General features: G+C 61.6%; 58 protein-coding genes and 2 pseudogenes (1 of these 60 running past the window's edge). 28 read left to right on the forward strand and 32 right to left on the reverse strand.

The features are described from left to right. Positions 1-186 precede the first annotated feature (186 nt). The 5 genes from HNO86_RS22025 to HNO86_RS22045 all read left to right on the forward strand — a co-directional run bounded on the left by HNO86_RS22025 (position 187) and on the right by HNO86_RS22045 (position 5,168). Complete coding sequence (locus tag HNO86_RS22025; protein WP_175379039.1) at positions 187-1,146, forward strand: AraC family transcriptional regulator; 960 nt, start codon at positions 187-189, stop codon at positions 1,144-1,146. A 229-nt stretch (positions 1,147-1,375) separates the two neighbouring features. Continuing rightward, positions 1,376-2,740 carry a benzoate 1,2-dioxygenase large subunit gene (gene benA, locus HNO86_RS22030; RefSeq protein ID WP_175379040.1) on the forward strand — a complete coding sequence of 455 codons (1,365 nt, stop codon included), beginning with the start codon at positions 1,376-1,378 and terminating at the stop codon, positions 2,738-2,740. Further along, positions 2,737-3,225 (forward strand): benzoate 1,2-dioxygenase small subunit, encoded by a 489-nt coding sequence (gene benB / locus HNO86_RS22035; protein ID WP_175379041.1) that lies wholly within the window; start codon positions 2,737-2,739, stop codon positions 3,223-3,225. The genes benA and benB overlap by 4 nt, the downstream gene beginning before the upstream one ends. Before the next feature lie 10 nt (positions 3,226-3,235). Then, positions 3,236-4,249: a benzoate 1,2-dioxygenase electron transfer component BenC gene (gene benC / locus HNO86_RS22040; RefSeq protein ID WP_175379042.1), complete on the forward strand. Its 1,014-nt coding sequence runs from the start codon at positions 3,236-3,238 to the stop codon at positions 4,247-4,249. Between the two features lie 145 nt (positions 4,250-4,394). Beyond that, entirely contained in the window at positions 4,395-5,168 is a 774-nt protein-coding gene (locus tag HNO86_RS22045; protein ID WP_175379043.1) for a 1,6-dihydroxycyclohexa-2,4-diene-1-carboxylate dehydrogenase, read from the forward strand. 136 nt (positions 5,169-5,304) lie between these two features. Here the strand turns inward: HNO86_RS22045 and HNO86_RS22050 are convergent, their stop codons facing one another. Then, a complete protein-coding gene (locus HNO86_RS22050) occupies positions 5,305-5,667 on the reverse strand; it encodes an NUDIX hydrolase (RefSeq protein ID WP_175379121.1) in 363 nt (120 codons plus the stop codon). A gap of 212 nt (positions 5,668-5,879) precedes the next feature. On the opposite strand from HNO86_RS22050, the gene HNO86_RS22055 reads away from it, so the two are divergent. After that, on the forward strand, positions 5,880-6,068 hold the full coding sequence (locus tag HNO86_RS22055) for a DUF2188 domain-containing protein (RefSeq protein WP_175379044.1): 189 nt from the start codon (positions 5,880-5,882) through the stop codon (positions 6,066-6,068). Positions 6,069-6,154: 86 nt separating this feature from the next. Here HNO86_RS22055 and osmE read toward each other — a convergent pair whose 3' ends face one another. Further along, positions 6,155-6,508 carry an osmotically-inducible lipoprotein OsmE gene (gene osmE, locus HNO86_RS22060; RefSeq protein ID WP_175379045.1) on the reverse strand — a complete coding sequence of 118 codons (354 nt, stop codon included), beginning with the start codon at positions 6,506-6,508 and terminating at the stop codon, positions 6,155-6,157. Between the two features lie 30 nt (positions 6,509-6,538). After that, a complete protein-coding gene (locus HNO86_RS22065) occupies positions 6,539-6,778 on the reverse strand; it encodes a hypothetical protein (RefSeq protein ID WP_175379046.1) in 240 nt (79 codons plus the stop codon). Positions 6,779-6,945: 167 nt separating this feature from the next. Here HNO86_RS22065 and HNO86_RS22070 point away from each other — a divergent pair, with 167 nt between their 5' ends. Both HNO86_RS22070 and HNO86_RS22075 read left to right on the forward strand, forming a co-directional pair. Beyond that, positions 6,946-7,164 (forward strand): hypothetical protein, encoded by a 219-nt coding sequence (locus HNO86_RS22070; protein WP_175379047.1) that lies wholly within the window; start codon positions 6,946-6,948, stop codon positions 7,162-7,164. Positions 7,165-7,237: 73 nt separating this feature from the next. Continuing rightward, a complete protein-coding gene (locus tag HNO86_RS22075) occupies positions 7,238-7,591 on the forward strand; it encodes a hypothetical protein (protein WP_175379048.1) in 354 nt (117 codons plus the stop codon). A gap of 3 nt (positions 7,592-7,594) precedes the next feature. Here HNO86_RS22075 and HNO86_RS22080 read toward each other — a convergent pair whose 3' ends face one another. After that, the gene (locus HNO86_RS22080) at positions 7,595-8,164 is read right to left on the reverse strand and encodes an Rrf2 family transcriptional regulator (RefSeq protein ID WP_175379049.1); all 570 of its coding nucleotides are present in this window, start codon (positions 8,162-8,164) and stop codon (positions 7,595-7,597) included. A gap of 297 nt (positions 8,165-8,461) precedes the next feature. Here HNO86_RS22080 and HNO86_RS22085 point away from each other — a divergent pair, with 297 nt between their 5' ends. Beyond that, complete coding sequence (locus HNO86_RS22085) at positions 8,462-9,664, forward strand: NAD(P)/FAD-dependent oxidoreductase (RefSeq protein WP_175379050.1); 1,203 nt, start codon at positions 8,462-8,464, stop codon at positions 9,662-9,664. Positions 9,665-9,871: 207 nt separating this feature from the next. Here HNO86_RS22085 and HNO86_RS22090 read toward each other — a convergent pair whose 3' ends face one another. The 5 genes from HNO86_RS22090 to ribBA all read right to left on the reverse strand — a co-directional run bounded on the left by HNO86_RS22090 (position 9,872) and on the right by ribBA (position 15,249). After that, on the reverse strand, positions 9,872-11,026 hold the full coding sequence (locus HNO86_RS22090) for an ABC transporter ATP-binding protein (RefSeq protein ID WP_175379051.1): 1,155 nt from the start codon (positions 11,024-11,026) through the stop codon (positions 9,872-9,874). Positions 11,027-11,042: 16 nt separating this feature from the next. Next, positions 11,043-11,852, reverse strand: a complete 810-nt coding sequence (locus tag HNO86_RS22095) for an ABC transporter permease (RefSeq protein WP_175379052.1) — start codon at positions 11,850-11,852, stop codon at positions 11,043-11,045. Between the two features lie 6 nt (positions 11,853-11,858). Beyond that, positions 11,859-12,803 (reverse strand): ABC transporter permease, encoded by a 945-nt coding sequence (locus HNO86_RS22100; protein ID WP_175379053.1) that lies wholly within the window; start codon positions 12,801-12,803, stop codon positions 11,859-11,861. After that, positions 12,800-13,825: an ABC transporter substrate-binding protein gene (locus HNO86_RS22105; RefSeq protein ID WP_175379054.1), complete on the reverse strand. Its 1,026-nt coding sequence runs from the start codon at positions 13,823-13,825 to the stop codon at positions 12,800-12,802. Before HNO86_RS22105 ends, HNO86_RS22100 begins: the two co-directional genes overlap by 4 nt. Positions 13,826-14,139: 314 nt before the next feature. Beyond that, the gene (gene ribBA, locus HNO86_RS22110) at positions 14,140-15,249 is read right to left on the reverse strand and encodes a bifunctional 3,4-dihydroxy-2-butanone-4-phosphate synthase/GTP cyclohydrolase II (RefSeq protein WP_175379055.1); all 1,110 of its coding nucleotides are present in this window, start codon (positions 15,247-15,249) and stop codon (positions 14,140-14,142) included. A 70-nt stretch (positions 15,250-15,319) separates the two neighbouring features. On the opposite strand from ribBA, the gene HNO86_RS22115 reads away from it, so the two are divergent. Next, positions 15,320-15,613 (forward strand): DUF1330 domain-containing protein, encoded by a 294-nt coding sequence (locus tag HNO86_RS22115; protein WP_175379056.1) that lies wholly within the window; start codon positions 15,320-15,322, stop codon positions 15,611-15,613. A 128-nt stretch (positions 15,614-15,741) separates the two neighbouring features. Here the strand turns inward: HNO86_RS22115 and HNO86_RS22120 are convergent, their stop codons facing one another. The 7 genes from HNO86_RS22120 to HNO86_RS22150 all read right to left on the reverse strand — a co-directional run bounded on the left by HNO86_RS22120 (position 15,742) and on the right by HNO86_RS22150 (position 21,097). Continuing rightward, positions 15,742-16,305: an NUDIX hydrolase gene (locus HNO86_RS22120; RefSeq protein WP_175379057.1), complete on the reverse strand. Its 564-nt coding sequence runs from the start codon at positions 16,303-16,305 to the stop codon at positions 15,742-15,744. Between the two features lie 2 nt (positions 16,306-16,307). Next, positions 16,308-17,060 carry a GntR family transcriptional regulator gene (locus HNO86_RS22125; RefSeq protein ID WP_175379058.1) on the reverse strand — a complete coding sequence of 251 codons (753 nt, stop codon included), beginning with the start codon at positions 17,058-17,060 and terminating at the stop codon, positions 16,308-16,310. 56 nt (positions 17,061-17,116) lie between these two features. Continuing rightward, complete coding sequence (locus HNO86_RS22130) at positions 17,117-17,506, reverse strand: carboxymuconolactone decarboxylase family protein (protein ID WP_175379059.1); 390 nt, start codon at positions 17,504-17,506, stop codon at positions 17,117-17,119. Positions 17,507-17,657: 151 nt separating this feature from the next. Continuing rightward, positions 17,658-18,143 (reverse strand): flavin reductase family protein, encoded by a 486-nt coding sequence (locus HNO86_RS22135; protein ID WP_175379060.1) that lies wholly within the window; start codon positions 18,141-18,143, stop codon positions 17,658-17,660. A gap of 12 nt (positions 18,144-18,155) precedes the next feature. Continuing rightward, positions 18,156-19,637, reverse strand: coding sequence for an aldehyde dehydrogenase (locus tag HNO86_RS22140; protein ID WP_175379061.1), 1,482 nt, complete (start codon positions 19,635-19,637; stop codon positions 18,156-18,158). Then, on the reverse strand, positions 19,634-20,467 hold the full coding sequence (locus HNO86_RS22145) for an alpha/beta fold hydrolase (protein WP_175379062.1): 834 nt from the start codon (positions 20,465-20,467) through the stop codon (positions 19,634-19,636). Before HNO86_RS22145 ends, HNO86_RS22140 begins: the two co-directional genes overlap by 4 nt. Positions 20,468-20,509: 42 nt before the next feature. After that, complete coding sequence (locus HNO86_RS22150; RefSeq protein WP_175379063.1) at positions 20,510-21,097, reverse strand: amino acid synthesis family protein; 588 nt, start codon at positions 21,095-21,097, stop codon at positions 20,510-20,512. 300 nt (positions 21,098-21,397) lie between these two features. Between HNO86_RS22150 and HNO86_RS22155 the strand changes: the two genes are divergently transcribed. Beyond that, entirely contained in the window at positions 21,398-22,396 is a 999-nt protein-coding gene (locus HNO86_RS22155; protein ID WP_175379064.1) for a bile acid:sodium symporter family protein, read from the forward strand. Positions 22,397-22,546: 150 nt separating this feature from the next. Here HNO86_RS22155 and ppk2 read toward each other — a convergent pair whose 3' ends face one another. Then, positions 22,547-23,440, reverse strand: a complete 894-nt coding sequence (ppk2, locus tag HNO86_RS22160) for a polyphosphate kinase 2 (protein WP_175379122.1) — start codon at positions 23,438-23,440, stop codon at positions 22,547-22,549. 223 nt (positions 23,441-23,663) lie between these two features. On the opposite strand from ppk2, the gene HNO86_RS22165 reads away from it, so the two are divergent. Continuing rightward, positions 23,664-24,599 (forward strand): Ppx/GppA family phosphatase, encoded by a 936-nt coding sequence (locus HNO86_RS22165; RefSeq protein ID WP_175379065.1) that lies wholly within the window; start codon positions 23,664-23,666, stop codon positions 24,597-24,599. Positions 24,600-24,667: 68 nt separating this feature from the next. Here the strand turns inward: HNO86_RS22165 and HNO86_RS22170 are convergent, their stop codons facing one another. The 4 genes from HNO86_RS22170 to HNO86_RS22185 form a co-directional block, all read right to left on the reverse strand. After that, on the reverse strand, positions 24,668-25,231 hold the full coding sequence (locus HNO86_RS22170) for an SCO family protein (protein WP_175379066.1): 564 nt from the start codon (positions 25,229-25,231) through the stop codon (positions 24,668-24,670). A gap of 3 nt (positions 25,232-25,234) precedes the next feature. After that, positions 25,235-26,371 (reverse strand): hypothetical protein, encoded by a 1,137-nt coding sequence (locus HNO86_RS22175; protein ID WP_175379067.1) that lies wholly within the window; start codon positions 26,369-26,371, stop codon positions 25,235-25,237. Further along, the gene (locus tag HNO86_RS22180; RefSeq protein ID WP_175379068.1) at positions 26,368-27,927 is read right to left on the reverse strand and encodes a multicopper oxidase family protein; all 1,560 of its coding nucleotides are present in this window, start codon (positions 27,925-27,927) and stop codon (positions 26,368-26,370) included. The genes HNO86_RS22175 and HNO86_RS22180 overlap by 4 nt, the downstream gene beginning before the upstream one ends. Positions 27,928-28,222: 295 nt before the next feature. Continuing rightward, positions 28,223-28,459 (reverse strand): hypothetical protein, encoded by a 237-nt coding sequence (locus HNO86_RS22185; RefSeq protein WP_175379069.1) that lies wholly within the window; start codon positions 28,457-28,459, stop codon positions 28,223-28,225. 208 nt (positions 28,460-28,667) lie between these two features. Between HNO86_RS22185 and HNO86_RS22190 the strand changes: the two genes are divergently transcribed. Next, positions 28,668-29,000 carry a hypothetical protein gene (locus HNO86_RS22190; protein ID WP_175379070.1) on the forward strand — a complete coding sequence of 111 codons (333 nt, stop codon included), beginning with the start codon at positions 28,668-28,670 and terminating at the stop codon, positions 28,998-29,000. A gap of 297 nt (positions 29,001-29,297) precedes the next feature. Here HNO86_RS22190 and HNO86_RS22195 read toward each other — a convergent pair whose 3' ends face one another. Continuing rightward, positions 29,298-30,152 carry a LysR substrate-binding domain-containing protein gene (locus tag HNO86_RS22195; protein ID WP_175379071.1) on the reverse strand — a complete coding sequence of 285 codons (855 nt, stop codon included), beginning with the start codon at positions 30,150-30,152 and terminating at the stop codon, positions 29,298-29,300. 135 nt (positions 30,153-30,287) lie between these two features. Between HNO86_RS22195 and HNO86_RS22200 the strand changes: the two genes are divergently transcribed. From HNO86_RS22200 to HNO86_RS22230, 7 genes are all read left to right on the forward strand, one after another. Then, complete coding sequence (locus tag HNO86_RS22200; RefSeq protein WP_175379072.1) at positions 30,288-31,340, forward strand: agmatine/peptidylarginine deiminase; 1,053 nt, start codon at positions 30,288-30,290, stop codon at positions 31,338-31,340. A 4-nt stretch (positions 31,341-31,344) separates the two neighbouring features. Further along, positions 31,345-32,253: an N-carbamoylputrescine amidase gene (aguB, locus tag HNO86_RS22205; RefSeq protein WP_175379073.1), complete on the forward strand. Its 909-nt coding sequence runs from the start codon at positions 31,345-31,347 to the stop codon at positions 32,251-32,253. Between the two features lies 1 nt (position 32,254). Beyond that, the gene (locus HNO86_RS22210; protein ID WP_175379074.1) at positions 32,255-33,358 is read left to right on the forward strand and encodes an extracellular solute-binding protein; all 1,104 of its coding nucleotides are present in this window, start codon (positions 32,255-32,257) and stop codon (positions 33,356-33,358) included. A gap of 59 nt (positions 33,359-33,417) precedes the next feature. Next, complete coding sequence (locus HNO86_RS22215) at positions 33,418-34,539, forward strand: agmatine/peptidylarginine deiminase (protein WP_175379075.1); 1,122 nt, start codon at positions 33,418-33,420, stop codon at positions 34,537-34,539. A gap of 67 nt (positions 34,540-34,606) precedes the next feature. After that, positions 34,607-34,987 carry a RidA family protein gene (locus HNO86_RS22220; RefSeq protein WP_175379076.1) on the forward strand — a complete coding sequence of 127 codons (381 nt, stop codon included), beginning with the start codon at positions 34,607-34,609 and terminating at the stop codon, positions 34,985-34,987. Positions 34,988-35,186: 199 nt separating this feature from the next. Further along, on the forward strand, positions 35,187-37,184 hold the full coding sequence (locus tag HNO86_RS22225; RefSeq protein ID WP_175379077.1) for a U32 family peptidase: 1,998 nt from the start codon (positions 35,187-35,189) through the stop codon (positions 37,182-37,184). Between the two features lie 269 nt (positions 37,185-37,453). Further along, a complete protein-coding gene (locus HNO86_RS22230) occupies positions 37,454-38,326 on the forward strand; it encodes a mechanosensitive ion channel family protein (RefSeq protein ID WP_175379078.1) in 873 nt (290 codons plus the stop codon). 14 nt (positions 38,327-38,340) lie between these two features. Here HNO86_RS22230 and HNO86_RS22235 read toward each other — a convergent pair whose 3' ends face one another. The 5 genes from HNO86_RS22235 to HNO86_RS22250 all read right to left on the reverse strand — a co-directional run bounded on the left by HNO86_RS22235 (position 38,341) and on the right by HNO86_RS22250 (position 40,445). Then, positions 38,341-38,778 (reverse strand): short chain dehydrogenase, encoded by a 438-nt coding sequence (locus HNO86_RS22235; protein WP_175379079.1) that lies wholly within the window; start codon positions 38,776-38,778, stop codon positions 38,341-38,343. 93 nt (positions 38,779-38,871) lie between these two features. Then, entirely contained in the window at positions 38,872-39,171 is a 300-nt protein-coding gene (locus HNO86_RS22240) for a hypothetical protein (RefSeq protein WP_175379080.1), read from the reverse strand. Between the two features lie 248 nt (positions 39,172-39,419). Further along, entirely contained in the window at positions 39,420-39,554 is a 135-nt protein-coding gene (locus HNO86_RS30325; protein WP_256672717.1) for a hypothetical protein, read from the reverse strand. Between the two features lie 56 nt (positions 39,555-39,610). Beyond that, positions 39,611-39,757: a DUF2238 domain-containing protein gene (locus HNO86_RS22245; protein ID WP_175379123.1), complete on the reverse strand. Its 147-nt coding sequence runs from the start codon at positions 39,755-39,757 to the stop codon at positions 39,611-39,613. Between the two features lie 109 nt (positions 39,758-39,866). Next, positions 39,867-40,445, reverse strand: coding sequence for a hypothetical protein (locus tag HNO86_RS22250; RefSeq protein WP_175379081.1), 579 nt, complete (start codon positions 40,443-40,445; stop codon positions 39,867-39,869). Between the two features lie 222 nt (positions 40,446-40,667). On the opposite strand from HNO86_RS22250, the gene HNO86_RS22255 reads away from it, so the two are divergent. Further along, complete coding sequence (locus tag HNO86_RS22255; protein ID WP_175379124.1) at positions 40,668-41,078, forward strand: DUF1801 domain-containing protein; 411 nt, start codon at positions 40,668-40,670, stop codon at positions 41,076-41,078. A 145-nt stretch (positions 41,079-41,223) separates the two neighbouring features. Here HNO86_RS22255 and msrA read toward each other — a convergent pair whose 3' ends face one another. From msrA to HNO86_RS22270, 3 genes are read right to left on the reverse strand one after another with little or no spacing between them, the layout of a single operon-like run. Beyond that, on the reverse strand, positions 41,224-41,730 hold the full coding sequence (gene msrA / locus HNO86_RS22260; protein WP_175379082.1) for a peptide-methionine (S)-S-oxide reductase MsrA: 507 nt from the start codon (positions 41,728-41,730) through the stop codon (positions 41,224-41,226). A 51-nt stretch (positions 41,731-41,781) separates the two neighbouring features. Then, positions 41,782-42,285, reverse strand: coding sequence for a copper chaperone PCu(A)C (locus tag HNO86_RS22265; protein ID WP_175379083.1), 504 nt, complete (start codon positions 42,283-42,285; stop codon positions 41,782-41,784). Then, positions 42,285-42,890, reverse strand: a complete 606-nt coding sequence (locus tag HNO86_RS22270) for an SCO family protein (protein ID WP_175379084.1) — start codon at positions 42,888-42,890, stop codon at positions 42,285-42,287. Before HNO86_RS22270 ends, HNO86_RS22265 begins: the two co-directional genes overlap by 1 nt. 242 nt (positions 42,891-43,132) lie before the next feature. Here HNO86_RS22270 and HNO86_RS22275 point away from each other — a divergent pair, with 242 nt between their 5' ends. The 3 genes from HNO86_RS22275 (at position 43,133) to nirD (ending at position 46,707) form a co-directional block, all read left to right on the forward strand. Further along, the gene (locus HNO86_RS22275; protein ID WP_175379085.1) at positions 43,133-43,333 is read left to right on the forward strand and encodes a YbdD/YjiX family protein; all 201 of its coding nucleotides are present in this window, start codon (positions 43,133-43,135) and stop codon (positions 43,331-43,333) included. A 438-nt stretch (positions 43,334-43,771) separates the two neighbouring features. Further along, positions 43,772-46,330, forward strand: a complete 2,559-nt coding sequence (gene nirB / locus HNO86_RS22280; protein ID WP_175379086.1) for a nitrite reductase large subunit NirB — start codon at positions 43,772-43,774, stop codon at positions 46,328-46,330. Beyond that, positions 46,330-46,707, forward strand: a complete 378-nt coding sequence (gene nirD / locus HNO86_RS22285; RefSeq protein ID WP_175379087.1) for a nitrite reductase small subunit NirD — start codon at positions 46,330-46,332, stop codon at positions 46,705-46,707. Before nirB ends, nirD begins: the two co-directional genes overlap by 1 nt. 312 nt (positions 46,708-47,019) lie before the next feature. Here nirD and HNO86_RS22290 read toward each other — a convergent pair whose 3' ends face one another. After that, positions 47,020-47,451 (reverse strand): nuclear transport factor 2 family protein, encoded by a 432-nt coding sequence (locus HNO86_RS22290; protein WP_175379088.1) that lies wholly within the window; start codon positions 47,449-47,451, stop codon positions 47,020-47,022. A gap of 277 nt (positions 47,452-47,728) precedes the next feature. Here HNO86_RS22290 and HNO86_RS30650 point away from each other — a divergent pair. Continuing rightward, a pseudogene (locus tag HNO86_RS30650) lies at positions 47,729-48,424 on the forward strand (HAMP domain-containing protein); the annotation flags it as partial. Positions 48,425-48,685: 261 nt separating this feature from the next. Further along, a pseudogene (locus HNO86_RS30655) lies at positions 48,686-49,282 on the forward strand (methyl-accepting chemotaxis protein); the annotation flags it as partial. Positions 49,283-49,799: 517 nt separating this feature from the next. Here HNO86_RS30655 and ilvD read toward each other — a convergent pair. Continuing rightward, complete coding sequence (gene ilvD / locus HNO86_RS22300; RefSeq protein ID WP_175379090.1) at positions 49,800-51,482, reverse strand: dihydroxy-acid dehydratase; 1,683 nt, start codon at positions 51,480-51,482, stop codon at positions 49,800-49,802. 398 nt (positions 51,483-51,880) lie between these two features. On the opposite strand from ilvD, the gene mqo reads away from it, so the two are divergent. Both mqo and HNO86_RS22310 read left to right on the forward strand, forming a co-directional pair. Next, positions 51,881-53,521, forward strand: a complete 1,641-nt coding sequence (gene mqo, locus HNO86_RS22305) for a malate dehydrogenase (quinone) (protein ID WP_175379091.1) — start codon at positions 51,881-51,883, stop codon at positions 53,519-53,521. A 752-nt stretch (positions 53,522-54,273) separates the two neighbouring features. Continuing rightward, positions 54,274-54,509, forward strand: partial view of a VOC family protein gene (locus tag HNO86_RS22310; protein ID WP_175379092.1) — the 5' portion only. The gene runs 112 nt beyond the window's last position; only the first 236 of its 348 coding nucleotides appear in the window; its start codon is at positions 54,274-54,276; its stop codon lies off the right edge, out of view.

The raw sequence follows: 54,509 nt of genomic DNA on the forward strand, positions 1-54,509 counted from the left end.
TGATGACGCGGTTGATGCCATCATCGGGGCAAAGCCCGCTCCCACAGGTTGGATGCATTCCCCTGTGGGAGCGGGCTTGCCCGCGATGGGGTCATCACAGCCCACCGATCAGTCTGCTGACACACCGCCACCAGTCCTGACTTAGAATGATCCGACGTAACTCATAACAACAACGAGAGTGAGCCGATGATGCAAGCCCAACTGCTGAGTCAGCGCAGTACGATTTTCGACCATGCCGACCCTTACGCGGTGTCGGGCTACGTCAATCAGCACGTCGGTAACCATTGCATTCTCATGCCTCGCGCCGGGCATCCCCTGGCCAGTCTCAACCATCGCAAGTTCGCCAGCCTCGACCTGTGCCGTATCAGCTACGGCGGCAGCGTTCGGGTCACCTCCGGCGCGCTGGAAACCATCTACCACCTGCAAGTGCTGTTGCGCGGCAATTGCCTGTGGCGCGGCCACGGTCAGGAACATTACTTCGCCCCCGGCGAGTTGCTGCTGATCAACCCCGACGATCCGGTGGACCTGACGTACTCCGACGATTGCGAAAAATTCATCCTCAAAGTCCCCACCTCTCTGTTCGAGTCGGTCTGCGACGAGCAGCGCTGGCGGTATCCGGGGCAGGGCGTGCGCTTTGTGGAAAACCGTTATCAGCTCAATGAGCTGGAAGGCTTCGTCAACCTGCTGGCGATGATTTGCCAGGAGGCCGAGTCGACCGAGCAGATCCCGCGGGTGCAGGAGCATTACGCGCAGATCATCGCCAGCAAGATGCTCAGCCTGATGAAGACCAACGTCAGCCGCCTGGAAATCGGCTCGCAGACTGCCAATTTCGAAGCCATCGCCGACTACATCGGCAAGAACCTCAAGCAGAGCCTGGACAGCGAAGAGCTGGCGCGCCAGGCGCACATGAGCCTGCGTTCGCTCTATGCCCTGTTCGAACGCAACGCCGACACCACCCCGAAAAACTACATCCGCCAGAAGCGCCTGGAGCGCATCCACGCCTGTCTGAGCGACCCGACCTGCAACGTGCGCAACGTCACCGAAGTGGCCATGGACTACGGCTTCCTGCACCTGGGCCGGTTCTCCGACAGCTACCGCAAGCAGTTCGGCGAATTGCCTTCGGACACCCTCAAGCGACGGCACTGATTCAATAGCGGCCAGAAGTCTCGATGCTGGCGCGGGATTTAGGCGAGGCGCGATCCTTGTAGCCGCTGGCTTCGCCAGCTGCTACAGAGTCCCGGACTTCAATCCAAACCATTCAGTGCCACATTCCCTCTGCACAAAACGGATAAAGGTCTGCACCCCGCGGATAGTCCGCCCCATTGCCCGGTTCTAGGATGACCCTGCCTGAACAATAACAATGGAGGCGGCGGCCATGACCCTGCGACCCGAATACCTTCACTCCCTGCTTCAAGACGATCCCGAGCAGGGCCTGTATCGCTGCAAGCGCGAGATGTTCACCGATCCACGCCTGTTTGACCTTGAGATGAAACACATCTTCGAAGGCAACTGGCTGTACCTGGCTCACGAAAGCCAGATCCCCCACATCAACGATTTCTACACCACCACCATGGGGCGCCAGTCGATCTTCATCGCGCGCAACAAGGACGGTGTGCTCAACGCCTTCATCAACGCCTGCAGTCACCGCGGCGCGACCCTGTGCCGGCACAAGTCCGGCAACAAGAGCTCCTACACCTGCCCGTTCCACGGCTGGACGTTCAACAACTCCGGCAAACTGCTCAAAGTCAAAGACCCTGCCAACGCCGGCTACCCGTCGAGCTTCAACTGCGAAGGCTCCCACGACCTGACCAAGGTCGCGCGCTTCGAGTCCTATCGCGGCTTCCTGTTCGGCAGCCTCAACCCCGACGTATTGCCGCTGGTCGAACACCTGGGCGAGTCGGCGAAGATCATCGACATGATCGTCGACCAGTCCCCTGACGGCCTGGAAGTGCTGCGCGGTTCCTCGAGCTACATCTACGAAGGCAACTGGAAACTCACCGCCGAAAACGGCGCCGACGGTTACCACGTCAGCTCCGTGCACTGGAACTACGCCGCCACCCAGAACCAGCGCAAGCAGCGCGAGGCCGGCGACAGCAACCCGACCATGAGCGCCGGCAGCTGGGCCAAGCAGGGCGGTGGTTTCTATTCCTTCGACAAGGGCCACATGCTGCTCTGGACCCGCTGGTCCAACCCCGAGGATCGCCCGCTGTACGAGCGTCGCGACGAACTGGCCCAGGACTTCGGCAAGGCTCGCGCCGACTGGATGATCGAGAACTCGCGCAACCTGTGCCTGTACCCGAACGTGTACCTGATGGACCAGTTCAGCTCGCAGATCCGCATCGCCCGGCCGATCTCGGTGGATCGCACCGAAATCACCATCTACTGCATCGCTCCAAAGGGCGAAAGCGACCATGCGCGCTCCAGCCGGATCCGCCAGTACGAAGACTTCTTCAACGTCAGCGGCATGGCCACCCCGGACGACCTGGAGGAGTTCCGCTCCTGCCAGACCAGCTACCAGGGCAGCGTGACCACCTGGAACGACATGTCCCGTGGCGCCGAACACTGGATCGAAGGCGCCGACGACGCGGCGAAGGAAATCGACCTGCATCCGCTGCTGTCCGGCGTGCGCACCGAAGACGAAGGCCTGTTCGTGCTGCAACACAAGTACTGGCAGCAGACCATGCTCAAGGCGCTGGAAGCCGAACAGTCGAAGCTGATCGCCGTGGAGGACGTGCAATGACCATTTCCTATGACGACGTGCGCGACTTCCTCTTCCGCGAAGCCCGTTACCTGGATGACCGCCAGTGGGATGAATGGCTGGAGCTGTACGCCCCCGACGCGACCTTCTGGATGCCGTCCTGGGACGACAACGACGAGCTGACCGAGGACCCGCAGCGGGAAATCTCGCTGATCTGGTACGGCAACCGCACGGGCCTGGAAGACCGCATCTTCCGGATCAAGACCGAGCGTTCCAGCGCGAGCATTCCGGACACTCGCACTTCCCACAACATCAGCAACATCGAACTGCTGGAGCAGGCCGACGGACTGTGCAAGGTGCGCTTCAACTGGCACACCCTGAGCTTCCGCTACAAGACCGTCGACAGCTACTTCGGCAGCAGCTTCTACACCCTCGACACGCGCGGTGAGAACCCGCTGATCAAGGCCAAGAAAGTGATCCTGAAGAACGACTACGTTCGTCAGGTCATCGATGTCTACCATTTGTGAGGGCGCGGTCATGACTCATTCCATCGCATTCAATTTCGAAGATGGCGTCACCCGGTTCATCGAAGCCAATGTCGGCGAAACCGTGGGCGATGCCGCCTACCGTCAGGGCATCAACATTCCGCTGGACTGCCGCGACGGCGCCTGCGGCACCTGCAAGTGCTTCGCCGAGGCCGGTCAGTACGACCTGGGCGAGGAGTACATCGAAGACGCCTTGAGCCCTGAAGAGGCCAGGCAGGGTTTTGTCCTGACCTGCCAGATGCGCGCCCAGAGCGACTGCGTGGTGCGTGTGCCGACCTCCTCGCAAGTCTGCCGTACCCGTCAGTCCAGCTACGACGCCACCATCAGCGCCGTGCGCCAGCTGTCCGACAGCACCATCGCGCTGTCGATCAAGGGCGAATCCCTGAGCAAGCTGGCGTTCCTGCCGGGGCAGTACGTGAACCTGGGGATTCCCGGCAGCGAACAGACCCGCGCCTATTCGTTCAGCTCGTTGCAGCGTGACGGCGAGGTGAGCTTCCTGATTCGCAACGTGCCAGGCGGCTTGATGAGCAGCTTCCTCACCGGCATGGCCAAGGCGGGCGACAGCATGAGCCTGGCCGGGCCGCTGGGCAGCTTCTACCTGCGCGATATCCGCCGGCCGCTGTTGCTGCTGGCCGGTGGCACGGGCCTGGCGCCGTTCACCGCGATGCTGGAGAAAATCGCCGAGCAGGGCAGCGAGCATCCGTTGCATCTGATCTACGGCGTGACCAACGATTTCGACCTGGTGGAAATGGATCGCCTCGAAGCCTTTGCCGCGCGCATTCCGAACTTCACCTACAGCGCCTGCGTGGCCAGCCCCGACAGCCAGCATCCGCGCAAGGGTTATGTGACCCAGCACATCGAGCCCAAGCACCTGAACGATGGTGATGTGGACGTCTACCTGTGCGGGCCTCCGCCGATGGTTGAGGCGGTGAGCAAGTACATTGGGGAGCAGGGGATCCGGCCGGCGAATTTCTACTACGAGAAGTTTGCGGCGAGCGCGGCGTAAGCAATCCCCCTGTAGGAGCTGCCGCAGGCTGCGATCTTTTGATCTTGCTTTTAAAAGTTCGCAGCCTCGTTTCACTCGACAGCTCCTACAGGCAGTTCCTGCACCAGAAGGGTGTTGTGAATTCGAACTTCGGCATGAGGTACACATGAACAGATTTCACGAAAAAGTCGCGCTGATCACCGGGGCTGCCCAGGGCATCGGGCGGCGGGTGGCCGAGCGGATGGCGGCGGAAGGGGCGAAGCTGATTCTGGTGGATCGCTCGGAGCTGGTGTTCGAAGTGCAGAAGGAGCTGGCCTCGACCAGCCAGGTGCTGGCCCTGACCGCCGATCTTGAGCAATACGAGGACTGCAACCGGGTGATGCAGACTGCCGTCGAGCGTTTCGGCCGCCTCGACGTGCTGATCAACAACGTCGGCGGCACGATCTGGGCCAAGCCGTTCGAGCACTACGAAGCGTCGCAGATCGAGGCCGAGGTGCGGCGTTCACTGTTCCCGACCCTGTGGTGTTGCCATGCTGCGCTGCCATTCATGCTGGAGCAGGGCAGTGGCGCGATCGTCAACGTCTCGTCCATCGCCACCCGCAGCGTCAACCGCGTGCCGTACGGCGCGGCGAAGGGTGGGGTAAATGCCCTGACCGCCTGCCTGGCCTTCGAAACCGCCGGCCGCGGCGTGCGGGTCAACGCGACTGCGCCCGGCGGCACCGAAGCACCTCCCCGGGTCATCCCGCGCAACAGCGCCGAACAGAGTGCCCAGGAGAAAGTCTGGTACCAGCAGATCGTCGACCAGACCCTCGACAGCAGCCTGATGAAGCGTTACGGCACGCTGGATGAGCAGGCGGGGGCGATTCTGTTCCTGGCGAGTGATGAAGCGTCCTATATCACCGGGATGGTCATGCCGGTGGGTGGTGGGGATCAAGGTTAAGGTTTGGGCAGGCCGACCACGGACCTGGGGTGCAAGTCAGGTAAGGCAGAACGCGGTTCATGTAGCAGCAGGCTTCGCCAGCTGCTACATGAACCGCGGTGCCTTCAAGCCCCCTCGCCACAAGGTTCCAGTTGCTTCAGAGGCGACGCTGAAACGCCCGGATGATTTTGAGCGTAGCGTCGCTGGTATCCAGGTTCTGGATCGCATTCAGCGGAAACCAGATGCAATCGATTATTTCGTTCAACGGCCGGGCCCGATCCGCCTCCAGGGGCGAGGCTTCGTAGACATGGTGCCGGGTGTTGCCCGACTGCAGCTCCATCAGATACAGCATTTCCTCCACGCCCAGCCCGGTTTCCTCCGCCAACTCTCGCACGGCGGCACCGGCATGGGTCTCGCCCCGTTCGACCTTTCCGCCAGGCAGCATCCAGCGACTCTTCGGTTTTCTGACCAGAAGAATGTGGTGGTCCTGCTCGCAAATGACGGTGGCGCGTACTTTCATGGGCTGCTCGATGCGGTTGTCATAAAAGTGTAACAAAAAAGCAATAGTCAAGCTGGATCCATTCCCTTCGGCCTTGATCATGTTGAGCGGCCTTACGGTGCAAAAGTGCGATTCAAACAAGGTTTGAGGCGACGTTCGGTCGTTTTCGCCGCGAAGTGCGGGTGTAAGGTAGGCGGCGTGAGCTTTGGAAACTTGCCGAGAAGGAGGTAACCATGAGTGTTCCGATGCTGAACAGAATGCATATGAACGGTTATGACGTACTCAGCGTAAACAATGGCCCATGGAGGGTCTGCACCAAAGGTGATCGGCTCGGGTCGTTTGCCAGCAAGGAGGAGGCGATGGCGTTTGCGGCTTCGTTGCCTGGCTACAGGGCGCGGGTGAACAAGCAGGCTAACCAATAACGGTCTTGTAGCAAGAGACCCTGTGGCGAGGGGGTAAGCCCCCCCGCCACAAAGTGTTCACTTCGCCACAAGATTTCATTCCACATTCAGTACCCACCACCCCCACTCGATCGCGCGGGCTCGCGCGCCTTCTGCTGGGCGACGCTCCATTCGGCGCATGTCATGAATCCCTTGTGATCGACCCGTCCACGGCTGTCGAAGCTGACGTTGTAGGGTTGTCGATGCTCGGGCTGGACCAGTTTGTAGTCGTAGCAGGTGCCTGCTTCGGCCGTGCGATTGCTGACCGATAACGGCGCACCGCCGATTTGCTGGACTTGTTCCTGGCTCATGCCCATCTCCACCTTGGCCACCAGGGGTTGATCGCGGAAGATCTGCGAGTCGGTGTTGCAGCCTGCCAGCGTCATTAACGTGATGACGATCACAGGCAGGGTTCTGTTCATGGTCGGGCTCCTATGTCACTGAGGCTTGTGTCACTGAGGCTTGTTGCGGCTGATGACCTTCGCCTTGACCTCTTCGGCGTAGCCCAGCAGCCGCTCTTCGTCCCCCTGAAACAGATCGCACAGCCGCTGGACGGCCTGTGCATCGACTTCATTGCCAGCCTGGCGCAACTGTTGCGCGATGCGCAGCAGCTCGACCGCCGACCAGCGAAGGTCCGACGCCAAGCCTTGCAGATCGCGCCGCAGCGCTTGTTCCGATTCGTTAAGCCACATGAAAACCTCCTCTATCTCTGCGCTAAAAGGTTAGACCCATTTGCGCGACCGGGCGTTGTCTTCGTCCGCGGCGGTGGCACTTCCTTTGGTCGGGAAATTTGCGACAAACGCAAAATTCGCTGTCGTAGTGAGGTAGCGATTTTTCGCCAGGGCAGGGGACGTTCAACATGACGGCAACCGATGACTTTCGAGCGCATGCCCATCTGCTGATTGCCGACCTGGATGCGGCCACCAGCGAAATGATGAATCTCATTTCCGAGCACCGGCTCAGCGGGCCGGAGTGGGAGCGGGTCAGTCAGTGGCAGCACGAAGCGTACGAGCGCTGGATGAGTTATTTGAACGAACAGTCATACGCCGGATCCGGCAATCAGAACGCCAGTCGCTGAAAACCGTTACAGCCCATGGATGTCCGGTCGGCGGCAGGCTACATTTGTTTTTTTCAGGAGTTAAGGGCGCTTCATGCAGAGTCGGATGTTGATGGGGGCGGGGATGCTGCTGGGAATGGCGGCATTGTTGGCGGGATGTTCGTTGCCGGCGTCGCTGGTACCGGGCGAACCGAACATGGGCAAGTACAGTGACAAACCACCGAAGGAGGTCGCGGCCTGCGTGTTGCCCGCCTGGCAGCAGGAGGTCTCGCACACGACACAGACGTCGATTTCCAACGGCTACCGGATCACCGCGCCAAGCGTCATCACGGCCGACGAGATTCTGGACATCGTCAAATACAAGGACGGCAGCCGCGTCTCGCTGTATCAGGGCCCGCCCTGGGCGAAGTCGGGCGCCATGCGCAAGGCCGTGCGCGACTGCCTGTAACCGTCAGTTGGTGATTTCGGTGACCTGGATGAGTTGATCGTCACTCGTCTGGGCACCGCCACTGCCTTTCCTTTCCCGACGATCGTTCATCCAGTTTTCCAGCTTTTCGCCAAACTCCGCCGGCGCCTTGCGTCCGACCTTGCGGGCGATGTCCAGAATTGTCTGCTGGGCCAGGGCCTCTTCCATGCGCTTTTGCGCCGTCAACATGGCGGCGTGGATCGAGCAGCGTCCTTCCACCGCCCAATCCGGCGTCTCGCCTTCGAACAATGCACAACGACCACGAATCTCCCGGCATTCGAAAATCGCCTTGCGTCCGTCGATGGCGTTGACGATGTCCAGCAGGGTGATTTCGTCCGCCGGCCGGGCCAGCTTGAAGCCGCCGCGCACGCCTTCGGTGGCGGCCACCAGTTTGGCCTTGGCCAGCTTGGTGAAGATCTTCGCCAGATAGTCCAGCGGCACGCCTTGCAGTTCGGCCAGGTCGCGCACGCTCGCTTCGCGGGTGTCGCCGTAATTGCCGACCAGGAACGCCAGGCAGTGAATGCCGTACTCGACGCCTGCGCTGTAAAGAGCCATTAGATATCTCCGACTAATATTGTCGCAAATGCTACCAACTGGCGGCTGGATGGACAACGAGCGGCTTTTTCCTTTTCTACGAGCGGTGCTTTGGTACGCGCGGGGTGTGGGTTTTCCAGGGTGTATCGATAACATCGATGGGGAACATTGATAAAAATCCGTTGCGGGGATTAACTCGGATCAATATAGTCGTAGTTGTCAGGGCGGCAGTGAGACAAGCTGCTCAAGCGAGAAGCGACATCGACCTCTCGGCCCCTAAACAATTTCCAATGCCTGGTTTCTTCCCCGGAGTTAAAAATGAAACAACACATCTTGGTAATCGGCGCAGGTTTCGGTGGCATGTGGACGGCAATCAGCGCGACCCGTCTGTTCAACATTCATGATCACAACAACACCGAAGTCACCATTCTGGCGCCCCAGGCCGAGCTGCGGATTCGTCCACGTTTCTACGAGCCGAACGCACACACCCTGGCGGCTCCCATCGGTGATCTGCTCAATGCAGTCGGCGCGAAATTCATCAAGGGCGCAGCAGACTCCATCGACGTTGCCAACAAAAGCGTTGGCTACACCGATGCTTCGGGCAACAAACAAACAGTTATCTACGACAAACTCGTTCTGGCTACCGGCAGCGGCCTGGCTCTGCCCAACACCCCGGGTGTGGCTGAACACGCCTTCGACGTCGACCAGATCGAACAGGCCGTACGCCTGGAGAACCACCTCAAATCCCTGGCCAGCCAGCCTGAAAGCAAGGCGCGCAACACCGTAGTGGTTGCCGGCGGCGGTTTCACCGGGATCGAAACGGCGACTGAAATGCCGAACCGCCTGCGCGCCATCCTGGGCGAGAACGCAGACTTCAATGTGATCATCGTGGATCGCGGCGACAAGGTCGGTGGTTCGATGGGCCCCGAGATCGCTGAAAAGATTGCCGAAGCCAGCATTCAGACCGGTGTGAAGTGGCACCTGAATGCTTCGGTGGACGCGGTGGATGCTGACGGTGTGAGCCTGTCCGACGGTCAGCGTATCGAAGCCAAGACTGTTGTCTGGACCACCGGCGTGCGCGCCCACTCGCTGACCGAGCAGATCCCCGGCGAGCGCGATCACCTTGGCCGCCTGCATGTCGACGACAACCTGAAAGTCATCGGCCAGGACGATGTCTACGCCACCGGCGACGTCGCTTACGCGGCGACCGATGACATCGGCAACCACGCGCTGATGACCTGCCAGCACGCGATCATGCTGGGCCGTTATGCCGGCAACAACGTCGCCGCGCAGATCCTCGGCGTGGACCCGACCGCCTACCGTCAGCCGAAGTACGTCACCTGCCTGGACCTCGGCGCCTGGGGTGCGGTGTACACCGAAGGCTGGGATCGCCAGGTCAAGCTGACCAAGCAGGAAGGCAAGGAGCTCAAGACCCAGATCAACACCGTGTGGATCTACCCGCCGGTGGCCGATCGTGATGTGGCCTGGGCTGCTGCGGACCCGCTGATCCCGATTGCCTGATTCGTTTTTCCCGTATCGCTGAATGTTCAAGCGAGTCCCGCCCGGGTTTTCCGGGCGGGATTTTTTTTGCGCCAAGGGCACCGCAGGCGCCTGTGCAACAACATAAATCCCGGATCAACACGCAAAAAAAAGGCCACCGCAACCCGACGTTGCGGCGACCCGAGGGTGACGCTTCAATAGCGATCCACTGGCATGGACCGCTCTACATCAATGGGCCCCGGCGGCCTTGTTCAAATCGCTTTCCGCCCATTCGGTGTACACACAGGCATCCGCCGTGGCCCAGCGAACCTTCACCGGATCGCCCGCCTTGAGCGGCATGCCGGCAGCCGAAAGTGCTTTCACGGTCATCGAGGTGCCGCCGGACGTCACCACGCTGCAGGTCTGGCTTTCACCGAGGAACAACACTTCCACGACCTTGGCCGAGACTTCGTTCCAGCCAGCGGCCAGTGGCTCATCGGTAGCCTGCTGCACACTCAACGCCAGGGCTTTTTCCGGACGCACCATCAGCAGCACATCCTGGTCGGTTTGCAGCCCCGCGGTCAGGCGGATCGACAGCGGTTGGCCTTCGAAGGTCGCCACCGCATTGCCCTGGGCCTTGAGCTTGAGGAAGTTCGAGTTGCCCAGGAACGAGGCGACAAACGCATTCGGCGGATTCTGGTACAGGTCATAACCACTGCCCAGGCCGACGATCTTGCCGTGGCTGAAGATCGCGATGCGCTGGGACAGGCGCATGGCTTCTTCCTGGTCGTGGGTCACGTAGACGATGGTGATGCCCAGGCGCCGATGCAGTTGACGCAGTTCATCCTGCAGGTCTTCACGCAGTTTCTTGTCCAGCGCACCGAGGGGTTCGTCCATCAGCAGGATGCGTGGTTCATAGACCAGCGCCCGGGCGATGGCGACGCGCTGCTGCTGGCCGCCGGAGAGTTGCGAAGGGCGGCGATGGGCGAATTTTTCCAGCTGCACCAGCTTGAGCATCGCATCCACCCGGCGATCACGCTCGGCGGCATCCAGTTTGCGAATGCTCAGGGGAAACGCGATGTTGTCGCGAACGGACAGGTGCGGAAACAGCGAGTAACGCTGGAACACCATGCCGATGTCGCGTTTGTGCGGCGGCACGTTCACCAGCGACTGCTCGTTGACCAGGATCTCGCCGCTGCTCGGGGTTTCGAAGCCGGCGAGCATCGACAGGGTGGTGCTCTTGCCGGAGCCGCTGGAGCCGAGGAAGGTCAGGAACTCGCCGTCCTTGATGTCCAGGGAAATGTTGTCCACGGCGGCGAAGTCGCCATAGAACTTGTTCAGGTTGCGCAGGCTCACCAGGGGCTTGTCGTTCTGCTGCGCGGCATCTTTGATCACTGCACTCATGTCGTACTCCTGGCGCTCAGGCGCTGATTTCGTTGCGCCGGCGCAAGGCAGCGGCGATGACCATGACCAATACCGAAAGGCCGATCAGCAGCGTCGAGGCGACGGCGATCACGGGCGTCAGGTCCTGGCGCAGAGTGGTCCACATTTTCACGGGAAGGGTTTGCAGGGTCGGGCTGGCCATCATCACGCTCAGCACCACCTCGTCCCACGAGACGAGAAAGGCGAAGAGGGCGCCGGCGACCATGCCCGGACGGATCGCCGGAAAGGTCACCTTGAACACCGCTTGCAGCCGCGAAGCGCCGCAGATCACCGCCGCATCCTCGATCGACTGGTCGAACAGCTTCAGCGAGTTGATGATCGAGATGATGGTGAACGGCAGCGCGACGATCACATGGCTGACCACGAAGGCAAACATGGTCCCGGTGTAACCCAGTTTCAGGAACAAGGCGTACACCGCCACCGCGATGATCACCAGCGGCACGATCATCGGCAGGGTGAACAGCCCGTAGAGCATTTCCCGGCCGGGGAAGCGGCCGCGCACCAGGGCGAACGCGGTGGGCAGGCCCAGGGCGACGGCGAAGATCGTGGTCAGTACCGCGACCTTGAGGCTGGCGAGCGCGGCGTTCATCCAGTCGGCGTTGGAGAAGAACTGGGTATACCACTTCACGGTCCAGCCCGGAGGCGGGAACACCAGCCATTGGGACGAGCCGAACGACAACAGGACGATGAACACGATCGGCAGCAGCAGGAACAGTCCGATCAGCCCGGTGGTGGCGTACAGGCCCAAGCGCATCCGGCGGCTCATGGCATTGGGAGTCAGGAGCATGACGGCTTACCTCGCGTTGCTGGCGCCAACCGGGGATTCCGGCTGGAGCTTCAGGTAGAAGTAGAACAGCACCAGGGTGATGACGATCAGCAACGCGGCGCCGGCGCTGGCCAGGCCCCAGTTGAGGAACGACTGCACCTGCTGAATGATGAACTCGGGCAGCATCATGTTCTGCGCACCGCCAAGCAGTGCCGGGGTGACGTAGTAACCGAGGGACATCACGAACACCATCAGACCACCGGAGAACAGCCCCGGCCGGCACAGCGGCAGGAACACCCGGAAGAAGTTGGTCCAGGGGCTGGCGCCGCAGATGGAGCCGGCCTGCAGGATCATCGGGTCGATGGCCTGCATGGTCGCCTGCAACGGCAGCACGATGAACGGGATCATGATGTAGCTCATGCCGATCACCACGCCGGTCAGGTTATGCACCATCTCCAGCGGCTGATCGATGATGCCCATGGCCATCAGCGCCTTGTTGATCACGCCCGAGGCTTGCAGCAACACCAGCCAGGAGTAGGTGCGGGCCAGCAGGCTGGTCCACATCGACAGCAGCACGATGTTCAGGATCCAGCGACCCCAGCCGCGCGGCACCAGGGTGATCGCCCAGGCCAGCGGGAAACCCAGCAGCAGGCTGAAGATCGTCACCAGGCCGGCTACCGAGAAGGTGTTGAGCAATACCCGTGCGTAGGCCGAGTTGGCGAACAGCTGGGTGTAGTTGCCCAGGCCTGGCACAGGCTCCAGCACGCCGCGCAGCAGCAGGCCGATCAGTGGCGCCAGGAAGAACAGGCCCAGGAACAGCAGGGCGGGGATCAGGTTGCTCGAACCACGCCAGCGTTGTGCCAAAGTCGGAGATTGGTTCATGGTAGCGGCCTTGACGCAAGCCTGTCCGGCAGCGCCAGAGGCGCTCCCGGTGGCCGTGGATTGACGGGACGCGGTTGCCGTCATTTTCATTTGACCAGCCATTCGTTCCACCGTGTCGCGATGCTCGGACCGTTCTTGGCCCAGTACGCGAAATCAAGAGTGATCTGATCCTTTGCGTAAGCCGTCGGTAGGTTCGGTGCCAGCGCCGAATCCAGGCGCGCCACGCTGTCGACGTTGACCGGGGCGTAGGCGGTCAGGTTGGAGAAGTCGGCCTGTCCCTTGGCGCTGCTGGCATTGGCCAGGAACTTCATCGCCGCGTCCTTGTTCTTCGAGCCTTTTGGCACGACCAGGATGTCGGCCATCACCAGGTTCTGTTTCCAGCTCACGCCAACCGGGGCGCCGTCTTCCTGCAGGGCGTGGATGCGGCCGTTCCAGAACTGGCCAAGGCTTGCTTCACCGGACGCGAGCAGTTGCTGCGACTGAGCGCCGCCGCCCCACCAGACGATGTCTTTCTTGATGGTGTCGAGTTTCTTGAAGGCGCGGTCCAGGTCCAGCGGGTAGAGCTTGTCGGCCGGAACGCCGTCGGCCAGCAGGGCCAGTTCGAGCACGCCTGGGCTTGGCCATTTGTAGAGGGCGCGTTTGCCGGGGTAGGTCTTGGTGTCGAACAGCGCGGTCCAGTCGGTTGGCTTGGCGGCGCCGAGCTTGCCCTCGTTGTAGCCCAGGACGAAGGAGAAGAAGAACGAACCGACGCCGTGATCGGAGACGAAACGCGGGTCGATCTTGTCGCGCTCGATGACTTTGAAGTCCAGGGGTTCGAGCAGGCCTTCGGAGGCGGCGCGCAAGGCGAAGTCGGCTTCGACGTCAACCACGTCCCATTGCACGTTGCCGCTTTCGACCATGGCCTTGAGTTTGCCGTAGTCGGTCGGGCCGTCCTGAACCACGGTGATGCCGCTGGCCTTGCTGAATGGATCGGCCCAGGCCTGCTTCTGCGCGTCCTGGGTCGTACCGCCCCAGCTGACGAAGTTGACGCTTTCAGCCGCCATCAACGCCTGGCTGGTCACGCTGAGCAGACCCGCGAACAGCACTGCGGATACACGTTTGTTCAACACCATTTTTACGCCCTCATTGTTGTGTTTATGAGCGGGGCTTTCAGTGCCCGCCTATCGGGAGCATCAGGTCCGTCCAGTCGCTGGGACTGTCCGGTCTATGGAATATCATATTATGGTATTCCAAACTTTGTGCAAGCATTTTGCCGTACCGGCTATCTGGCAAATCTGGTTTTTTATCTGTCCTGCCAATTCCCTGACTGACACAAATCCCCTGTAGGAGCGAGGCTTGCCCGCGAAGGCTGTGTTTCAGGCACCAGAGGTGTTGAATGTGCCGGCCTCTTCGCGGGCAGCCTCGCTCCTGCAGGAAGGGAGGTGAGTCAACCGGTGAAGGGAATGCTCTCCACCACCTCCAGGTCATACCCGGTCAACCCCGCATACTTGAGCGGCGGGCCAAGGTGCCGCAGCTTGCCCACGCCGAGGTTCTGCAGAATCTGCGCACCGGTACCCACTTCCGAATAGATCCGCGACTGCGAGCGGCTGAACTGGCGGGGCGGCTGGGTCAGTTGCGGCACGCGTTCGAGCAGCGCCTGGGACGACTCATGGTTGGCCAGCACCACCACCACGCCGCGGCCTTCCTCGGCCACGCGCTGCAAGGCGGCCCACAGCGTCCAGTTGGACGGGCCGCTGTATTCGGCGCCGACCAGATCGCGCAACGGGTCGATCACATGCACCCGCACCAGCGTCGGCTCTTCGCGGCTCAGTTCGCCCATGACCATGGCCATGTGGACACCGCCTTCGATGCGATCCTCAAAGGTGATCAGACGAAAGGTGCCGTGCACGGTGGGCAATTCACGCTCGCCGATGCGCTCGACCGTGTGTTCGTTGCTCAGGCGGTAGTGGATCAGGTCGGCGATGGTGCCGATCTTGATCCCGTGCTTGCGCGCGAACACTTCCAGGTCCGGGCGGCGGGCCATGGTGCCGTCGTCGTTCATCACCTCGACGATCACCGAGGCCGGGGTGAAGCCGGCCAGGCGCGCCAGGTCGCAACCGGCTTCGGTATGTCCGGCGCGGGTCAGCACGCCGCCTTCCCGGGCGCGCAGGGGGAAGATGTGGCCGGGCTGGACGATATCGACGGCCGTGGCGCCGGGGGCGACGGCGGCTTGCACAGTGCGCGCGCGGTCGGCGGCGGAAATGCCGGTGGTCACGCCGACGGCGGCTTCGATGGAGACGGTGAAGGCGGTGCTGAACACGCTGCCGTTGCTCGGCACCATCTGCTCAAGTCCCAGGCGCTGGCAGTGTTCGTCGGTCAGGGTCAGGCAGATCAGGCCACGGGCTTCGCGGGCCATGAAGCTGATGGCTTCGGCGCTGCAGCAATCGGCTGCCAGCAACAGATCGCCCTCGTTTTCGCGGTCCTCGTCATCCACCAGCAGCACCATTTTGCCGAGGCGATAATCTTCGATGATTTCTTCGATTGTGTTGAAGGCCATGATGGAGTCTCAGTGTGCGGTAGATTCATATTATGGTATACCATGATACAAAATAAACCGAGAGGTCACTATGAAGGCGTACTGGATAGCTCACGTGGATGTCACCGATCCTGATCAATATAGCCAATACACCCAGCGGGCCCCGCAGGCCTTCGCCCTGTACGGCGGCCGCATGCTGGCCCGCGGCGGGCGCAGCGAAGTGCTCGAGGGGCAGGGGGCGCAGCGTAACGTGGTGATCGAGTTTGACTCGTATGAGCAGGCGCTGGCCTGTTATCGCTCGCCGGAGTATCAGGAGGCGAAGCGGCATCGCGAGGGCGCGGGGCGGGCAGAGATTGTGATCGTTGAAGGCATCGCGCCGGCCTGATACGTGCCGGTGCACACGATCCACTGCAGGAGCTGCCGAAGGCTGCGATCTTTTGATCTTGCTTTTAAAAAGTCAAAGGATCGCAGTCTCGTTGCACTCGACAGCTCCTGCACGGGGAATTGCGTTGGTTAGCGGATGAAGTGGATCTTCCCGCTATCGTCATTGCCGATGTAAATCCCGTAGACCCCCGCCTGGCGCTCTTCGATATAGCGTTCGAGGATCTGCCGGATCGCCGGGTAATAGATGCTGTCCCACGGAATGTCTTCAGGGGCGAAGAACTTGTAGTCCATGGTTTCCGGCCCGTGCTCGCCGGTGATCTCCAGGGCGACGGCGCGGAAGATGATGTACACCTCGCTGATCTTCGGCACGCTGAAGATCGAGTAGGGCGAGACGATGTCCGCGCGCACGCCGCTCTCTTCCCAGACTTCGCGCAAGGCCGCCTGCTCGGTGGTCTCGCCGGCCTCCATGAAGCCCGCCGGCAGTGTCCAGGTGCCCGGGCGCGGCGGGATTGCCCGTTGGCAGAGCAGGTATTTGCCGTCCTGCTCGATGATGCAACCGGCGATGATTTTCGGGTTTACATAGTGGATGTAACCGCAGCCGCGGCACATCAGGCGCTCGTGCGTATCGCCCGGCGGCAGCTGTGATTTGAGGTCATTGGCGCCGCACTTCGGACAAAAGCTCGGGCTGAACATGATTAGCGACCTATGCGAGGTTCTTTGAGGGCGATGGGCAATACGATCTCAGGGATCGGCCCGGTCTCTTCCTGCTTGCGCTTGAGGTATTCGAGGGCGACGGTGGCGGCGGCGCGCACATGATCGATACAGGCTTGATGGGCGGCCAGCGCATCGCCGCTCTTGATCGCCTCGACCATGCGTTCCATTTCCTGGTTACTGGCGCCGCGACGGTTTTCCTGGGATACCGACGTCGCGCGCAGGTAGCTGATGCGCGCCTGCAACTGGCGCAGCTGAGTGGCGGCGACGTGGTTGCCGGAGCCTTCGAGCAGCACGTCGTAGAAACCCTGCACCGAATCGATGACCTGCTGCAGCTCGCCTTCCTTGAGGGCCTGGCGGTTGTCTTCCAGGGCTTTTTCCAGGGCCTTGATGTCCTTGGCCTTGGCGCGAAGGGTGAACAGCTGGACGATCAGGCCTTCGAGCACGCAGCGCAGCTCGTAGATGTCGACGGCGTCTTCCAGGGTGATGATGGCCACGCGCGGGCCCTTGGCGTCGGCGAATTCCACCAGGCCTTCGGACTCCAGGTGACGCAAGGCTTCGCGGACCGATGTGCGGCTTACCCCAAGACGATCGCACAGATCGCGTTCGACCAGACGGTCTCCCGGCAGAAGCTGGAAGTTCATGATGGCGCTTCGCAGTTTATCCAGCACGATTTCGCGCAGGGTAACGGGGTTGCGATTTACCTTGAAGCTGTCGTCGAGTGGCAGGCGTTTCATGGGGTACGCTCTAAAGATGGCTGTCGACGCCAGATGGGCATCGACATGGCCGGGGGTTAACTGGAGGCCTCTGCGTCGGCTTCGGCGAAGGCTTCACGGGCCAGCCGGAAACTGTCCACGGCTGCGGGGACACCGCAATAAATGCCGACCTGAAGCAGAATTTCGCGTATTTGCTCACGACTCAAGCCGTTACGCAAGGCGCCGCGCACATGCAGCTTGAGTTCGTGCGGGCGATTGAGGGCCGAGATCATCGCCAGGTTGATCATGCTGCGTTCCTTGAGCGACAAACCGTCGCGGCCCCAGACATGACCCCAGCAATACTCGGTGACCATCTCCTGCAGCGGGCGGGTGAAGTCGTCGGCGTTCTGGATCGAGCGATTGACATAGTCCTGGCCGAGCACCTGGGTGCGGATTTTCAGGCCTTGTTCGTACTTTTCGTTACTCATCATTGCTCCTCACATCACCACAAAATCCTGTGTAGGAGCTGCCAAAGGCTGCGATCTTTTAATCCTGGTTTTGAGAATCAAAAGATCGCAGCCTCGTTTCACTCGACAGCGCCTACAGAAAAGCGGGTTCCTACACGGGGCGTTGTGTCTGTCAGCCCAGCGCCGGCAACGGCCCCAGCTTGCCCTTGTGGTAGATCATCGGCGTCACCGGCTGCGCCGGCAGGATCAGGTTCTTCACCGCGCCGACGATGATGGCGTGGTCGCCGCCGTCGTATTCGCGCCACAGTTCGCACTCGATGATCGCCGTGGCCTTGCCCAGGATCGGGTTGCCCAGATCGCTCAAGTGCCAGTCGATGCCCTTGGCCTTGTCCTTGCCTTTACCGGCGAAGGCATAGGCCTCGGCGGTCTGGTCGGCGGACAGCAGGTGGATCGCGAACTGCTTGCTGTCGCGCAACACCGGGTAGGTGTCGGAGGCGTAGTTGGGGCAGAACAGCACCAGCGCCGGGTCGATCGACAGTGCACTGAAGGCGCTGGCGGTGATGCCGACGATGCCGCCGTCGGGGTCCAGCGTGGTGACCACCGTGACGCCGGACGGGAAGGAGCCCATGACGTCTTTGTAAATGCCGGGTTCGATCATTTTCCTAATCTCCTAGCGCATCACGAACGGATCAGGCATCGGTGCCTGGGACAGGTTGATCCACACCGTTTTCAGCTCGGTGTAGGCCAGCACCGAATCGATGCCGCTTTCGCGTCCATAGCCGCTGTTCTTGAAGCCGCCGATCGGCGCCATGGCTGAGACCGCGCGGTAGGTGTTGACCCAGATGATCCCCGAACGCACGTCACGGGCCAGGCGATGGGCACGGCCCAGGTCGCGGGTCCAGATGCCGGCGGCGAGGCCGAACTGCGAGTCGTTGGCGATCGCCAGCGCTTCGGCTTCGTCCTTGAAACGGATGACCGAAGCCACCGGGCCAAAGACTTCTTCCTGCATGATCTTCATCGAGTTGCGGTCGCACTCGAACAGGGTCGGCTCGTAGAACCAGCCATCGCCGACGCCGGCAGGACGCTTGCCGCCGATGCGCAGGCGCGCGCCTTCGGCGATGGCATCGGCCACCAGGCCTTCCACCACAGCCAGTTGCTGCGCGGTGGCCATCGGGCCCATTTCACTGTTGTCGTCCTGCGGGTTGCCGATGCGGATGCGCTGGGCGCGTTCCACCAGGCGGCCGACGAATTCGTCGTAGATCTCGTCCTGCACCAGCAGGCGCGAACCGGACACGCAACTCTGCCCGGAGGCGGCGTAGATGCCGGCGATGGCGCCGTTGATCGCGCTGTCGAGATCGGCGTCGGCGAAGATAATGTTCGGCGACTTGCCGCCCAGTTCCAGCGACAGCTTGGCGAAGTTCTCGGCGCTGCTGCGTACCACATGGCGAGCCGTGGCCGCGCCGCCGGTGAAGGCGATCTTGCGCACCAGCGGATGGCGGGTGAGGGCAGCGCCGGTGCTCGGGCCGTAACCGGTGACGACGTTGACCACGCCCGGCGGAATGCCGGCTTCCAGGGCCAGGCGCGCCAGCTCCAGAATGGTCGCCGAGGCGTGCTCGGACGGCTTGATCACGATGGTGTTGCCCGCCGCCAATGCCGGGGCCAGCTTGATCGCGGTCAGGTACAGCGGGCTGTTCCAGGGAATGATCGCGGCGACCACGCCCATGGCTTCATGCACGGTGTAGGCAAACAGGTCCGGCTTGTCCAGCGGCAGGGTGCCGCCTTCGAGCTTGTCCGCCAGGCCCGCGGTGTAGTGGAAGAACTCCGGCAGGTAGCCGACCTGGCCGCGGGTCTCGCGGATCAGCTTGCCGTTGTCGCGGCTTTCCAGCTGCGCCAGTTTTTCCTTGTTTTCGGCGATCAGGTCACCGAGACGACGCAGCAATTTGCCGCGAGCGGTGGCGGTCAGGCCGCGCCACGCCGGGCTGTCGAAGGCGGTCTGCGCAGCCTGTACGGCGCGCTCGACATCGGCTTCGTCGGCATCGGGCAGTTCAGCCCAGGCTTCGGCCAGGGCCGGGTTCAGGCTTTGGAAAGTCTTGCCGCAGAGGGCATCGACCCATTCGCCGCCGATGCACATCTGGAAACGTGCGAGTGTCATGCAACGATCCCCTTCAAATGGTTGGGTCGGGAGTGCGCCTCGTCGAGAAACTCCAGCAACAGCTGGTTGACCAGGCGCGGCGATTCTACGGGCATCATATGCCGCTGTTCGGGGAGCACGGCAACCCTGGCGCCATGAATGCGCGCAGCCAGTTGCTCGGCCATTTCCGGAGTCGAGCCCGGGTCCAGCTCGCCGGTGGCGACCAGCGTCGGGGCCTGGATACTGGCCAGGTCGTCGGCGCGGTACATGTCCTGGGTGGCGAACAGCTCATAGGTGGTCAGGTAACCCTGCGGGTCGTTCTGCGCCAGGGTCTGACGCAGTGCTTCGATCTGTGCGGGGTTGGCGGCCTGGTATTCGCGGCTGAACCAGCGCGACAGCGCCGCTTCCGCGTTGGCATCCGGGCCGTGTTCGGCGGCCTGGGCGGTGCGGGCGATGACACCTGCGCGCTGTTCCGCGGTGCGGTTGAACACGCTGTTGAGCACCACCAGGCTTTGCAGGCGTTGCGGGTAGTGCAGGGCAAAGGCCCGCGCCACCAGCCCGCCCATGGAAAAACCGATCACCGCCGCCTTGGGCAACTGCAAGTGATCGAGCAGCTCGAGCAACTGATCGGCGTAACCGAGCAGGGGCGTGCCGCTTTCCGGGCGCGGGCTGGCGCCATGGCCCAACATGTCGTAGGCGATGACGCGGTATTGGGTGGCGAGGCCAACGATCTGGCCGCCCCACATTTCTTTATTCAGGCCCACGCCGTGGATCAAGACCACGGGCTGGCCTTGGCCGGTCGCCAGGTAACTGGTGCCAGCCGGGGTGCGTTCAGCGGTGAGCCGAATCATGGAGCGCTCCTGCATACCTTTTTGTTTTAGTGACCGACCGTCTTACTGGGCTTTTTCAGCGGCCAGTTCTTCCAGGTCGATGTAACGGTTGCCGATGCGCGGGTGAATGCGGCCGCCGTCGGCGCAACCCAGGACCACGACGATTTCGTCGGCGCGCGGGGCGTCTTCGATCTGCATTTCCAGGGTGATGTAGTGCGAGCGCAGGCCTTCGTCGTCCTTGTGCATCATCGGGATCTGGATCGAGGTGCCCGGACCGCCGCGCTTGTTGGTGAAGCTCAGGTAGCTCTTGGCCTTGACCGCTTCGCGATAGTGGTTGCCGAAGCGCAGGGTGTGGATCACGGCGGAGGCGTGTTCGATTTCGCCGTCAGCCCCGACCACTGCAGCCTTGCCGTAGGCCTCGATCTTCTCGGCCCCGCCGATGATGCCGGTCAGGCGCTCGACCATCATCGCGCCCAGGTCAGAGCAGTTGGCACGGATCTGAGGCTTGAGGTCTTCGACGAAACCGCCGACCCACGGGTTTTTCATCACAACGGCCAGCCCGACCATGGTCACGGGTTTGTCGGTGGCCTTGCCGCCTTCGATGAAGGTTTCTTCGACATAGCTGACGATCTTGCGGATTTCGAAACTCATGAGCTGCTCCGTACTGGGGTTTAAGAGTGTCTGTGCGTCTGATGGTATACCATAATACCGGTTGTGCAAGAGGCTAGAATGAGTTTCTGGTCGCAAGGCGATGAAAAGCGCTGTGCGGGTGCCTGTTGCAGGTCCCGGGCATGTCATGGATCCCTGCGGGAGCGGGCAGTGTCGGTCCAGATGTTTGTGTACGATGAGATTTGTCCGTTACGCGACATGTACTGGCTTACTAGCGTTAGCCGGCCTCTGCGCCGGGGAGTAGAGTCGTCCCCACGTTCCTGGCAAACCCGGATGACCCCCATGACTCGCCCCCGCTTCTTACCCGACAACTTCACCCTGACCCTGGTCGGCGTGGTCCTTCTCGCCAGCTTCCTGCCCGCCAGCGGCCAGGTGGCGGTGGGCTTTGGCTGGTTGACCAACATCGCCATTGCCCTGCTGTTCTTCCTGCACGGCGCCAAGCTGTCGCGCGAATCGATCATTGCCGGCGCCGGCCACTGGCGCCTGCACCTGCTGGTCTTCAGCCTGACCTTCATCCTCTTCCCGCTGCTGGGGCTTGCGCTCAAGCCGGTGCTGTCACCGCTGGTCGGCGACAACCTGTACATGGGCATGCTCTACCTGTGCGCATTGCCTGCCACGGTGCAGTCGGCGATTGCCTTTACCTCCCTGGCGCGGGGCAACATTCCGGCGGCAATCTGCAGCGCGGCGGCGTCCAGCCTGTTCGGGATCTTCCTCACGCCGCTGCTGGTGACCCTGCTGCTCAATGTGCATGGTGACGGCGGCTCGACCATGGATGCGATCCTCAAGATCAGCGTGCAACTGCTGCTGCCGTTCATCGCCGGGCAGATCGCCCGTCGCTGGATCGGCGACTGGGTGGGCCGCAACAAGAACTGGCTGAAGTTCGTCGATCAGGGCTCGATTCTGCTGGTGGTCTACGGCGCGTTCAGCGAAGCGGTGAATGAGGGCATCTGGCATCAGATTCCGGTCCGGGATCTGGCGGGGCTGGTGGTGGCCTGCTGTGTGTTGCTGGGTCTGGTGCTGGTGGCGTCCACTGTGTTGGGCAAGGCCTTCGGCTTCAACCAGGAAGACCGCATCACCATCCTGTTCTGCGGTTCGAAGAAAAGCCTGGCGACCGGGGTGCCGATGGCACAGGTGTTGTTCGCCGGCAGCACCATCGGCGTGCTGATCTTGCCGCTGATGCTGTTCCACCAGATTCAGCTGATGGTGTGTGCGGTGCTGGCGCAGCGTTATGCCAGGCGCCAGGAATCGGTGGCGGAGCTGATGGGGCAAGTCGATCCCTGACCCCAACGCACCGATTGTGGGGGCGAGCAGGCTCCCACAGGTAAAAAACGGGCAAAAAAAAGCCGCCCATAAAGGACGGCGGGAAAAAGCACGCGGTGTATGCCGCCAGTATTGCGGCAGCAAGGTTACAAATTCATTACGGCCTGACCCTCAGTAAACCTGCGGCACGATGATTTCAGGCGGCGTCGGATTGCGCGAATAGTCTTCCTGGCGCACGCGTTCCGGCAGTTCGATCGCCGGCAACTCCACTTCCTCATACGGCATCTGGCTCAGCAGATGATGAATGCAGTTGAGCCGCGCCTTCTTCTTGTCGTCAGCCTGCACCACCCACCACGGCGCTTCGGCGATGTGGGTGCGTTCGAGCATGACTTCCTTGGCCTTGGTATAGGCCTCCCAACGACGGCGGGACTCCAGGTCCATCGGGCTGAGCTTCCATTGCTTGAGCGGGTCATGGATGCGGCTGAGAAAGCGCAGGTGCTGTTCCTGATCGGAGATCGAGAACCAGTACTTGATCAACTGAATGCCGGAACGCGCGAGCATCCGCTCGAACTCAGGCACCGTGCGGAAGAACTCTTCGTACTGGTCTTCGTTACAGAACCCCATCACTTGCTCGACGCCGGCGCGGTTGTACCAACTGCGGTCGAACAGGACGATTTCGCCGGCGGCCGGCAGGTGCGAGACATAACGCTGGAAATACCACTGGGTGCGTTCGCGGTCGTTGGGCGCGGGCAGGGCGGCGACCCGGCAGACCCGCGGGTTGAGCCTTTGGGTGATGCGCTTGATCACGCCACCTTTGCCCGCCGCATCGCGACCTTCGAACAGGATCACCACCTTGTGGCCGGTTTTCACCACCCAGCTCTGCAGCTTCACCAGTTCACCCTGCAGGCGGAACAACTCGCTGAAGTAGCGGCGGCGCTCCTGCCGTTGCGGGCTGTCGCCCAGGTGATCGCTGAACAGTGAGCCCAGGTCGTGATCGTCCTCCATCAACTCCAGTTCCAGTTCTTCGTCACTGTGGTCGAGCAGCTCGCGGTGGATGCGTTGCATCAGGGTGTCGTTGGTCAACAACATGGTCAGAACTCCGACGAAGGTGGAAATCAGCATGCTATGCCGCGGTATGTGACGGCGTAGTGACGAACAGGTGATGGCAGATTTAATTGGCTTGTCATCGGGATGTCACCAAGTGCGTGGCAGGATCGTCGCAAACAGCTTCAGCGTGCGGTGCAACGCCGCTGCCGGGCCGACAAGAAAACTGCCAGGAACCTCAACCATGAAAGGTGATGCCTCCCTTTTTGCTGCCATTGACCTGGGCTCCAATGCGTTTCGCCTGATGATCGGCCAGCCGGTCAAACGCAACCAGGCGTTCATGATTCGGGAGCTGAAAACCCTGCGTGAGCCTGTGCGGCTGGCCGAAGGGTTTCAGGGCGGGGCGCTGGATGAGCTGGCACTGGATCGCGGCTGGCAGGCACTGGCGCGCTTCGGCAAGAAATTGCGGGGTTTTGAGCAAGGGCGAGTGCGGGCCGTTGCAACCAGCGCGTTGCGCGAAGCAGAAAATGCCGATCTGTTCCTGGCCAGCGCCGAACGCCACCTGGGGTTTCCCATCGACGTCATTTCCGGGCAGGAAGAAGCCCGTCTGGTCTACGCCGGCGTGGCCCATCGAAATCCCTGTGCCGAGAGCATGCGGCTGGTGGTGGATATCGGCGGCGGCTCGACCGAGCTGATTCTGGGGCGCGGCAGCGAGCCGCTGGTCTCCCAGAGCATCGCCATCGGCAGCGGCACTTTCGGTGCGCGCTACTTTGCCGGCGGACGCATCACCGCCCAGGCGCTGCTCGAAGCGGAACTGGTCGCTACCCTCGAGTTCGACAAGGTTGCCCGGCGTTATCGTGCCCAGGGTTGGCAGCAGACCATTGGTTCTTCAGGCACGGCACGCATGCTGGCGCGGATTCTCAATGCCAATGGTCTGAATGATCCGGGGCAGGACGGCATCACCTACAGCGGTTTGCTGCGCCTGTCGTTGCGGCTGCTGGAGGTGGGTCACGTGAAGAAGCTCAAGCTGGCGGGGTTGCAGGCCCATCGCATGAGCATCCTGCCGGGTGGGTTGGTGCTGATGCTGGCGGCGTTCAAGGTGTTTGGTATCAATCACATGACCCCGTCGGAGCCCGGTCTGCGTTTCGGGGTTCTTCATGGCCTGATGTCGCGGCACTGACATGCATCTTGCGGATGATGAAAAACCCTGTGGCGAGGGTACGCATTCATAAAAGGTTGCGTGGATGTTCATCGCCCAGCCGCATCCGCCAACGCCGCCGCCACCTGCTTCTCGATTTCCTTCTCATCCAGCCCCCGCCCGAAATGCTTCAGGTAGCGCCCCTGGCTGTCGAGCAGGAACAGAATGGTCGAGTGATCCATCATGTAATCCCCCGGCTTATCCCCGGTGGGCACTTTCTTGTAATACACGTGATAAGCATCGGTGATGCGGGTGATCTCCTGCGCCGAGCCGGTCAGGCCGACGAAATCGCTGGCGAAGAAATTCACGTATTCCTTGAGCTTTTTCGGCGTGTCTCGCTCCGGGTCGATGGTCACGAAGATCGGTCGCACGCTGATGCCTTGCTGCTGTTGTAGCTGGCGACTGATGCGGGCCATTTTCGCAAGGTCCGTGGGGCAGATGGCCGGGCAGGTCATGAAGCCGAAATACAGCAGCGCCGGCTGGCCGAAACTGCGTTCGTTGACCCGTTGGCCATTCTGATTGGTCAGCTGGAACGGCCCGCCGATATCGGTGCGGGTCGCGGCCAGGGTGCTCGCGGTCATTGCCGTCAACAGCACGGCGATCAGCCACTTCATCCTTCAAAACCCTCCGGAATAGGTCAGCGCCAGGCCGACCAGTTCGGACATCTGGCCGTCCTCTTTCTGGGTGCCGGCGGACACCCCGAGCTTGATCTGGCCGGTGATGTTGTAGGTCACGCTCAGTTCGTTCAGATAATCCTGGCGATCCGCGCCACCCGTTGATTCGCGATGCTTGTCGGTGCGGGTTGCGCCGACGGACCAGTCGCCGAAATCGAAGGTCAACGAAGTGGTCAGGTAGCGGGTGTCGTTGCCCTTGATCCCGCCTTCGCTTTCCACATCGGCGAATTCGATGAAGGGCACGATATCGAAGTAACGACCCTCCAGCGTCGGCTCAAGATCGGTGCTCGGCTCCCAGGCCCAGATGTAGCGGGCCGAAGCGATCTTGATGGTCTCATCGTCCTCGCCCGGCGGCGTGGCTTGGGTCTCGTCCTCGGCCTGTTTGTTGAACATGTAGCCGGCCTGCAGTTCCAGATACGGAATCGCCGGAATCGCCAGCCAGTTGACTGTCACCGCATAAGAGTCGAGCTTGCCGGTGTTGGAAGGTCCGCCGTCGCTGCGCTCCAGCTTCTCGCCATGGCGCAAGTACGGACGACCGAGGAATGAATTGTCCGCGGTGTAGATGCTCACGTTCGGCTCGATCATCCCCAGGCGCTGATCGAAAAAGCGGTACGCCACGGTGCCGCCGAGCATGCCGTCCAGGTCGTAGGTGCTGACGAAATCCTCGGTGTACAGGCCCGGTGCCTGGTCCTGGGCGCGGCCGAAGGGCACGTGGTATTTGCCGACCATGAACGCCGAGTTGGCGTTGTTCTGGTAGTAGTTGAGGTCGTTGATCACCAGGCCCACGTCCTCGAAGAAACGCTTCTGCCCAGGCTCCGGCCCGTCGATGGGGTTGATCTCGGCGGACAGCTGGATCTGCTGGTCATGGGTGAAGCGCAAGTAGAAGGTCGCGTTGATGTCCGGGTAGGCGTCGGTGCTGTTGCGGTTGCCGCCCTGGGGCGAGTCGGAATGCACGTGGTCGTATTGGAAGGTCGCGTCGTAATCCATGCCGACGTTGGGGTACTGCCCGTCATCGGCCAGGGTCGCTTCGATGCCGCACACCGATCCCATCACTAACATTGCCAGGCGATAGTTGTTCATGGCGCGAACCCCTTATCGACCTGCGACTTGACCAGCGGGCTGGACGCTTTCGGGTCCTGACCGGTGTTGCGCAGGTAGGAGCACAACTGGTTGTTTTCACCGTACAGGCCGCCCAAAGGTTCGAGCTTGACCGCCTGTTCGTAGTCCTCGGGCTTGACCACCTGAATCGCCTGCATCATGCCGCCGTCCTCGTGTTCGAGGATGTGGCAGTGGTAGACGAACTTGCCGAGGATCACCGGATCGCGGAAGGGGATGCGCACGGTGATCGAGCCGGTGGCGGGGATGAACACGTTGTCGCGGTAGCCGCTGAACTCCACCTTCTTGCCGTTGATCTCGGTGACCTGGAAATCGACCTGGTGGATGTGGAACTGGTGCAATTCCTGGGACGGGTTGAACAGCCGCCACTCTTCGACGTCGCCGAGTTTCACCGTGGTGTTGACCCGGTCCAGCTCGAAGCGCGTGCCATTGATCAGGAACGCATTGGGGTCGGTGTCCGAGTCCTGAAAGGCGAACTGGCGGGTTTTGTTCACCGCAATCTTGCTGAAGTCTTCGGCGGGCGGGTAGGCGCTGGTGATCTGCTTGGTCGCCACCTGCGCGCCACTGGAGCGCAGGATCGCCAGTTTGACGCCCGGGTATTGGTCGCCCGCCGGCCCGGTGTTGCCCGAGCCTGCTTCGATTTCATAGGTGCCGGCGGGCGGCCCGACCACCAGCACGCTGAAGCGCGCCGACGGCCCGATCAGCACCTGCTTGGTGTCGACCCGGCGCGTCACGGTATTGCCGTCCCGGGACAGCACCTGCATCGACTGGCCATTGATCCTGATGCGGAAATACTGGTTGGCGGCAATGTTGATGAAGTGCCAGAGCTGGGTTTCCCCGGGCCTGATGTCGATGGTGGGCACTTCCTGGCCATTGATCGTGCGGATCGACGGGGCGCTGGTGATGATTTCGCTGGCGACTTTTCCGGTCAGGGTTTTCTGGAAATTGCGTAGCACCAGCACCTGTTCCTTGATGCCCTTGAGTTCGGGGAAGGGGTCGAGCATGCCGTCCACCAGAATCGGCCCGGCGATCCCCGCCGAGACCTGGCGCTGGGAGCCGCCGTGGAAATGGCTGTGATACCAGTAGGCGCCGGGGCTGTGAGCCAGCGGCAGCTTGACGTTGTACTCGCCGATCTTGTGCGGCTGGGTCACGCGGAAAATGTTGTCGCCTTCGTCCAGTGGCGACACCTGCATGCCGTGGAAATGCAGGTTGGTGATTTCGTCCATGCGGTTGTCCAGGCGAATCGCCATGGTTCCGCCCGGCCGGGTGCGAATCAGTGGCGAATCGTAATCGCCGTTGAACACCAGGGACACGTAGCGCTCATTGCCCACATTCACCTGCTGCTCGGCGGCCGTCAGCGTGGCATGGGTCACGCCGCTGGCATCGTAGGTGAATTCGGGGTTCTGTCGCAGAGGTGGCGAGGCGGGTTCGCTGGCGTGCTGCGTTGAGCAACCGGTCAACGCGATAGCCAGCAGGTTTGCGTGCAGTGCAAGGGAACGGACGCTGAAAGCTCTGGGCATGATCGCGACCTTCGTTGGCCTGGCGATGAACTACGAATGCAGTTCGCCTGTGGGTTGCCTGTGGGTTGCCGAAGCTGAGCCGCGGGCACACCGCGCCAAGCCTCACCCTGTATGAAGTAGAGGCTGTTGCGCGCAACTTTCCGCAGTCTAGAACAGCAATGTTGGCACGCAAGTTTTTGCGAATTGATGCTATTTACTATCCGATGAGTTGCATGTTTTAAAAGTTGACCCTGTCATTTACATCAGTGGGCGATGGAAAGGCTGAGTATCAAATAGTGTTGTTTTGTTGAAACACTCAAAGATCTTTCTTCGCTTCCTTGTCCAGATGTTTGTCTTCCTTGTGCCGTTCCTTATCCAGTTTCCTGGCTTCCTTATCGATATCCTTTCCATCGCGATCGACATCGTGGTCCAGGTCTCGGACGCCATCACGCACGTCCTTTTCAATATCGTCTTCGGCGTGGGCGATGGTTATGTAAGAGGCTGCACCCGTGACCAGCAGTGAGGCAATGAGGATTGTTTTGAGCATTCGCATGTTTGTCGGCTCCTGTTTTGTTCCGCGCCAGTGTTTGTATTAGAGAATAAAAACTAGTTGCAACCAGTGTTTGTCGCCAAGCCATTGGTCGTTTGGGCAAGTGCGCCGACTATCAGAATTTCCGGGGCGGGGAGGGCCGATTCAAAGAGGTGGATTACGCTATTCGGGGTATGTGGGGTGCCGTTCTTTTTGATGACGAGGTGCATCGATGACAGACGAGCGCAACAGTGCGCTGGATGACGACATCTGCGTCCACATCTTCGCCTCGTCCGGGGCAATGGTGGGGGTGTGTCTGACGGTCGTGGGGATTCTTCGAGTGGTGATCAATATTCGCCAGGAGGATTTGATCGGGCAGAATCTGTTGGCGGTCAATGCGATCATTTATCTGATGACCTGTTTGATTGCGTATTGGGCGCTGCGTACGCGCAAGGTCAAGCGCAATCACCGGTTGGAGCGGATTGCGGATGGATTGTTTTTGTTTGGGCTTACGCTTACGACTGTTACTACGGTGTTTATCACGATTGCCATGTCTACGGCCTGATCGCGGTCCCGTGTAGGAGCTGCGGAAGGCTGCGATCTTTTGATTTTGCTTTTGAAGATCAAAAGATCGCAGCCTTCGGCAGCTCCTACATTGGTTCGATGTGGATCACAGATTTTGTGTTCACCACAAAACCTGTGGGAGCTGGCTTGCCAGCGATGGCGGCCTGACAGCCAGCTCGATTTCACGGATATACCCAAAACCACTGTGTGGGCTTGCTCGCGAAAGCGGTGTGTCAGTCGACATAAGCAGTGGCTGACCCGACGCCTTCGCGGGCAAGCCCGCTCTAACAAGGGATGGCTATTGAGTCTGCAGATTCTCGATCAGCCACTCGCTGAAGCTGCGCGCATTGGTCTCACTGTCCCGATGCGTCAGCAGCGCCCAATTGGGGCCGCGGATGGTTTGTTCCACCAGTGGTTGTAACTGCCCATTCGCGCGCGCCTGCCGACTCAACAACTGACTGACCAACGCAATCCCAAGCCCCGCACAAGCCGCATCCAACAGCAACCCCGGATCGGAGAAGTTCAGCCCCTGGTCCTGTTGCCCGACATCAATCCCCGATTCCACCGCCCAATGACTCCAATCCATCTCCCGTTCGCCATGCAGGGTCGTGCGCTGCTCTAGCGGTAGCGCCAACAAACCCGGGTGACACGCCGGATAAAGCCGATCGGTACACAGCACCTTGAAGCTGCACTCCGCCTGGGAGCTGATGTCATCACGCACGGCGATGTCGATGGTCTGGGTGGCCATGTCCGGCACTTCATCGGTGCTGAAAATCCACAGATCGACCTGCGGATGCCGACGGCGCAAATCCCCAAGACGCGGCAGCAGCCAGTGACGGGCGAAGGCCGGGGTGGTGTTGAGCACCAGTTGGTTGGGTTTCTGATACTGCCCGAGCCTGCGAATGCCCACCGCCAGTTGCTGCAGCATCGCCTGGGTGGTGCTCAGCAGGTCGTGGCCGGCGTCGGTCAGGCTGACGCTGCGTCCGCTGCGGAAAAACAGCGGCTGCTCAAGGTACGCCTCGAGGCTGCGGATCTGCTGGCTGATGGCCGACTGGGTCAGGTGCAGCTCCTCGGCGGCCTTGTGAAAACTGCCCAGGCGGGCGGCGGCTTCAAAGCCGCGCAGGGTGCTGAGCGGCGGCCAGTGCTTGAGCATATTGATAAGTTCCTCTAATCACTTTTCTGCAAAATCCATCGTTTGTTCGCCCGTTTTACGCGCCGTAGCATGCATGCCAAGACTGTCAAGGCAGTTTTCATTGAACACAATGGCTTAACTAAAGGGCTTTTTATCATGCAGCAGAACGAGATGGGAAACAGCGGTTGGATGATGCCGGCGGAGTGGGTCCGCCATGCCGCCACCTGGATGGTCTGGCCGCACAACAAGGAACTCTGGGAGTCGGGCTGGCGTGTGACCTTGGCCCAGGTTCAGCAGGATTTCGCCGGCGTGGCCAACGCCATTGCCCGTTTCGAACCGGTGAAAATGGTCGTCGATCCGTCCGCCGTCGCCAGCGCCAAGGCCCTGTGCGGTCCGAACATCGAGCTGATAGAACTTTCGGTGAACGACAGCTGGTGCCGCGACTCCGGTCCAAGCTTCGTCTGCCACCCGCAACAAGGTCTGGCCGGGGTCAGCTGGCGCTTCAACGCCTGGGGTGGCAAGTCGGCCCATGACCTGGACGAAGGCCTGGCGCGTCGCGTGCTCAATCATCTGGGCCTGCCGTGCTTCGGCACGCCGCTGAGCAACGAAGGCGGCGCCATTCATGTCGACGGCGAAGGCACGCTGATCACCACCGAATCGGTGCTGCTCAACCCCAACCGCAACCCGGGCGTGAGCAAGGCCGAGATGGAAGAGATCTTCAGCCGCCTGCTGGGCGTGAAGAAAACCATCTGGCTGCCGGGCGATCCGGACTACGTCACCGGCGACATGACCGACGGCCACGTCGATGGCGTCTGCGCCTTCGCTCGCCCCGGTGTATTGCTGGTGGACGCCACCCGCGACCAGAACTCGGTGTACGCCGAAGTCGCCCGGGAAAATCGCCGCGCCCTGGAACTGGCCACCGATGCGCGTGGGCGCAAGTTCGACATGATCGAGCTGTTCGAGGCCAGCGAAGCGGTGGACACTGAAGCCGAAGTGTTCTGCGCCTCCTACACCAACTTCTACATCGCCAACGACGCGATCATCATGCCGGCCTATGGCATCGCCGCCGATGACGTCGCCGCGCAAACCCTGGCCCAGGCCTTCCCCGGGCGCGAAGTGGTGCCGGTGCGCATCAACCATCTGGCCCATGGCGGCGGCGGGGTGCATTGCATCACCCAACAGCAACCGGCCTGGCCGGTGGAGGGTTGATGCCATGACGATTCTGACCGTCGCCACCACCCAGATGCCTTGCACCTGGGACCTGAAAGGTAACCTTGATCAGGCGGAGCAACTGGTCCGCGAAGCCGCCGCCAAGGAAGCCCAGGTGATCCTGTTGCAGGAGCTCTTCGCCACGCCGTATTTCTGCATCGAGCAAAGCCACCAGCACCTGGCCCTGGCCGAGACCTTCGGCGACAGCACCGTGCTCAAGCGCTTCGCCGCGCTGGCCCGGGAGCTGGGCGTGGTGCTGCCCCTGAGCTGGTTCGAGAAGGCCGGCAACGCCTACTTCAATTCCCTGTGCGTGGCCGATGCCGACGGGCGCCTGCTGGGGGTGTACCGCAAGACCCATATCCCCAACGCCATCGGCTATCAGGAGAAGGAATACTTCAGCCCCGGCGACACCGGTTTCCGGGTCTGGGACACCGCGTTCGGGCGCATCGGCGTGGGCATTTGCTGGGATCAGTGGTTCCCCGAAACCGCCCGCTGCCTGGCCCTGATGGGCGCTGAAGTGCTGCTGTTCCCGACGGCCATCGGCTCCGAGCCTGGCTGCGCGACGCTGGACTCGCGCGATCACTGGCAGATGACCATGCGCGGTCACGCGGCCGCGAACATTCTGCCGGTGGTGGCGTCCAACCGCGTCGGCCGGGAAACGGCGACCACGGATCCGACCTTGCAGATGAGCTTCTACGGCTCGTCCTTCATCAGTAACCACAAGGGCAAACTGCTCGTCGAGGCCGACCGCGACAGCACCGGTGTGCTGGTGCACGGCCTGGACCTTGCGGCCATGCGCGAAGAGCGCCTGAGCTGGGGCATCTACCGCGACCGTCGCCCGGAAATGTACGGGGCCATGCTGGGCCTGGACGGTCGCCACATCCATGCACGCTGGAATGCCCAGGGGGTCTGACATGCGTACCTTCAATCGACTGCTGCCCGCCGTCCTCGCACTGGCGGTCAGCGCCGCGGCACCTGCGCTGCATGCCGAGGAGAAAACCCTGCGGCTGTACAACTGGGCCGACTATTTCGCCGAGGACACCCTGAGCCGTTTCACTGCTGAAACGGGGATCAAGGTGATCTACGACGTCATGGACGGCAGCGAAACCCTGGAAGCCAAGATGCTCGCCGGTGGCAGCGGTTACGACCTGATCTTCCCCGGCGACACCGTGGCCGAGCGCCTGATGCGCGCCGGCAGCCTGTTGCCCCTGGACCGCTCGAAACTCACCGAACTGTCGGACATCGAGCCGGGCCTGCAAAAACTGCGCGGGCAATACGAGCACTCCAGCGCGGCCACCGTGCCCTACACCTGGGGCACCATCGGCCTGACCTACAACCAGGAGCAGATCAAAAAGCGCCTGCCCGATGCCCCGGTCAACAGCCTGGACATGCTGTTCAAACCGGAGCTGGCGGCGCAGTTCGCTGATTGCGGCATCTCGGTGATCGATTCCCCTGACGAGGTGCTGGCGGTGGTGCTCCACTACCTGGGCCGCGAACCGCGCAGCGCCAGGCCGGAGGACCTGAAGGCAGCCAGCGCCTTGCTGCAGAAACTGCGGCCGTACGTGCGCAAGTTCCAGTCGCAACCGGTGACGGACCTGGTGAACGGCAACCTGTGCCTGTCCCTGGGCTACAGCGGCGACATGACCCAGGCGCAGCGCACCGCGGATTCGGCCGGCAAGAAGACCACCTTCCAGTACCGCATTCCCAAGGAAGGCACGACGGTGTGGATGGACACCATGGCCATTCCCGTGGACGCCAAACACCCGGAATACGCCTATGCGTTCATCAACTTCGTCATGCGCCCGCAGAACATGGCGGCCATCAGCAACTTCACCGGCTACCCGACTTCCAACGCCAAGGCGCGGCCAGGTGTGGATGCGAGCATGCGCGACAACCCGGACATCTATATTGATGAAGCCACCTACGCGCGCCTGATCCCGGGCAAGGATATTCCCCAGGCCGACATGCGTGCCCGCATGCGCACCTGGACCAAGTTCAAAACGGCCACAAGCCAGTAAACCCGAACCCGTAGTCAAAGGCCGGCACGATCTGCCGGCCCATTTTCAGGAACACCTACATGTCGACGCGTCGCGAATTCATCAAACAGGTATCGGTGCTTGCCGGTATGGGAGCCGCTTTCACCGGGCTCGGCCTGTCACCCGCCGCCGTGCTGGCGGCCAGCGCAGAGCGTTGGTACATGCCCGATGAGGGCGACAAACATGAGCAGGCCTTCATCGCCTTCGGCGCCCAGGACGCGGTCTGGGAAGACTTCACCCCGGACGTGCAAGCGGCGCTCGGGCGCATCGCGCGGGCCATTGCCGACTATGAGCCGCTGACCGTGTTCTGCCGCAAGAGCGAACGGGACCTGGCCGAGGCGCATTGCGGCAGCGCCAATGTCACCTACGTCATCACCGAGCTGGACGACATCTGGATGCGCGACATCGGCGCCAATTTCGTGGTCGATGGCAAGGGCGGGCTGGGCGCCGTGGATTTCAACTTCAACGGCTGGGGCAACAAGCAGCGGCACGGCAAGGATGCGCGGCTGGCGGCGCTGATCGCCAGGAACGAGCAGGCCAGCTACCTGCGCAGCGAGCTGGTGGGCGAGGGCGGTGGCATCGAAGTGGACGGTCACGGCACCGGGATCATGACCGAAAGCAGCTGGATCAACGCCAACCGCAATCCCGACTGGACCAAGGCCGAGGTCGAGGAAGAGCTGAAATTCCGTCTGGGCCTGCGCAAGATCATCTGGCTGCCGGGGATCAAGGGCAAGGACATCACCGACGCCCATGTCGATTTCTATGCCCGTTTCGTCAAGCCGGGGGTGGTGATCGCCAACCTCGACACCGACCCGCGGTCCTACGACAACAAGGTCACCAAGGCCCATCTGGAGATCCTCAGGAACGCCACGGACGCCGATGGTCGCAAGCTGCAGGTGCACACCGTGTCGCCGCCGCTCAAGCCGCGCAAGAGCAAGTTCAGCCAGGGCAATGACGACTTTGCCGCCGGTTACATCAACTATTTCGTGATCAACGGGGCGATCATCGCACCGCAGTTCGGTGACAAGGAGGCCGACCGCAAGGCGTTCGACCTGCTGTCCAGGCTCTATCCGGATCGCGAAGTAGTGCAGCTCAATATCGACGCCATCGCCGCCGGTGGCGGGGGCATTCACTGTGTGACCAGTCATCAGCCAAGGGTCTAGCAGGGGGAGTGGGGGCGTCTGTTAGACTGGCGGACGTCCCTTTACCTTCCTCGAACAAGAGAGCCCCATGGCCAATCAAGACGTCGTCTTCTATCCCGATCCCGACCAGGATTCCATTTCCTCCGATGTTGCCGAGTTCAACGGCATCCTGATGACCACGCAGATCCCGACCCGCTTCGACGGTACCCTGGAACTGGGCGACATCACCGTGCAGAGCGAATGCACCCTGCAAGCGCTGAAGGTTGCACTGGAAGGCGCCGGCAGCTCCATGGACCGGGTCATGCACCTGACCATCTACCTCACCGACATGACCGACCGCGCCGCGTTCAACGAAGTCTACAAGCGCTTCTTCGCCAAGCCATGGCCAGTACGCGCCGCGGTCGGCGTTGCCGCCCTGGCGGTGGAAGGCATGCGCGTGGAAGTCGTGGCCATGGCCGCCAAGGCCTGATTCCCGCCAAACCTGGTCAGTAAAGCCAGACGCACTTACCTGTGGCGAGGGGGCGGTGCGACGTTTCGACAAGCCCCCTCGCCACAATTTCCTCCTCACTTGTGCATTCTCCCCACCACCCGGCAGCACACAGATGCCCGTCAGGCAATTCGCCGGTACAATGCGCCCCTCGACCGTGACCGCCTGACTAAAAAAACATATGTCCTTGCCCAAACATCACCTGGAATTGCTCAGCCCCGCCCGTGACGTGGCCATCGCCCGCGAGGCGATCCTGCATGGTGCCGACGCCGTCTACCTCGGCGGCCCGAGCTTCGGCGCACGCCACAACGCCTGCAACGAGGTGAGCGATATCGCCGGCCTGGTGGAATTCGCCCATCGCTATCACGCGCGGGTCTTCACCACCATCAACACCATCCTGCACGACAACGAGCTGGAGCCGGCGCGCAAGCTGATCCACGAGTTGTACGATGCCGGCGTCGATGCGCTGATCGTCCAGGACCTGGGCGTGATGGAACTGGACATCCCGCCGATCGAGCTGCACGCCAGCACCCAGACCGACATCCGCACCCTGGCCCGGGCGAAATTCCTCGATCAGGCCGGTTTCTCGCAACTGGTACTGGCCCGTGAGCTGAACCTGCAGGAAATCCGCGCCATCGCCGACGAGACCGAGGCGGCGATCGAGTTCTTCATTCACGGCGCGCTGTGCGTGGCGTTCTCCGGCCAGTGCAACATTTCCCACGCGCAGACCGGGCGCAGCGCCAACCGTGGCGACTGCTCCCAGGCCTGCCGTCTGCCGTACACCCTCAAGGACGACCAGGGTCGTGTGGTCGCCTACGAAAAACACCTGCTGTCGATGAAGGACAACAACCAGAGCGCCAACATCCGCGCCCTGGTGGAAGCCGGCGTGCGCTCGTTCAAGATCGAAGGGCGCTACAAGGACATGGGCTACGTGAAGAACATCACCGCCTACTACCGCCAGCGCCTGGACGATGTGCTCGAAGACCGCCCGGACCTGGCCCGCGCCTCCAGCGGCCGCACCGCGCACTTCTTCGTGCCCGATCCGGACAAGACCTTCCACCGTGGCAGCACCGACTACTTCGTGACCGACCGCAAGGTCGACATCGGCGCCTTCGATTCGCCGACCTTCACCGGCCTGCCGGTGGGTGTGGTGGAAAAGGTCGGCAAGCGCGATCTGACAGTGGTCACCCACGAGCCGCTGTCCAACGGCGACGGCCTCAACGTGCTGCTCAAGCGTGAAGTGGTCGGCTGGCGTACCAACATCGCCGAGCCCAAGGGTGAATTCGAGGAAGACGGCGAGAAGCGCTACCGCTACCGCGTCGAGCCCAACGAAATGCCGGAAGGCCTGTACAAGCTGCGTCCGAACCATCCGTTGAGCCGCAACCTGGACCACAACTGGCAGCAGGCCTTGCAGAAGACCTCCGCCGAGCGTCGCATCGGCGTGGCCTGGGTCGCGCGTCTGGACGAGCAGCGCCTGCAATTGACCGCCACCAGCGAGGAGGGCGTCAGCGCCAGCGTGACCCTGAACGGTCCGTTCGGTGTGGCCAACAAGCCGGAGCAGGCGCTGGAGCAGTTGCGCGACTTGCTGGGCCAACTCGGCACCACCGAGTACCACGCCACCGACATCAAGCTGGACGCGCCGCAGGCGTTCTTCATCCCCAACTCGCAGCTCAAGGCCCTGCGCCGCGAGGTGATCGAGGCGCTGACCGTGGCGCGGGTCAAGGCGCATCCGCGCGGCGGTCGCAAGGCCGAGGCCACGCCACCGCCGGTGTACCCGGAATCGCACCTGTCGTTCCTGGCCAACGTCTACAACCAGAAGGCCCGGGATTTCTATCACCGTCACGGGGTGAAATTGATCGACGCGGCGTACGAGGCCCATGAGGAGCCGGGCGAAGTGCCGGTGATGATCACCAAGCACTGCCTGCGCTTCTCCTTCAACCTGTGCCCGAAACAGGCCAAGGGCGTGACCGGCGTGAAGACCAAGGTCGCACCGATGCAACTGATCCACGGCGATGAAGTGCTGACCCTGAAGTTCGACTGCAAGCCGTGCGAGATGCACATCATCGGCAAGATGAAAGGCCACATCCTCAACATGCCGCAGCCTGGCAGCGTGCAGCCCGTGGTCGGCTACATCAGCCCCGAAGACCTGCTCAAAACCATCCCCCGCGCCCCGCACTAAGTCCACTCGGCTACCTGCAGGCGCTGTGTAGGAGCTGTGTAGGAGCTGTGTAGGAGCTGTCGAGTGAAACGAGGCTGCGATCTTTTAATTGTTTAAAAGCAAAATCAAAAGATCGCAGCCTTCGGCAGCTCCTACAGAAATAATGCGTTATGTCGCGTCCCCTTGTGGGAGCGAGCCTGCTCGCGATGCCTTCTGCCCCCCCCCAAACTGGCGGCCCGCCAAGGCTGTGCTAGCGTCTTGAGGTCATCCCTTATTTGCGAGCTTCTGCCATGGACGAGACAATCGTTAATGTAACCACCGAGAAGTTCAACGCACTTATTGCAGTCGTGCAGGCTTATGGTGTCGCTTTTGCGGTCAAAGTGCTGGTCGCCATCGGTTTCTGGATCGTCGGCCGCTGGCTGATCGGATTTGCCGTCGGCATGGTGCAAAAGGCCCTCGGCAAGCAGAAGGTCGATCCGACCGTGCTGCGTTATGTCGGCTCGGCCATCACCGTCACCCTGAACATCATTCTGGTCATCGCCATCCTCGGCTACCTGGGCATGCAGACCACCACCTTCGCGGCACTGCTCGCCGCGGTCGGCCTGGCGATCGGCATGGCCTGGTCGGGGCTGCTGGCGAATCTTGCGGCCGGCGCCTTCATCATCGTGCTGCGGCCGTTCAAGGTCGGCGATTTCATCTGTGCCGGCGGCGTGACCGGTACGGTAATGGAGATCGGCCTGTTCGCCACCTCGATCAACACCCCGGACAACGTGCTGACCCTGGTGGGCAACAACAAGATCTTCAGCGACAACATCCAGAACTACACCCACAACCCGTTCCGCCGGGTCGAGCTCAAGGCTCAGCTGTCCGGTGCCGCTGACTGGAAAGCCGCGGCGGCCTTGCTGAAAGAGAAAATCGCCGCCGTTCCCAACGTGCTGGAAACCCCGGCGATCGACGTGGAGATTCTCGAGTTCAACCTGGTCGGCCCGGTGCTGGCGGTGCGTCCGTACTGCCACAACGAGCATTACTGGCAGGTGTATTTCGACACCAACCGCATCATCAAGGATGCCCTCGGCGAAGCCGGTTTCCCGGCGCCAATGCCGGCGCAGACGGTGATCTTCCAGCAAGGCGCCGCGTTGCCGGGACCGCTTGCAGGCAAGTAAGGCCGCTTCATGGCTCAGCGTTGGCGGTTTCGGCCGCCAATGCGATTGATCAACAGCAAGCAACCTCCGACCAGCAACGCCGCCGCGGCCACGAGCAAAGGGGAAGGGCGTTGCGCGAATGTCTGGAGCGGCCGTGCATCTATCCTGGCCAGCGCAATATCGACCCGGGCGCGAAAGGGCTCCGGGCTCAGTTCCAGGCGTGCGCCATCGCCCAGGGTCAAGGTCAGGTCCTCGACAATGCCGGCAATCCGGCCGGGAAACACCGGCTCGCCCGTCGGGTCGAGCTGATCGTAGAAAAACTGCTGACCCTCGAGCCAGCCGACGGCGGTCTGCAGTTCGGGGCCCAGGTAGTATTTGCCATCAAGGAAAAAACCCGGAAAGTGATGCGCGCGCTCGACACTGTCGACGACGTAACGCTCGCCCGGCTTCATGCCGGTGGCTGGAGCAATCATGGTGCGGTCCTCCGTGTTGTAAGCGATCAACTGAAAAGCCCGCCATCAATAGCGCGGGCTTTGCGGTTTTTGCCAAGTGGGGCCTTTCACCGATCAGCTCCCGGTGCCCTTGCCATCACCACCGCCTTTGGAGCCGCCTGCCGGAGCCGGTCCGTTGTCGGTGGTGCCTGCATCGGCGCCGTTGGTTGCCGAGCCGGTCTTGCCATCGATGCCTTTGGTCATGCTGCCGCCATCTGTGCCGGTGCCGACACTGTTCGATTCATCGCCTTGCGGCTGTGCGGTGCCGGGTGGAAGGGCAGAGCCCTCGGTGGTCTTCTCGGCGGCCAGGGCGCTCAGGGAACTGGCGGACAACAGGCCGGCGAGTGCCAGGGCGATTAATTTGCTGTTGATCATTTGAGTCTTCCTTGCTGAGTGGATGTATCCATTGGAAGAATCGCCCGGAGTGAAAGTGCAGCGCAGCGGACGAGCGGCAGTGCGGTCATGCCACCGAGCCTGAGGTTGGCGCGATATTTGTGGGACAACACAATACCTGTAGGGGCGAGGCTTGCCCGCGAAGGCGTCAGCACAGTCGACATCGATGTTGGATGTGCCGGCCTCTTCGCGGGCAAGCCTCGCTCCTACAGGGGGCGGGGCGCGGAATGTCAGTTGCCGTCGGCCACCTTGCGCTCGATTTCGTCAACCTTGCGCTGGACTTCATCAGCCTCGGGTTCGTCGTCGGAAGACGGAGTGGCAGGCAGGGGTTCATCCGGGATGTCAGCAGGATCATGGTCGTTCATGAGGGCTTCCTCCAGTGTGTTCACATTGGATGAAGCACCACGGGGCGAGTTCGAGTTTATCGCCGGCCGGTTGTTCGACGCTGGAAGACCGCCCGCAACCCAAGGCAAATCATCGCCCCGAGAAACGCCAACGCCATGTCCTTCTGCGAATCCCAGATGTCCTTCTGGGTAGCGACGAAGGCTTCGGCCTGATCGTCGCCCAGGTACTAACAGGGGCAGCCAGGACGATGGCCACCGCTGTCGCCAGCAGGATCGCTGCCTGGACAGGGGTGGCCGACTCCAGCGTGGCAGGTTCGTTACGAGGCGCGAGACTCAAAACGCGCCGGAGCCGAAATAGATGAAGGTCACGGCTGCGGCAATGGCGAACGCGCCCAGGGCTTTGGAGGCGAAACGATGCGCTCGGGAAGAACCGGTCGATCGCGGCAGATGTGTGCCGGAATACACCGGGCGGCTGAAGTAGCCGTCCATGGTGGCCTTGTAGGTGAAGCGCAGGCCGATGATCAGAAACAGCACGATCAGGCTGATGACGATCGCCTGGATAATCGTCGGATCGACCGTGGGTTTGGGCAATTCTTCTTCGCAGGCGGTGCTGAAGTCTTCGGCGATGCTGATGCGCCCGTCATCCAGCGAGGCCAGCAACGGGCCCTGGCCACCGGGCAGGTTGAGGTCCCGCGCCTGATACTTCCAGAGCGTGGCCGAGCCTTCCCGGCAATAGGTGAAACCGCTCGGATTGGAGGCGACGATGATGCAGGCGTCGTTGATTCCGTGTTTCTTCAAGGTCTCGGTGGCCGACCTTGTGAAGTCCAGCTCCAGGACGGGAATGCTGCCATTGGCGAGCGCGCCGGCGGACACCACCAGGCTTCCCAAGAGACAAAGCGTCGAGATGTTCAAGGTTATATCCTTGTTTTTATTGGTTTTTTACTTTGCTGGTGAGTGCTGCGCTTCGTCCCTTGAGTAAGTCTAGTTTGCAAATGGCGGCTTGATGTTCAAATTGTGTGAAGCCAATCACGTATTTTACTGGCGCGGGGTGGGGCGACAGACGACATGGCGGACTTCGCCGGGCTGTGCCTTACTCGGGGATTGAGCCGCCTGCCGAAGAAGACGAAAAGCATCATGCACAAGGACATCACGGGTTCGACACCCGCGCAGGGCACGGACTCTGCCTCTGATTTTATCGACGGGAAAATCCGCGAACTCAACGACTGGCGCGGTCAGACACTGGCCCGGGTGAGGGCGCTCATCAAGCAGGCCGACCCCGATGTGGTGGAGGAAGTGAAGTGGCGGGGCGTGCCGGTCTGGTCACACGACGGGATCATCTGCACCGGTGAAACCTACAAGCAGGCGGTGAAATTGACCTTTGCCAAGGGCGCGGCGCTGGAGGATCCGTCGGGGTTGTTCAATGCCAGCCTTGAAGGCAATACCCGGCGGGCGATCGATCTGCATGAAGGCGACAGCATCGACGGAGCCGCGCTCGAGGCCCTGATCCGCGCGGCCATACAACTCAACATCGCCAAACACAAATAGCCCGCTACACCTGTCCCCTGTAGGCGCGAGCATGCTCGCGATGCAATCCCAGGCACCGCGGGGCATCAGGCTGCCAGCGTTATCGTTAACGACCATTCGCGGGCAAGCCTCGCTCCCACAGGTCCAGCGCCCCACAGGTGCTGAATCAACCCCGCTTGGGCAACGTCCAATTCGGCCGAATGAAATGGCAGGTGTAGCCGTTCGGATAGTGCTCCAGGTAATCCTGGTGCTCCGGTTCCGCTTCCCAGAACGGGCCGGCCGGTTCGATCTCGGTGACCACCTTGCCGGGCCAGAGGCCGGAGGCGTCGACGTCTGCCACCGTGTCCTGCGCGACGTGCTTCTGCTCTTCGCTCAGGTAATAGATCGCCGAGCGATAGCTGGTCCCCAGGTCATTGCCCTGGCGGTTTTTCGTACTCGGATCGTGGATCTGGAAGAAAAACTCGAGGATCTTGCGATAACTGATCCGCGCCGGATCGAAGATGATTTCGATCGCTTCGGCGTGGGTGCCATGGTTGCGGTAGGTCGCATTGGCTACATCGCCGCCGGAGTAGCCCACCCGCGTGGCCAGCACGCCGGGGTAGCGCCGCAACAGATCCTGCATGCCCCAGAAGCAGCCGCCGGCCAGGATGGCGGTTTCGGTGTTCGTCGTCATGTACGCATCTCCCGTCAGTGAGCGACCCCGGTGATCGGGGCCGTCAGACCATCATTGCATCTTGCCGTGATCCATCATGCTGTGGTCCATCTTGCTGTGATCCATGGTGTTGAGCGCACGGGCGTCCGCCTCGACCTTGATCGTTTCCTTCTCGCCCTTGGCGTTTTCCACGGTCAGGGTCAGCGGCACCTTGCTGCCATCGGCCACCTGGGCGGTCAGGTCCATCAGCATGATGTGATAACCATTCGGATCGAAGCTTACCGGCTTGCCGGCCGGCAGGGCGACGGACTCGACCTGACGCATGCTCATCACGTCGTCCTTCATGGTCGACTGGTGAATCTGCACCAGCTTGGCCACCGGCGACTCGACGCTCACCAACTTGCTGTCGCTGTCGGCCTGCAGGGTCATGAACGCGCCGGTCGAGTGCTGGCCGGTCACGGTGGCGCGGACCCAGGCGTCATTCACCCGGGTTTGCGCGGATGCCTGCCACGCCAGGCCAATCAGGGACATTCCCAGCACAAGCTGTTTGATACGTGCTGCGCAAAGCGAAGTCATCAGCAGACCTCCATGACGGTGAGCAGGTCTTCTGCGCACTCTTGAGCGGTAAGGGACGCGGACAGGCCCAGGCGCAGATTGCCCCGGGAGTCGAACACGAAACTGGTGGCGGTGTGGGACAGGGTGTAGGTGTCGCCGCTCGGGACCTTCTCGAAGAATACGCCGAACTCTTTGGCAACGGCGGCGGTTTCTTCCAGCGTGCCGTACAGCGCCTCGAAACTCGGGTCGAAGGCCTTGACGTACTTGTCGAGCAACTCGGGGGTATCGCGCTCCGGGTCCAGGGTGATGAAGACCACCTGCAGGCGCTCGCCATCGCGGCCCATCAGTTTCTTCGCCTGGGCCGCGCGGGCCAGCGTGGTCGGGCAGACCGCCGGGCATTGGGTGAAACCGAAGAAGATCATCGGCATCAGGCCCCGGTAGCTGCCGAGCATCCGGGTTTCGCCCTGGGAGTCCGTGAGTTTGAAGGAACGGCCCATGATCTTGTCGCTCAGATCCTTGCCGTACTTGAACGACAGCTTGCTGCTGTCATCGCAGCCGGCAAGCAGGCCGAGGCTCAGCAGGCTCATGCCCTGCAGGACCGAACGGCGGGAATACAACGTACTCATGGAAATAAAGCTTCCTGTGTAGCGACAGAAATAAACACAGTGCCTGACAGACCAGGCGGAAAAAAGCGCAGGGATGTTAACAAACTGTTGTCCGATTGCGCCTAATCGATCGCCCGCCGGTACTGCGCCAAATGGTCGCGGGCACGCGCTACACAGGCATACAAAAGCCCGTCGCGCGGACACATTGCAGATACATTCCTGCGCTTTCATGGGGGCGTCCAATCCCCACGGAGTTCATTGTCATGTTCGGCAAACTGCAAAAGGCCACCCGGTTTTTCCGCGAGAGCGCACGGCTGATGGTGGGCGTCCCCGATTACGACAACTACGTCGCGCAAATGGCCCTCAAGTCGCCAGGCGAGCCGGTGATGAGTTATGAGGACTTCTTCCGCGAGCGCCAGGAAGCCCGGTTCGGGCGGGGGAAGTGCAATACGCGGTGTTGCTGAAAACGGCGGAGCGGGCAGGTGATGGGGTCCGCTCGCCAGAGGTTCTTGGTTCGACCAAAGAGTATTTGCACTTTTATAAAGCGCCAGGTTCGCCAGCGTGCACCAGCGCGTAGCGATTTCCAGGCTGCTCCCCGCACCAGAATTCGCTCAAACCCCGCCATCGCCCATCCGCATCATCGCCTCGAAACCCATATAAACCGCACCCTCCAGCCGATCTCTCCAACGCCAATAAGCCAACTGGCACAACCCCTGCATTAACCCCCTCAAGCCCTCTCGGTCAACGACGATCGATCAACCGCACAGGTCGTGGGCAATATCGGTGGATCAGGCATGGCCGTCTGGTTTCGACACCGCAAAAGAACAGGCAAAGACGCCTGGAACCGTAAGGTTTCAGGCGTTTTTTTTTTGCTTTTTGAACCGTGATTGGCAGGGTCGTTTATGAATTCCAATGTAGCCACGTTGAACAAGCTGCAAACGCTGGTCGTGATCGGCAACGGCATGGTCGGACATCATTGTGTCGAGCAACTGATCGAGCGCGGTGCCCTTGACCGCTATAGCCTGCATGTTTTCAGCGAAGAGCCGATGCGTGCCTACGACCGTGTGCACCTGTCCGAATACTTCACCGGTCGCGATGCCGAGTCGCTGGCATTGAGCGAGGCGTCCTTGTACGAGACGCCGGGCGTCACCCTGCATCTGGGTGTGCCGGTGCTGGAAATCGATCGCGAACAGCGTCAGGTGGTGACCGCCCAAGGTCGCCTGGCTTACGACAAGCTGGTGCTGGCCACCGGTTCCTATCCGTTCGTTCCGCCGATCGAAGGCGCCGAAGGCGAGTCGCGTCTGGTCTATCGCACCCTGGAAGATCTCGACGCCATCCGTGCCGCGGCGGCCAACGCCCGGCGCGGTGTGGTGGTGGGCGGTGGTCTGCTTGGTCTGGAAGCGGCCAACGCCCTGAAGAGTCTTGGCCTGGAAGCCCATGTGGTGGAGTTCGCCCCGCGCCTGATGCCGGTGCAACTGGATGACCTCGGTGGCCTGGCGCTCAAGGCGCAGATCGAACGGCTCGGCGTCGGTGTGCACCTGTCCCGCGCCACGCAATCGATCAGCGCGGGGGAGCAGTATCGCTACCGGATGAATTTCGCCAACGACGAATTCCTCGAAACCGACCTGGTGGTGTTCTCCGCCGGTATCCGCGCCCAGGATGCATTGGCCCGCCAATGCGCGCTGGAGATCGGTCCGCGCGGCGGGGTGGTGATCGACGACACCTGCGTGACCTGCGACCCCAACATCTACGCCATCGGCGAGTGCGCATCGTGGAACGGCAGCGTGTTCGGCCTGGTCGCCCCTGGCTACCAGATGGCGCGCAGTGTTGCCGCGCGCCTGTGCGATGACGCCGCCGAACCATTCCGTGGCGCCGACATGTCGACCAAGCTCAAGCTGCTCGGTGTCGACGTCGGTTCGATCGGCGACGCCCACGCCAACACCCCGGGTGCGCGCAGCTATCAGTTCATCGATGAAACCTCGGCCAGCTATCGCCGCCTGGTGGTGGACGCCAGCGGCAAGCACGTGCTCGGTGCGGTGCTGATCGGCGACAACAGCTACTACGACACGCTGCTGCAATACATGCAGAACGCGATTGCCTTGCCGGCGGAACCGGCGGGCCTGATCCTGCCGTCGTCCGAAGGGGCGCCAACCCTCGGCCCAGGCGCCTTGCCGGAATCGGCTACCGTCTGCTCGTGCCACAACGTGACCAAGGGCGCGATCTGCTCGGCCATCGACGGTGGATGCAGCGACCTGGGCGAACTCAAGTCGCAGACCAAGGCCTGCACCGGTTGCGGCGGTTGCGCCGGGCTGCTCAAGCAAGTCTTCGAGCACGAATTGATTGCCCGTGGTGTCAGCGTCGACAAGAGCCTGTGCGAGCACTTCGCCTACACCCGTCAGGAGCTGTATGCGCTGGTGCGGGTGGAAGGGGTGATCTCCTTCGAAGAACTGCTGGCCAAGCACGGTCGCGGCCACACCGGTTGCGACATCTGCAAACCCGCCGTGGGCTCGATCCTCGCGTCGTGCTGGAACCAGCCGATCATGGACCCGTCGCTGGTGCCGTTGCAGGACACCAACGACACCTTCATGGCCAACATGCAGAAGAACGGCACGTACTCGGTGGTGCCGCGCATTCCCGGCGGCGAGATCACTGCGGACAAGCTGATTGCCATCGGCGTCGTGGCGAAAAAATACGACCTCTACACCAAGATCACCGGCGGCCAGCGCATCGACCTGTTCGGCGCGCAGTTGCATCAGTTGCCGGACATCTGGGGCGAGTTGATCGAGGCCGGCTTCGAGACCGGCCACGCCTACGGCAAGTCGACCCGCACGGTGAAATCCTGCGTCGGCAGCACCTGGTGCCGCTACGGCGTGCAGGACAGCGTGCAGATGGCCTTGACCCTGGAAGACCGCTACAAGGGCCTACGTTCGCCGCACAAGCTCAAGTTCGCGGTGTCCGGCTGCACCCGTGAATGCGCCGAGGCGCAGAGCAAGGACGTGGGGGTAATCGCCACCGAGAAGGGCTGGAATCTGTACATCGCCGGCAACGGCGGCATGCGCCCGCGCCACGCCGAGCTGTTCGCCACCGACCTGGATGATGCGACGCTGATCCGCTACATCGACCGCTTCCTGATGTTCTACATCCGCACCGCCGACAAACTGCAGCGCACTTCGGTATGGCGCGAAAGCCTGGAAGGCGGCCTGGACTACCTCAAGGACGTGATCATCCACGACAGCCTGGGCCTGGGCGAAGAACTGGAGTCGCAGATGCAACTGGTGGTCAATCGCTATGAATGCGAGTGGGCCAATGCCCTCAAAGACCCGGAAAAACTCAAGCGCTTCCGCACCTTCGTCAACGACAAACGCCCGGACCCGGACATCCACTTTGTCCAGGAACGCGGCCAGCGGCGCCCGATCATGGCCGCCGAACTCAACCTCATCCCCGTCAAGGAGCGTGTCTGATGAATCAGTCCAATACCCAACGCGTTGCCCGTGCAGAAAATGTCAATGTCTGGGAGTCGGTGTGCAGCCAGCAGGATCTGGTGAATGACTCCGGCGTGGTGGTGTGGCTGGACGGCGCGCAGGTGGCGCTGTTCTACCTGCCGGGGGCGGAGGGCAAGACCCTCTATGCGATCGACAACCACGATCCGCAATCCGGGGCGAATGTAATTGGTCGCGGCCTGGTCGGCAGTATCAAGGGCGATCTGGTGGTGGCTTCGCCGATCTACAAACAGCATTTCCGTCTGGAAGACGGCAGCTGCCTGGAATACCCGGAACAGCGCCTGCGGGTGTGGCCGGCGCGGTTGAATGAGGGCAGGGTGGAAGTGGGTGTGGCCTGATTACTTACCTTGGCACAAACCAGACCCACTGTGTGGGAGCCTGCTCGCGATGAAGGTCAACGATAACGCGCACTGCCTGAATGCTCGCGTTGTCCTGAAACCCATCGCGAGCAAGCCCGCTCCCGCAGGGTTTTGTGCCGTTCACAATTTCCGGCGGTTGTACACCAAACCTGTAGGAGCGAGGCTTGCCCGCGAAGAGGCCGGCACATCCAACATCAATGCTGTCTGACCAGACGCCTTCGCAGGCAAGCCTTGCTCCTACAGGGGTTGTGTCGTTCACAAATCCGGCGGTTGAGCACCGAAACCGATGGATCAGAATTTATAGGCCTGTCGTCCTACAAGTAGCCATTTTCCACCCTGTTTCTGCCAGATCTGGAAGTTCTCGATCTCGGTCGGCACCACATCATTGCCCTTGATCGCCTGCGCCGAGAAGTGGTGGCGGACCAGTGCGACATCCCCGGAAACGGTGATGGTCTGGTTCTGCATTTCCAGGGTCTTGAACGCGCTTTTCCCCGTTTCGATATCGTCGATGAACGCCTTTTTGTCCTGGATCTTGCCGCTGGAATGCCCGTAGGTCAGGTTGTCGGCGGTCAGGGCCTGTAGTTGCGCGATGTTCTTGTGCAGCATCGCGTCGGTCAGATGATCGACAGCCTGGGCAACGTCCTTGTCACTGGTGGAAGGGGCGGCGGCGACGTAGCCGCTGAACAGGCAGAGAAAACCAACCAGCACTTTGACTCTTTTCATGGTATTTCCTTGTTGTTGTAGGTCGTCGTACAACCTATCAGGTTTTCTCTGAAATGGAAGACGGGGCAAAGGGGATCGGTCCGAAACCACGACTACCGCACGTCGTAAAACCCGCTATAACCGGATGCAGGCTTTCAACAACCGCAGATGCGCGCCGATAACCTTTTCAGCAATGGGCTTGCATCATTCGAAAGCGTGCGAAAAGAGGAACCACAGAGTGTCCATAAAACTGCGTTTACTGTTGCTGATCGGGACAGGCGTGCTCACCGCGTTGATCATGGGGCTGGTGAGTTACCTTGGGAATGGCCAGATGGCCCAGGCGGTGCAGGACAATGACGTCAGCATGTCCGCACTGCGCAATCATCTGGAAGCCGACATGATGCACGACGCCCTGCGCGCCGACGTGCTCTCGGCGATGCTGGTGGGATTGGACAAAAGCACCAGCAGCAAGGCCGATGTGCGCGGTTCCCTGGAGGAGCACGCCGCGCATTTCCGGCAGATGCTTGGGGACAACCTGAAGCTGCCGGTCAACGACACCCTCAAGACCGCGCTGAACCAGATCAAACCCAGCCTGGACACCTACATCGGGGCTGCCGAGCGCATTGTCGGCCTGGCGTTGGAAAATCCCGACGCCGCGCAAAAGGAATTGAGCGCCTTCAACGCCACGTTCAGCCAACTGGAAGACCAGATGGCGGCGCTCAGCGAGCTGATTGAAACCAACACGCAGCACACCAGCCAGGGCACGGCGCAGGCCATCAGCAATGCCAACCTCACCGTCGGCGCGGTGCTCATCGCCAGCCTGTTGTTGCTGCTGTTGCTGGGTCGCTCGGCCATCGTCAGCATCATGGGGCCGTTGCAGACCGCCAGCCGCATCGCCGACAGCATCGCACACGGCAACCTCAGCGAGCCGATCACCGAGACTCGACGCAACGACGAAGCCGGCCAGCTGATCCGAAGCCTGGCCACCATGCAGCGGGATCTGCGCGGCATGATCGAGGTGGTGCGCAGCAACGCCCATGGCGTCAGTGGCATGAGCGAACGGCTGAGCAACGGCTGCCACGAAGTCGCCGGCAGCAGCCAGCAACAGAGCGCCGCCGCCAGCACCATGGCCGCGGCCGCCAGCGAAATGACCGCGAGCATCGAAGAAATCACCCGTCACGCCGAGCGCGCCCTGGACATGGCCAATCAGGCCGAGACCCTGGCCAAGGATGGCGGGCGGGTGATCCACCAGGTGGTCAACGACATGGACGGTATCGCCCGCTCCGCGCAGCAGTCGGCCCAGGTGATCCGCACGCTGGACAAGGAATCCGAGGGGATTTTCAGCATTATCCAGGTGATCAAGGGCATTGCCGACCAAACCAACCTGCTGGCACTGAACGCCGCCATCGAAGCGGCCCGCGCCGGTGAGCAGGGCCGCGGTTTCGCCGTGGTGGCCGACGAAGTGCGCAGCCTGGCCGGCCGCACCAGCGCCTCCACCCAGGAAATCGCCGCCATGGTCTCGCGCATCCAGCAAAACACTCGCGAAGCGGTGACCAGCATGGAGGCGGGCGTGGCCCAGGTCGACAAAGGCATGGCCGTCACCGCCGAAGTCGAACGCGCCATCCGCGAAATCCTCGACGCCACCCTCAACACCACGCAACTGGTCAACGACATCAGCCGCACCATCGGCGAACAGAGCCTGGCCAGCAACGAGATTGCCCATCAGGTGGAGATGATCGCCGGGATGTCGGAGGGCAACAGCAAGGTGATCGGGGAGACGGCTTCGACTACCGATGAGTTGTCGAGTCTGGCGGGGAGGTTGTCGCAATCGGTGGATCGGTTCAGGCTCTAAAGTTCGCGCGCCCACCGCGTTCTCCTGCAGGAACTCGATCAAATGTGGGAGCGGGCTTGCCCGCGAAGGCGGGCGACCCGATTGCCAGGATGTACCCGGTTTTCTGTAGGAGCGAGGCTTGCCCGCGAAGGCTTTCTTATTGGGTACATATCCATTTCTGCGGTAACGGCCGCTATTGGTTCCGACCTTACGGCGGGTCACTTGGAAGAGCGCCAAGTAACCAAGCGCTTTTATCCCCTGACGTCCGGTGCCTCGCCTAGGCTCGGCCTTCCGACGGGGCGCATCAAAATCAAAAGCGAGGCGGTCTACCGGCCGGCCTGATCGCGGTCCCGTGTAGGAGCTGCCGAAGGCTGCGATCTTTTGATCTTGATCTTGAAGATCAAAAGATCGCAGCCTCGTTGCACTCGGCAGCTCCTGCAGTGGTTCGGTGTTGACCACACATTTTTTGCTCACGAACGAATCTGTGGGAGCGAGCCTGCTCGCGATGAGGCCCGAAAGGCCAATCCATAACTCAGGGTCAAAGATACTTATCCGTCACCGCCCCCTCCGAAGCACTGCACACCGTCTTCGCATACTTGGCCAGCACCCCGCGCCGATACTTCGACTGGGGCCGCACCCAGCGGGCCTTGCGTTCGGCCAACACCGCGTCCGACACATCCACGGTAATTTCCCGCGTCTCGGCATCGATGGTGATCCTGTCGCCATCCTCGACCAGGGCAATCGGCCCGCCCTCAAAGGCTTCCGGGGTGATATGCCCCACCACGAAACCATGGGAACCACCGGAAAAACGCCCGTCGGTTATCAACGCCACATCCTTGCCCAACCCTTTGCCCATCACCGCCGACGTCGGTGAAAGCATTTCGCGCATGCCCGGTCCGCCCTTGGGGCCTTCGTAGCGGATCACGATCACCTCGCCAGGCTGCACTTCGCCGTTGAGAATGCCGGCCAGCGCGCCTTCCTCGCCGTGATACACCCGCGCCTTGCCTTCGAAGCGCAGGCCCTCCTTGCCGGTGATCTTGGCCACCGCGCCGGTGGGCGAGAGGTTGCCGCGCAGCACCACCAGGTGAGAGTCCTTTTTGATCGGCTGGTCGAAGGGCAGGATCACGTCCTGGCCGTCGGGGTAGTCGGCGACATCGGCGAGGTTTTCGGCGAGGGTCTTGCCGGTCACGGTCATCACGTCGCCGTGGAGCATGCCGGCGGCGAGCATGCGTTTCATCAGCGGCTGGATACCGCCGATGGCCACCAGCTCGCTCATCATGTACTTGCCGCTGGGGCGCAGGTCGGCGACCACCGGGGAGATTTTGCCCAGTTCGACGAAGTCATCCAGGCTCAGTTCGACGTCCACCGCGTGGGCCATGGCCAGCAGGTGCAGCACGGCATTGGTGGAGCCGGCGAGGGCGATCACCACGCGAATGGCGTTTTCGAAAGCCTTTCGGGTCATGATGTCCCGGGGTTTGAGGTCGAGCTTGAGCAGTTCCATCACCTGCTGCCCGGCGCGGAAGCTGTCCGAGGCCTTGTCGCTGCCGATGGCGTCCTGGGAGCTGGAACCGGGCAGGCTCATGCCCAGCGCTTCGATGGCCGATGCCATGGTGTTGGCGGTGTACATGCCGCCGCACGAGCCGGGGCCGGGAATGGCCACTTCCTCGATCTGCTTGACCTGGATCGCGTTGATGTCACCCCGGGCATGCTGGCCCACGGCTTCGAACACGGAAATGATGTCGGTGTGGCCGGCACCCGGGCGGATGGTGCCGCCGTAGACGAAGATCGACGGCCGATTGAGCCGCGCCATGCCGATCAGGCAGCCGGGCATGTTCTTGTCGCAACCGCCCACGGTCACCAGGCCGTCGAACCCTTCGCAACCGACCACCGTTTCGATGGAATCGGCGATCACCTCGCGCGATACCAGCGAATACTTCATGCCTTCGGTGCCGTTGGCGATGCCGTCGGAGATGGTGATGGTGTTGAACACGACCCCTTTGGCGCCGGCGGCATTCGCGCCTTTTTCCGCTTCCAGGGCCAGCTTGTCGATGTGCATGTTGCACGGCGTGACCATGGCCCAGGTGGAGGCGATGCCGATCTGCGGCTTGGTGAAGTCTTCATCGGTAAAGCCCACGGCCCGCAGCATGGCCCGGGCCGGGGCGGCTTCGACGCCGTCGATGACTTCGGAGGAATATTTGCGCAAATCGTCTTTGTCGCTCATGACTTCACCTCAAACGTTCGTCGAGCCGATTCGATGTAAAAGTCTGAACAAGTATAGAGCGCCAGGGGCGGCTCCCCGGACTATCCGGTCATCAACAGACGCGCGGGTTTGCCGTGTCGTGATATTCTTCGCGCCAACTTGGTTTGACCTATTCAGTTTTCCTGCCTCCGAGGCGGGCGAACGGAATCACTGTCGCTCAAGTAGCTGAAGCCAAAAAAGATAAAAAGTCAGTTCAGTAGGGACCTATAACGGGGGTCGATGCAGTTCGTCGGCCTTGTGTGCCCACCCTGCGAAACTTGTGACCGAGCGCCCACGACATTTGCCTGAATGCCGTGAAACAAGGGGCTCGCGAGCTAAGGATCAAAAGGGCGGATGACGTTTTATCAAAGGTGTTACAGATGTTTAAGAAAGTGAATACGGCCCTGCTGGGTCTGGCTTTGTCGTTGGGGATGACGACAACCCAGGCCGCGGAAGCCAAGAAAGTCGATGTGTTGCTGGTTGGCGGCGGCATCATGAGCGCAACCCTGGGTGTGTGGCTCAACGAGCTGGAGCCCGGCACCTCGATGGAAATGATCGAGCGTCTGGACGGCGTCGCCCTGGAAAGCTCCAACGGCTGGAACAACGCCGGTACCGGTCACTCCGCCCTGGCCGAACTGAACTACACCCCGGAAGACGACAAGGGCAACGTGTCGATTCCCAAGGCCGTCGAAATCAACGAAGCGTTCCAGGTTTCCCGTCAGTTCTGGGCCTGGCAGGTCCAGCAGGGCGTGCTGAAGAACCCGCGCTCGTTCATCAACACCACGCCGCACATGAGCTTCGTGTGGGGCGATGACAACATCAAGTTCCTGAAAAAGCGCTATGAGGCCCTGCAGGCCAGCCCGCTGTTCGCCGGCATGCAGTACTCCGAAGATCCGGCTGTGATCAAGAAGTGGGTCCCGCTGATGATGGAAGGGCGTGACCCGAACCAGAAAGTCGCGGCCACCTGGAGCCCGCTGGGTACCGACATGAACTTCGGCGAAATCACTCGCCAGTTCGTTGCGCACCTGCAGACCACGCCGAAATTCGACCTGAAGCTGTCCAGCGAAGTGCAGGACATCACCCGCAACGAAGACGGCACCTGGCGCGTCAGCTACAAAAACCTGAAAGACGGCAGCAAGTCCGAAACCGACGCCAAGTTCGTCTTCATCGGCGCCGGCGGCGGTGCCCTGCACCTGCTGCAGAAGTCGGGCATCCCTGAAGCCCGTGAATACGCCGGCTTCCCGGTGGGTGGCTCGTTCCTGGTGACCGATAACCCGGCCATCGCCGAGCAGCACCTGGCCAAGGCCTACGGCAAAGCCTCCGTCGGCGCGCCGCCGATGTCGGTTCCACACCTGGACACCCGCGTGCTCGACGGCAAGCGCGTGATCCTGTTTGGCCCATTCGCGACCTTCAGCACCAAGTTCCTCAAGGAAGGTTCGTACCTGGACCTGCTGACCACCACCACGACCCACAACGTGTGGCCGATGACCCGCGTGGGCATCAAGGAATACCCGCTGGTGGAGTACCTGGCCGGCCAACTGATGCTGTCTGACGAAGACCGCCTCAACGCCCTGAAGGAGTACTTCCCGAACGCCAAGGCTGAAGACTGGCGTCTGTGGCAAGCGGGCCAGCGCGTGCAGATCATCAAGCGTGACGAAGCCGCCGGTGGCGTGCTGAAGCTGGGCACCGAAATCGTCGCTGCCGGCGACGGCTCCATCGCCGGCCTGCTGGGCGCCTCCCCAGGTGCCTCGACCGCTGCGCCGATCATGCTGTCGGTGATCCAGAAGGTGTTCAAGGACAAGGTCGCGACCCCTGAGTGGCAGGAAAAACTGCACAAGATCGTCCCGAGCTACGGCACCCAGCTGAACAGCGACCCGGCCAAAGTGGCCGAGGAGTGGGCCTACACCGCCAAGGTGCTGGAACTGCCAACCCCACCGGTCATCGGCCAGCCAGCGCCGGCTGTTGAAGCCGAACAGGCCAAGCCTGTGAAAGAGAGTGCAGCGAACGACATGGCGCTGTAATTCGCCTTTACGCTGAACTGCTGAAAGGAAAGCCCGCTGAATCGGTGACGGTCAGCGGGCTTTTTATTGCTCGGAATCTGGCCCGCCTCTGTAGGAGCGAAGCTTGCTCGCGAAAGCGGTGTGTCAGGCAATGAAGATGTTGAATCTGCCGGCCTCTTCGCGGGCAAGCCCGCTCCCACAGGTTCAGTGGGTGTACGCAAAACCTGCGGCCAACCCAAGCCGTTGTGGGAGCGGGCTTGCCCGCGATGGCGGTGTTTCAGGCAATGAAAATGTTGGATCTGCCGGCCTCTTCGCGGGCAAGCCTCGCTCCTACAGGTTTTGTAGACTCACGCAAATTTTGCGACCAACCAAAACCACTGTGGGAGCGAGCCTGCTCGCGATAAATCCTGGGTTAACACTGTCTGGGTAGGCGCTGCCGAAGGCTGCGACTGCTTTTGAAAAACCGCAGCTTTGTTGCACTCGACAGCTCCTACGGGAAGTGAGCACCCCGAATCTCATCTGATCCGTATTTTTCATCGCTTTCTGCCTCTGTAATGCACTCAGTTCACCCCGCACAATAGCGGCACGTTCCGCAGTCACACTCGCGGTGCACCGCAAAACTCAATGTGCAGGGGGTCTTATGGGCAAGATGGCGATTTTTCTGGGTGGCTTTCTGGTGGTGACCATTCTGATTGGCCTGCTGGCGACGATTTCGCCAGTGTGAGGGAAGCTGGCTATGATTGACCGGGATTGATTCATTCCTTGAGGTCAACATGGCTTTGACGCTTTTGCTGCGCTGCAGCGATCTGGACGGCACGCGCCGGTACTACCGCGACACACTGGGCTTCACCGTGTTCGACTCCGCGCAGTCGACCCTTACCGTGGTGCTGGAGGATTGTCGGATCACCTTCACCCAGCAGGACCTGTGGGGCACTGCGATGGCGTGTTCCGGCACGATCTACTGCGCGATTTCCGAAGTGGATCGGTACTACGATTCGGTCAAGGACAA

Source organism: Pseudomonas sp. C1C7 (genome assembly GCF_013359595.1).
GTDB lineage: Bacteria > Pseudomonadota > Gammaproteobacteria > Pseudomonadales > Pseudomonadaceae > Aquipseudomonas.

What these genes read in the sequence shown, in the direction of transcription:
- HNO86_RS22210 (WP_175379074.1), top strand. Translation starts at nt 32,255, where the DNA reads ATGCGTACCTTCAATCGACTGCTGCCCGCCGTCCTCGCACTGGCGGTC.
- HNO86_RS22270 (WP_175379084.1), bottom strand. Translation starts at nt 42,890, where the DNA reads ATGAGTACGTTGTATTCCCGCCGTTCGGTCCTGCAGGGCATGAGCCTG.
- HNO86_RS22235 (WP_175379079.1), bottom strand. Translation starts at nt 38,778, where the DNA reads ATGATTGCTCCAGCCACCGGCATGAAGCCGGGCGAGCGTTACGTCGTC.
- HNO86_RS22120 (WP_175379057.1), bottom strand. Translation starts at nt 16,305, where the DNA reads ATGTTCAGCCCGAGCTTTTGTCCGAAGTGCGGCGCCAATGACCTCAAA.
- HNO86_RS22190 (WP_175379070.1), top strand. Translation starts at nt 28,668, where the DNA reads ATGACAGACGAGCGCAACAGTGCGCTGGATGACGACATCTGCGTCCAC.
- HNO86_RS22050 (WP_175379121.1), bottom strand. Translation starts at nt 5,667, where the DNA reads ATGAAAGTACGCGCCACCGTCATTTGCGAGCAGGACCACCACATTCTT.
- HNO86_RS22065 (WP_175379046.1), bottom strand. Translation starts at nt 6,778, where the DNA reads ATGTGGCTTAACGAATCGGAACAAGCGCTGCGGCGCGATCTGCAAGGC.
- HNO86_RS22045 (WP_175379043.1), top strand. Translation starts at nt 4,395, where the DNA reads ATGAACAGATTTCACGAAAAAGTCGCGCTGATCACCGGGGCTGCCCAG.
- ppk2 (WP_175379122.1), bottom strand. Translation starts at nt 23,440, where the DNA reads ATGCAACGCATCCACCGCGAGCTGCTCGACCACAGTGACGAAGAACTG.
- HNO86_RS22215 (WP_175379075.1), top strand. Translation starts at nt 33,418, where the DNA reads ATGTCGACGCGTCGCGAATTCATCAAACAGGTATCGGTGCTTGCCGGT.
- HNO86_RS22230 (WP_175379078.1), top strand. Translation starts at nt 37,454, where the DNA reads ATGGACGAGACAATCGTTAATGTAACCACCGAGAAGTTCAACGCACTT.
- benC (WP_175379042.1), top strand. Translation starts at nt 3,236, where the DNA reads ATGACTCATTCCATCGCATTCAATTTCGAAGATGGCGTCACCCGGTTC.
- osmE (WP_175379045.1), bottom strand. Translation starts at nt 6,508, where the DNA reads ATGAACAGAACCCTGCCTGTGATCGTCATCACGTTAATGACGCTGGCA.
- HNO86_RS22115 (WP_175379056.1), top strand. Translation starts at nt 15,320, where the DNA reads ATGAAGGCGTACTGGATAGCTCACGTGGATGTCACCGATCCTGATCAA.
- HNO86_RS22165 (WP_175379065.1), top strand. Translation starts at nt 23,664, where the DNA reads ATGAAAGGTGATGCCTCCCTTTTTGCTGCCATTGACCTGGGCTCCAAT.
- HNO86_RS22155 (WP_175379064.1), top strand. Translation starts at nt 21,398, where the DNA reads ATGACTCGCCCCCGCTTCTTACCCGACAACTTCACCCTGACCCTGGTC.
- ilvD (WP_175379090.1), bottom strand. Translation starts at nt 51,482, where the DNA reads ATGAGCGACAAAGACGATTTGCGCAAATATTCCTCCGAAGTCATCGAC.
- HNO86_RS22185 (WP_175379069.1), bottom strand. Translation starts at nt 28,459, where the DNA reads ATGCGAATGCTCAAAACAATCCTCATTGCCTCACTGCTGGTCACGGGT.
- HNO86_RS22180 (WP_175379068.1), bottom strand. Translation starts at nt 27,927, where the DNA reads ATGCCCAGAGCTTTCAGCGTCCGTTCCCTTGCACTGCACGCAAACCTG.
- HNO86_RS22025 (WP_175379039.1), top strand. Translation starts at nt 187, where the DNA reads ATGATGCAAGCCCAACTGCTGAGTCAGCGCAGTACGATTTTCGACCAT.
- HNO86_RS22090 (WP_175379051.1), bottom strand. Translation starts at nt 11,026, where the DNA reads ATGAGTGCAGTGATCAAAGATGCCGCGCAGCAGAACGACAAGCCCCTG.
- HNO86_RS22070 (WP_175379047.1), top strand. Translation starts at nt 6,946, where the DNA reads ATGACGGCAACCGATGACTTTCGAGCGCATGCCCATCTGCTGATTGCC.
- HNO86_RS22125 (WP_175379058.1), bottom strand. Translation starts at nt 17,060, where the DNA reads ATGAAACGCCTGCCACTCGACGACAGCTTCAAGGTAAATCGCAACCCC.
- nirB (WP_175379086.1), top strand. Translation starts at nt 43,772, where the DNA reads ATGAATTCCAATGTAGCCACGTTGAACAAGCTGCAAACGCTGGTCGTG.
- HNO86_RS22220 (WP_175379076.1), top strand. Translation starts at nt 34,607, where the DNA reads ATGGCCAATCAAGACGTCGTCTTCTATCCCGATCCCGACCAGGATTCC.
- HNO86_RS22095 (WP_175379052.1), bottom strand. Translation starts at nt 11,852, where the DNA reads ATGCTCCTGACTCCCAATGCCATGAGCCGCCGGATGCGCTTGGGCCTG.
- HNO86_RS30325 (WP_256672717.1), bottom strand. Translation starts at nt 39,554, where the DNA reads ATGAACGACCATGATCCTGCTGACATCCCGGATGAACCCCTGCCTGCC.
- HNO86_RS22055 (WP_175379044.1), top strand. Translation starts at nt 5,880, where the DNA reads ATGAGTGTTCCGATGCTGAACAGAATGCATATGAACGGTTATGACGTA.
- HNO86_RS22200 (WP_175379072.1), top strand. Translation starts at nt 30,288, where the DNA reads ATGCAGCAGAACGAGATGGGAAACAGCGGTTGGATGATGCCGGCGGAG.
- ribBA (WP_175379055.1), bottom strand. Translation starts at nt 15,249, where the DNA reads ATGGCCTTCAACACAATCGAAGAAATCATCGAAGATTATCGCCTCGGC.
- HNO86_RS22255 (WP_175379124.1), top strand. Translation starts at nt 40,668, where the DNA reads ATGCACAAGGACATCACGGGTTCGACACCCGCGCAGGGCACGGACTCT.
- HNO86_RS22145 (WP_175379062.1), bottom strand. Translation starts at nt 20,467, where the DNA reads ATGATTCGGCTCACCGCTGAACGCACCCCGGCTGGCACCAGTTACCTG.
- HNO86_RS22105 (WP_175379054.1), bottom strand. Translation starts at nt 13,825, where the DNA reads ATGGTGTTGAACAAACGTGTATCCGCAGTGCTGTTCGCGGGTCTGCTC.
- benB (WP_175379041.1), top strand. Translation starts at nt 2,737, where the DNA reads ATGACCATTTCCTATGACGACGTGCGCGACTTCCTCTTCCGCGAAGCC.
- HNO86_RS22130 (WP_175379059.1), bottom strand. Translation starts at nt 17,506, where the DNA reads ATGAGTAACGAAAAGTACGAACAAGGCCTGAAAATCCGCACCCAGGTG.
- HNO86_RS22275 (WP_175379085.1), top strand. Translation starts at nt 43,133, where the DNA reads ATGTTCGGCAAACTGCAAAAGGCCACCCGGTTTTTCCGCGAGAGCGCA.
- HNO86_RS22195 (WP_175379071.1), bottom strand. Translation starts at nt 30,152, where the DNA reads ATGCTCAAGCACTGGCCGCCGCTCAGCACCCTGCGCGGCTTTGAAGCC.
- HNO86_RS22170 (WP_175379066.1), bottom strand. Translation starts at nt 25,231, where the DNA reads ATGAAGTGGCTGATCGCCGTGCTGTTGACGGCAATGACCGCGAGCACC.
- msrA (WP_175379082.1), bottom strand. Translation starts at nt 41,730, where the DNA reads ATGACGACGAACACCGAAACCGCCATCCTGGCCGGCGGCTGCTTCTGG.
- HNO86_RS22175 (WP_175379067.1), bottom strand. Translation starts at nt 26,371, where the DNA reads ATGAACAACTATCGCCTGGCAATGTTAGTGATGGGATCGGTGTGCGGC.
- HNO86_RS22100 (WP_175379053.1), bottom strand. Translation starts at nt 12,803, where the DNA reads ATGAAAATGACGGCAACCGCGTCCCGTCAATCCACGGCCACCGGGAGC.
- HNO86_RS22150 (WP_175379063.1), bottom strand. Translation starts at nt 21,097, where the DNA reads ATGAGTTTCGAAATCCGCAAGATCGTCAGCTATGTCGAAGAAACCTTC.
- HNO86_RS22075 (WP_175379048.1), top strand. Translation starts at nt 7,238, where the DNA reads ATGCAGAGTCGGATGTTGATGGGGGCGGGGATGCTGCTGGGAATGGCG.
- aguB (WP_175379073.1), top strand. Translation starts at nt 31,345, where the DNA reads ATGACGATTCTGACCGTCGCCACCACCCAGATGCCTTGCACCTGGGAC.
- HNO86_RS22135 (WP_175379060.1), bottom strand. Translation starts at nt 18,143, where the DNA reads ATGATCGAACCCGGCATTTACAAAGACGTCATGGGCTCCTTCCCGTCC.
- nirD (WP_175379087.1), top strand. Translation starts at nt 46,330, where the DNA reads ATGAATCAGTCCAATACCCAACGCGTTGCCCGTGCAGAAAATGTCAAT.
- HNO86_RS22240 (WP_175379080.1), bottom strand. Translation starts at nt 39,171, where the DNA reads ATGATCAACAGCAAATTAATCGCCCTGGCACTCGCCGGCCTGTTGTCC.
- HNO86_RS22225 (WP_175379077.1), top strand. Translation starts at nt 35,187, where the DNA reads ATGTCCTTGCCCAAACATCACCTGGAATTGCTCAGCCCCGCCCGTGAC.
- HNO86_RS22080 (WP_175379049.1), bottom strand. Translation starts at nt 8,164, where the DNA reads ATGGCTCTTTACAGCGCAGGCGTCGAGTACGGCATTCACTGCCTGGCG.
- benA (WP_175379040.1), top strand. Translation starts at nt 1,376, where the DNA reads ATGACCCTGCGACCCGAATACCTTCACTCCCTGCTTCAAGACGATCCC.
- HNO86_RS22085 (WP_175379050.1), top strand. Translation starts at nt 8,462, where the DNA reads ATGAAACAACACATCTTGGTAATCGGCGCAGGTTTCGGTGGCATGTGG.
- HNO86_RS22290 (WP_175379088.1), bottom strand. Translation starts at nt 47,451, where the DNA reads ATGAAAAGAGTCAAAGTGCTGGTTGGTTTTCTCTGCCTGTTCAGCGGC.
- HNO86_RS22265 (WP_175379083.1), bottom strand. Translation starts at nt 42,285, where the DNA reads ATGACTTCGCTTTGCGCAGCACGTATCAAACAGCTTGTGCTGGGAATG.
- HNO86_RS22140 (WP_175379061.1), bottom strand. Translation starts at nt 19,637, where the DNA reads ATGACACTCGCACGTTTCCAGATGTGCATCGGCGGCGAATGGGTCGAT.
- mqo (WP_175379091.1), top strand. Translation starts at nt 51,881, where the DNA reads ATGTTTAAGAAAGTGAATACGGCCCTGCTGGGTCTGGCTTTGTCGTTG.